The sequence below is a fragment of the Kiritimatiellales bacterium genome (assembly GCA_041656295.1).
Taxonomy (GTDB): domain Bacteria; phylum Verrucomicrobiota; class Kiritimatiellia; order Kiritimatiellales; family Tichowtungiaceae; genus Tichowtungia.
The window spans coordinates 115,343-171,861 of sequence record JBBADV010000005.1 but is presented as its reverse complement, the minus strand read 5'-3'; the positions used below and the strand labels follow the sequence as shown (position 1 = coordinate 171,861).

Sequence of the window (56,519 nt, the reverse complement as noted above, 5' to 3'; positions counted from 1 at the left end):
ATCGACGGTCATTCCGATTTAGAAGCGGTAATAAAAGTATTTACCGGAAAAATTATTACAGGAGGGTTGCGTGCCTCGGTTGTCAGCAATGGAACACCGGAAGAAATTGAATCAATGGTTAAAAAAACGGCGGCGCTGGTAAAAGACGAGCCGGGATATTTTTTTAAAAGCAGCGGAATGTCGGGCAGGACATCGCTTCAAAATATTGATCATTATCAAAAATGCATTCAACTCTACGGACAACGGTAATATTGATTTTATTATAACTGTTTAATAAGGGACGTGTAAAATGCCGGCAAAACCTGAAATTGAAAAATCTGCAGCGAAAAAAAAGGTGGATCCGTTTTTTTTCAGAATCAAAGGTGTTCAGGATGGTAAACCTGCCAACGGATTGATCTGGCATCTTGAGCGAACGATTGGCAATCAGCTGCCCCCGACCGAAGATCGGTTTGTAATAAAAGATGGTCGCAAGGTGCTAAACTCAACTGCATTTCGCACCATGATACGCCGTCAGAAAGATATTCCGCCGGCATTTTATAATACAGTTTATAATCAGGCGGATTATACTGAAACAGAGGATGGCCAATACGATGTATTAACGTGGAACACTCCGCGGGGGCAGGTCACGGGCAGATTGCATAACAGTCATTTTACAGAATACCCGGTTAAAACGATTGATGATGTCGATGTCTGGACGTTTCTTTATGAAAACATGGCGTTTCAGGCAAATCCGGTGTGGTTCGAAAGAAACACCGCGGAACAAGTCAATTTTGATGTGAACTGGTCGCCGGTGCAGCAGTTGTTGCAGTTCGATATGGGAATGGAAAATTTTTACTGTTTTCTGGCGGATGAGCCGGAAAGAATGGAACGGCTGATAACCGCCATGCATGAACGCTTTAAAGACAGGTTGCGGCTGGGGCTGTCTCTTTTTAAAAACGCGTCATGGATGTACTGTGCAGAGAATACGTCGTCGACCGCAATTTCTCCGGCGTACTATCGCAAGCTTACCCTGCCGCATATACGGGAATATGCCCGGATTGCTCATGAAAAAAATGTCCGGCTGATTGTTCACATGTGCGGTCTGCTTAAAGATCTGGCGGATTGTTTTCCTGAAACCGGAATGGACGGCATTGATTCTGTGACGCCGCCGCCGCTTGGCGATACGCCTTATAAATTAATCAGGGATACATGCGGGCAGGACTTTACGATTATCGGTCGGTTGAACGCCTGTCTGTGGGTCGGAAAAAGTAAATCAGAAATACAGTCGATTGTCCGGCGGCAGATTTATCTAAAACTTTTGACGACGCCTTTCTGGCTGATGGTTTCAACCGATGCGCTGTCTGATATTCCGTATGATGATGTAATGAATTTATATGACGCATTGGAAACAATGGAGTGGTAGTCCGGTCATACTGTATGGTTCGCAATTTTAAGGGTTTCGTACACGCCGGAATATTGTTTTTAAAAGGGAGAAAACAGGATGAATATGTATTGGCTGGACTGGGTGATCGTCGGCGCCGTAATTGCAGTGACGGTTTTGATCGGAAAATATACGCAGCGTTTTGTAAAAGGAGTTGCCGACTATCTTTCCGCCGGGCGCTGTGCGGGACGTTATTTGATGATGACCGCACAGGAAATGTCCGGGTTCAGCGCTGCGGCATTAATTGCGAATTATGAGCAATATCATAAGTCCGGATTTACCGGAATCTGGTGGTATCACTTAATGCTGCCGACCACATTGTTCATATCGCTTTCCGGTTTTATCCGATATCGCTTCAGAGAAACGCGGGCATTGACTATGGCGCAGTTTTTTGAAATGCGCTACAGCCGCAGTTTCCGGGTGTTTGCCGGAATACTTTGCTGGTTCTCCGGCATAATAAACTATGGAATTTTTCCCGGCGTCACGGCCCGGCTGCTTATCAGTTTCTGCGGACTGCCAGAAAGTTTTACGTTTGCCGGGATGGTGTGTCCCATGTTTCCCGTTGTCATGCTGATAATGCTGTCGCTGGCGCTTTATCTGACACTCGCCGGCGGACAGATTGCGCTGATGGTAACAGACTTTTTTCAAGGACAGTTTGCGCTGGTGGTTATGGTGGTCATGGCGGTGTTTTTATTAACGCACTTTAATTGGGATGTCATTATGGAGGCGGTGCAGTCAGCGCCGGAAAACCAATCGTTGATTAATCCGTATAAACAATCTGAGCTGAGAGATTTTTCAGTCTATTTCTTTTTAATGATGGGCTTCAACCGGATTTACGGATTCATGGCGTGGCAGGGGTCGCAAGGATATTTTTCTTCGGCGGAAAATCCGCACGAAGCCAAGATGGCGGGAATTCTCGGCGCATGGCGAAGTACATTAAATCCGTTGTTAATGGCAATTCCGCCGGTGATTGCATTTACCGTACTGCATCATGGATTGTATGCGAAGGAGGCCTCGGCCGTTCAGCAGGTCATGAGCTCAATCGCTGATCCTCAAACACAGAAACAAATCCTCACACCGGTAACGATTGTACAGTTTCTGCCGGTTGGAATGGTCGGCCTGTTTACCGCGCTGGCAATTGCACTGGCGGTTTCAACCGACGATACATATTTGCATTCATGGGGCAGTATTTTTATTCAGGATGTTGTGCTGCCTTTTAAAAAGAAAAAGCTGACGCCGGAACAGCACATCCGGTGGCTGCGCTGGGCAGCAGTTGGAACGGCTGTTATCGTATTCTTTTTCAGCCTCTTCTTCCCGTTGCGGCAGTATATTTTCATGTATATGCAGCTTACCGGAGCGATTTTCATCGGTGGAGCCGGATCAGTTATTATCGGCGGCCTTTACTGGAGCCGCGGGACGGCGGCCGGAGCATGGACATCGATGATCACCGGGTTTTTATGTGCAATTATCGGACTGATCATTTTAACCTGGTGGCAGAACATTCCGTTTCTGGCGGCCTGGCGTCCGGGCTGTCCGGTTAACGGCATGCAGGTGGCATTTTTCACCGCACTGATCTGTATGACGTTATACATCACGGTTTCGCTGCTAACCTGCAAAAAACCGTTTGATATGAACTGGCTTCTTCACCGTGGGAAATATGCCGCTGCCGGAGAACATGTTCCGATCGTTGAAAAACAATCATTCCGGTGGAGATTGCTGGGCGTGGATAAAGAATATTCATTAAAAGATAAAATTGTTGCGTCCGGGGTTGCCGGCTACACAATTTTCTGGTCGATTTTGCTGATCGTCGCGACACTGATAAATAAATGGTACAAGTTCTCAGATAAATTCTGGGCGGATGCCTGGCACGTTATCATATTAAGTTTAACCGGTCTGACGATAATTACACTGATCTGGTTTATTTGGGGTGGACTCCGGGACATGGCAAAACTGTTCAAAAAACTAAAAGTTTCAAACAGAGATGCTGCGGATGACGGTTCAGTTAATCAAGCCAACTGATGAGCGCAAATATCAATTAATTGAGCGATAGAGTGGTTTACGTTTTTTATGAAATATTATGTTATCGTACAGTCATTCAGGAACAATTAAAGAGAGGAGTGGAAAATGCTTAAGAGAAAAAACTGCTGTATCATACTGGCATCCGTTGCGTTGTTTGGAATTTATGCATCTGCAGAAGTCACCGTCACTTACAGTGCAGATAAACCGTCGAAAAATGTTCTGACTGATTTTGCTCCGGTGCCTGAAGATATAAACGGATTGCAATGGCGTGCCAATGATAACAACGGCCGGCGTGACGTTGGACAGTCATTTTTGGTGTCTGCTGATACTGTAATGGTTGCGTTCAGTTTCCAGTCATATGGAAATCTGCAGGGCGGTGCCGCCCGTGCTCCGTTCACGGTTAGAATTTATGAAAGCCGCGACGAGTCTACCATCGGAAAAATTATTTCGACTCAGTCGGGGACATACCTTACTCCGGACAGTTCCATCGCTAAAGCCTGGGTGACATTTAACCTTGAAAAAGTGCCGTTGAAAGCAAACCGGTATTATACAGTTACCTTGGCATTTGACCGTTCCAACGTATACAAGCAGGAACAGGTTTTCTGTGCCGCCGCAAAGAGCGATTATCCAAAAGGCAGAAACTGGCGTGCTGAAGACGGTGCTCCGTTTGCGTATCGATCTGTCATCAGCGGCGATCTTGCATTCAGCGTGCAGGTGCTCCCGTAAAACTTAAGTCTTGATTATCAGGTAAGCTATGCCGGTAAAAATTAAAAACGGTGAAACAATCCTGTTTATAGGCGACAGTATTACGGATTGTCTTCACCGTGAAAAACTCCATGCGCCGTTAGGTTGCGGTTATGTCCGCATTTTTGCCGACATGCTCACCGTTCGTGAGCCGCAGAAAAAAATAACCGTAGCCAATCACGGAATCAGCGGAAACAATGTCGGCGATTTGCGCGACCGGTGGCACGACGATGTACTCGAAATTGCACCGGACTGGCTGTCCATCGCCATCGGCATAAATGATCTGCACCATACATTTGAGGGGCGCATCAGCATGCCGGTGGAACAGTTCGGGAATATTTACGATCAGATACTTTCCCAAACAAAAAAACGTCTGCCGGACTGTAACATTCTGTTAATCGACCCGTTTTATATGAGCCGTGACAAAACATCGGACTCGTTTCGTGCGCGTATATTACGGGCTCTTCCGGCGTATATCGACACGGTTCATCAGTTAAGCCGGAAGTATCAAACCCGGTTAGTCAAAACTCACGAACTGTTCCAAAAGCAGTTAAAATATCATAAACTTGAAGTGTTCAGTTCCGAGCCGATACATCCGAACTCTGCAGGGCATTTGCTGATCGCAGAAGCCGTTTACAATGCATTGTCTCTGTAAGTTATAGACGCAAAATCAGTTTCCCAACATGAAGTCGGTTTCGTAGATGGTTTCGAAGCAGAGTTTGTGTTTGGCTTCTTCGGTGGCGGAGGGCGAGGAACATTTTCTGCAGTGCGGATTCATTTACGGCGCAGCGAGATCAGTATAAAGTTTGTATGCTGTTTCTTCGCCCTTGATAGCATAGACGAGTGAATCTTTCCGACGGTGTAATTCCGGCGTGTTTTTTACCTGCGGCGGCACGGTGGTCAATTCCGGCACGATTTCCGGCACCAACAGCACCGGCATTTATGTGAACATACAGGCAACCGTTTAAAATCTGGCTGGCGGTGCAATTTCCGGCGGACAATATACTGTTAATTTAACGACGGACGCGGCGAATGAAGTGTATCTCGAAATCGGCAGCACACTCACTGGCGGAATTAAGATTGACGGCACAAATTCGCTGCTGATATTCGCCAGCGCCGGTGCCGGAGTGCTGAACGACGGACTGGAACTTTCCGATACAATGGTGAAACAGGATTCCGGCGAGTGGACCACTCGCTGTTTAGTTCCCCAGTGTAGTGGAGTGATGTATAACCAGCTCTGGATGGATGAATTATGGGACAGATAGTACACGGATGCGCCCGTACGACTGAGGCGATGCGTCGAACGATACAACATCGTCAAGAGAGCCTGAATGGTCTGGCGCGGAGGCACGGTATTAACCCGAAAACTGCAGCGAAACGGCGACAGCGCACAACGACAAGAGCCCCATGGGGCCTGGGCAACCCCGGTCACAAGAGCTCATCCAGGCCGTTCCTTATACTATCCACACTGTATTGACGGATAACGGAACCCGGTTTACCTCGCCGGGGAACCGACGGTCTGCGACATTGGATATCAAGCAGGCGATAAATTCCGGAAGTCTTTTTCGCGCACATGCCTTTGAGCCGGCTTGCGCCCGAAACAATGTAGATCACTGGCTGACCCAACCCAAACATCCCTGGACCAACAGACAGGTTGAGCGAATGAACCGGACGTTGAAAAAGCGTTATCACTACGGAACTCATGATCAGCTGAAAGAACATGTACAGACCTTTTTGATGGCCTATAATTTCGCCAAACGGCCCAAAGCATTACGCGGTCTTACGCCATACGAATATCTCTGCAACATCTGGACTTCTGATCCAGATCGCTTTAAGTTTGATCTGTTCCACTACACTGTGGGACTAAACATCTAATACCTAATGCCTCGTCCCTATCCAAAAAATCCGGTTATATCCGTGTTATCTACGGTCGAAATCCAATCGCGCCGCAATCAATGAAAAACCTTAATTCTGGTCTTTGTTTAGTGTTTCAGAATGCTCTTCGTCGGCCAGTTCAGCTTTTTTTTCAATTTTTTTATCCGGCTCATTTTGTCCGCGTTTAAATTCATTCAGACTTTTGCCGAGTGACCGGGCGAGTTCCGGCAGTTTTTTGCTGCCGAAAAGCAGGAGGATGACAAAAACAATCAGCAGTATTTCCGGAACGCCGGACATGCCGGGGATCAGTGCGATCATGTTCATTCTTCAGTTCCTTTCTCTTTGATCTCAGCGGATTCGTTTTCATTGACCCGCTTACGCCGTGTCATCAGACGCAGAATTAAAATACAGCATTCGTATAAAATGTACAACGGAATTGCCATTTGCAACTGCGTAATAACATCCGGCGGGGTAAGGACCATAGCCACTACCAGAATTCCAACGATTACGTGTCGCCGGTATTTCGTAAGCTGTTCGACAGTAACAAGCCCCATGCGTCCGGCGAGCAGCAGAATGAGCGGCAGTTCAAATGCGAGCCCGAAGCCGATCAGGAGCTGCAGCACAAATCCGAGATATTTATCAATTTTCCAGTTCGCAACGGTACCGAGATAATCGTTGAAATAAAACATGATGCCGACGGCCACCGGCAACGACATAGAATAGCACATGGCAACGCCGGCGGCGAACAGAATACCACCGAAAATCCCGCCGTACGTCAGCAGTTTTCGTTCGTTCGGCTTAAGTCCCGGCAATACAAACTGCGCAATGAAAAAGATCAGCAGCGGCAGGCTGATTAAAATTCCGGTGGCAAAAATCACTTTTACCACCTGCAGGAATCCTTCCACCGGCGTGGTAGTGATCAGTTCATAATCATAATTGCGCGCCGCCGCAGTTTTAATAATCGGCGCCTGCAGCCAGCGGATCACCGGTTTGACAAACGGTATGCAAACTGCGGTGCAGACGGCAACCGTTATTACGCACCGGACGAGCATCTTACGGAATGCCTCGAGATGTTCCAGAAACGGCTGTTCGCGATCTTCGAGTGTCATCCGTTCTTTCAGTTTTTTGAACGGGTTTTTCATGCCGAAGAATTGCCTTTCGTTGGGTCGTTATCGTCCGGTACGTTGTCGGTTTCCTCCGGGCCGCAATCCGCTTCCACATCATACGGCTCTTCTGTTTCCGGCGGATCATAATTCTGATGAAGCAGATCGCCGTACATGATTTTATACCGGAAATCGGCGGCGGCGCGCTGCATTTTGTCCAGCATCGCATAAATGCTTCGCAGAATGCGCGGGGCGTCTTTTGCACCGAACAGCATAATCAGTACGAGCATGATAAGAATCAGCTCACCGCCGCCGGGGCCTATGAATGCTGTAACAGATAAAATCATCTCAGGAGCATAGCGTCTTGCCGGTTATTGGGAAACTTTTTTGATAAAATATTGCGCACAGAACAGCGAAGCAAGCAGTAAAATCAGAGCAAAAAACAGCTGCAATGAAATTGACACGTCAACCGGTTTTTGACGTTTTAATTTTATAGAATCCGTTTTACAATACATGTTTTATTTGGAGACACTATGGATCTACAGAAACGTGCACGCGAAGTCATGGATATTGAAATTGCCGGAATGCGGAAAGTCCGCGATCAGATTGACGGGCGGTTTGATACGGCGGTGGAGTGGATTCTGGCAGCGCTGAACGCCGGCGGCAAAACGGTGGTGACGGGCGTCGGCAAAAATTTTCACATTGGACAGAAAATCGCGGCAACGCTGACGAGCACCGGCACGCCGGCGGTACTGCTGCATCCCATCGAAGCCATGCACGGCGATTTCGGGATTGTCGGTGACAACGATGTGATTCTGGCGTTGAGCTACAGCGGTGCATCCGATGAACTGATTGCACTGCTGCCGGCGCTCAAACGGCGCAGCGTAAAAATTATTGCTCTCACCGGCGATCCAGCGAGCCCGCTCGGCATGCAGAGCGATCTGGTTCTGACGGTAAAAGTCGATTGCGAAGCGTGTCCGTTCGGCATGGCGCCGACCGCCAGCACAACGGTGACGCTTGCCCTGGGCGACGCTCTGGCCATTGTCCTGCTCGAATCGCGCGGCTTTAAAAAAGAGGATTATGCCAAGCTGCACCCCGGCGGCGCAATCGGCCGCACGCTGCTGCTGAAAGTTGCGGATGTCATGCGCACCGGCGACCGGCTCGCGATGGTCACATCCGGTGCAACCGTGAAGGACGCCATGCTGGCGATGACCGGCGCGCGCGCCGGCTGCGTTGCTGTGGTGGATGCGGATGAAAAGCTGATTGGAATTTTCACCGACAGCGATTTGCGCCGGCACATGCTCAACACGCCGGATATTACCGGCACGGAAATTGATGCCGTAATGACACGCAATCCGGTCTCTCTGCACGCCGGTCAGCTGGCGATTAATATTCTGAAAATCTTCGAAGACAAAAATATTGACGACCTGATTGTGGTTGATGAAGCCAACCGCGTCGTCGGCGCTGTCGATATTCAGGATCTGCCGAAGCTGAAAATTTTGTAGGATTTGCCGGATTGACTTATATACAAGATTTGTATATAAAGCAGCATCATGAATGTAACCGTTAATATTTCATTTGAAGATAAACTGCTTGCCGAAATTGATACCGAAGCCCGGCGCGAATCACGGTCACGGTCGGAATTACTGCGCGAAGCCGCACGCGCGTATGTGCAACGCAAGCAGCGCTGGCAGGATATTTTTGCAATGGGGCGGAGCATTGCTGCGGCAAAAGGATTAACTCCGGCTGATGTGTCCAAAGAAATTTCAACCCATCGCCAGGCTAAACGCAGGACGAGTGTCTGATGTCCGCCCCGGTACGCATCGTGCTGGATTCAAATGTGATTATTTCTGCAATTCTGTTCGGAGGAATTCCCGCCCGCATTTTCAATCCTGTCATGGATGGAAGCGTTGTATGTTTTACCTCGCTGCCGGTCATGGATGAGGTCCGTGATGTTCTTTTGCGTAAAAAATTCGGATTAAGCGCAGAGCAGGCATTTCTTATTGTAAGGGAATTACATGATCTTTTTCACGTTGTGACCCCGCGCCGGACAATTTCCGGTGTTTGTTCAGACCCGGATGATGACCGTATTCTGGAGTGTGCCTTAGAAGCAGATGCACATTTTATTGTTTCCGGTGACGCGCATTTATTACAAATAAAACAATGGGAAAAAATTCAGATTGTTACGCCGGCACAATTTCTAAAGAAAATTGAAAAAATCTAAAAAACTTAATTTTTAAACGGCGGATTCCGGGTCTCGCATTCGGGGCAGCGGGCGAGGGGAATCCGGCGGATCTCCGTGTAGATATATCCGCAGTGTGTGCAGTGATAAATAATTTTACTTTTATTTCTTTTACGCTGCCGGAAAACAACGATGTCGTAGAACACGGCGGCGAACAGCAGAAAAAACAGCGCGCCGGCGAGCGGGAACGTGATCAGAATAAGCGGATCGATGCGGATCATTCGTGCTCCTGTGATAACGGCAGATAACATTCCGGCGACCGGGGATGTTCGAGGGTGAGGCGCAGATCGACGCGCCGCGGCGGAAATGAATCGCTGTAGCCTTTGCGGAACGGCAGCGCAAACACATCGGGGCGGAGCAGTTCGCGGATTATTTCATCGCCGGAATTTTTAAAGGCGAGGTGCGGGTACATTTCCGGCACCGGCGTTTCCGGCAGTTCCGGTGTGAATGCCGTCAGCCAGAATACAAACCAGCCTGCGGCCAGAATTCCGGCGGCGATCCATGCGACCGGCACACGGCGCGGAGCAGATGTGCCAGTCTGTCCTGCTGTTTGCTGAGGGTTCATCGGGCAGTGTTTTGAGTGGCAATCAATATGCGTTTGAATCCGGCGCGGGCGGCCGCATCGTACACAGCGGCGGCAGTGGATTGCGGTACGGCGCGATCGGCCTCAAGAATTAACGCCGCACCGGCACTGTTTTGCACGGCGGCGGTGAGCACAGCTTCAAGATTGTCCGGCGCGACGAGCTCGTCGTTGAAGAAGAAGAGTCCTGCGCTTGAAATGCTGAGTACGGTGTCGTTGTAACGGATGCCGCCGACAGACGCTGCATCCGGCAGCTCGAGCTCAATGCCGGGTTTCAGCACGAACGGCGAAGTTGCGAGCAGAAACGCGACGGTGAGCAACGCGGCATCAAGAAAAACGGTGCCGGTCAGAAATCCGCGGCCGGTTCGCCGGCGCGGCCGGAACGTGCGGTGCAGATAAAGCACGGCTTCGCATTCGCTACGCTTCATGGACTGCTCCGCGGTCGTGTTTCAGAAAGTAAATGATGTCGTTCGCCGTCTGTTCCATATCGAGCGCGATGGATTCAACGCGGCCGACAAGAAAATGATATCCGGCGTATGCCGGAATGCCGGTGATGAGCCCGCCGGCGGTGGTGAGCAGCGCGCTCCGGAGTCCGGCGGATAAATCGCCGATTTCAGCCAGCGGCGAGCCGGCCTGCAGCGCGACGAGCAGGGTGAGCAGTCCGAGCACCGTGCCGAGCAGTCCGAGCAGCGGCAGAATCTGCGCCAGCGAAATGAGCATATTCATATGGCGTTCGAGGCGCGGGATTTCGTGAATCCCCGCCTGCTGTACCGCGTTCAGGAGCTCCTCTTTCGGTTCGTCGCGGTGGAGCAGGGCGGTGCGCACGAGGTGCGCGGCCGGTCCGGGTGTCTGGTCGCAAATACTGATGGCTTCAATGATGTTGCCGTGCCGGACATTGGTGTAAATTCCGTTGAGAAAATCCGCCGTTTTGATCTGCGCGCGATGCAGATGAAACAGGCGTTCCAGAAAAATAATCAGTGCTATCAGTCCGCCGGCCAGAATGAGCCACATCACTGCGCCGCCGCTGTTGATCCATTCACTCATACAAACTCCTTTTAAACCTTGAATGTGTAGAACGCTGAAACGCTGAACTCCAGAGTATTCCGCTGTTCCTTCCGTTTATTATTCCAATTTTCCGGCCTTCCGCTCTTCAAGCTGACGCTGTGCCTCCTCTTGCGCCGGCACGCCGGCGGCCGTTACCTGCTGATAAATTTTTACCGCTTCATCCGGCGGCGGCTGCCCGGCAGCGCAAAAGGCTGCCCGCGCAAACCAGAAGGCCGCATCCGCCGGCATGGGCTCGGTTTGCACTGCGCCGGAATTTACTGCTGTGAGATAATATTCCAGAGCGCGTTCGTTTTGGCCGGATTTTTCTTCACTTCGCGCAATTTTATAAAGTGTTTGAAGTTGCAGCGCAAGCGGCAGCGCCGGGCGTTTTGCAAGCGACTGATAGGCGGTGATCGCTTCCGCATACCGGGCTGGATCGGCCGCGGCGAGGGTGTAAAGACAATCGGCGCGCCGGCCGCGCGCACGAACAGCCATTTCGCTGTCCGGCGATATCCGCACCGCTTCTTCATACGCCAGAATTGCACGCGCAAATTCACCGAGCGCCGTTAACGCTTCACCCTGTGCAAAGCGCGTATTTTGTATCAGCGGACTTGCCGGCGCGGTGCGCACCAGCCTTCCATACATATTAAATGCATCCAGGAAATGCCGGCGGTGCATCAGTGCGCTGCCGCTCCAGAACAGCGCTTCGTCGGCAAGATCATGCTCCGGAAACCGTTCGGCAATTTCCAGAAACTGCTGTTCCGCTTTTTCATAATCACCGCGGTTGTAATAATGCTCGCCAAGCCAGAAAACCACCTCCGGATTCCAGGCGGAGTCGGGATATGTTTCAATAAAACGCTGACAGATTTTCACCGCCTCATCCATATCGCCCTGCAGATACCGGCAGAAACCGCGCATATAATATGCCTGCACCGCTTCGTCCGATTCCGGCCAGCGATTGTACACCTCGTCAAACGTCTGCTGCGCGTCTTCCCATTTTCCGGTGCGGTAGAAAATCAGCCCCTGCTGATGCGTTGCAGCGGACTGCGCCGCCGGTTCCGGATACTGCGCAGCGATCCGCCGGTATTCTTCCGCCGCTGCCGTCCACTGCTGATTCCGCTTTAATATTTCCGCCAGTTGAAACGCCGCCCGAATGGCAAACTCGCTGCCGGGAAAAGATATTTCAGTCTGTGCAAAATCCTTGCGCGCGGCGTCGATCTGTTCTGCAAACAGATTGGCTACGCCGCTTTGGTACAGCGCGCGCGCCGCCAGTTCTGTATGTTCGTGCGTTTCCGCCGCGCGTTTATAGTTTTCTATCGCCTGCCGGAATTGTTTTGCTGCGAGCCGCGCATCCCCTGCTTTCACCAGTGCTGTTGCACGCGGTTCAGATTTTTCGGCGGCGTTTTCGAATGCCATCGCCGCTTCTTCAAAGCGCTGCTGTTCCCAAAGACTCCAGCCTTTGCCGGCCAGCGCATGCGCCTGCAGCTTCGGCTCGCCGGCCACATCCAGAACCGCCTGAAATGCCTGTTCCGCTTCTGCAAACTGCCTGCCGGCGAGCAGGGCATCCGCCTTTTGAGTCAGATCCAGCGCAGCTTTGTGCAGCGCCGGCTGTTCTGCATCCTGTGCAAACAGCACAGATACTGCGATAAACGCCGCCCCAAACAGAAGTAACCGCCGGAAATCCATTGCGCCGCACCATGTTCTTTTCCGTTTATATTTTCCAGCTTTTTTCCGGTTTTGTGGTGAACTTAATTCCCATTTGTGGCGAGTGACACGTTGCAATGACTCTGAACCCTGAACAGTGAGTTGACACATAAAAAAAGACACCGACTCAAGCGCAGTATCTGAACATTCAGTGCCGACGCTATAAACCGGCCCCGCCTGATGGATGAAGTCTGTGCGGTGTGCAACTATGAATGTAAATATGCCAGCAAGCGGCTTAACAGAACCGCTCCGGCGATATAGAAAAAGCTCAGTGTATTCTTTGCCGGAGTTCTTGACGGCGTTGACGGCGCTGTGGATGGTCACGGATCAGCTGTGTTAAGACGCCTGAAGCAGGCGACCGCGCTCTGGCTGCTGCATTATGAACGGCGGCACGGAACCCTGAGGGAGAGGAGTGCAAAAAACAGCTTTGATCTGCGAGTGAATGATGCGGCGGGGCTGTTTGGAGCCAGACTGCACTGGCGGTGATGGCGCAGATAAAGGATATGGGAAAAGCAGCCGTTCCCGCTGCCTGGGCGGACTCGGACAACGGTAGCGAGTTTATCAATCAGCATCTGGCGGAGTATCTGATTAAGCTCCGGTCTATAAGCAGTTGCGTCGCATCGAAAAACTCTGAACTATTTCTTGCATCACGCACAGGATTGAATTATCTATGCGCCTCAGATGCAGGATTGTGTCGGGAAAGCGCTGTGAAAATCAGCCGCTGTCGCGCAGCCGTTAAAGCCGGAATACCGCCGTTTCTGCCGTAAACCAAACGCCTCCGCATGAGAGGCAGAAAGGGTATCATGAAGAAGTATATTGGTGCCGCGCTAGCAGTTATCTGCAGTTGCGGCTTTTCATTTGCAGCCGTTATGTCCGGTGATGTTGTTTCGATTTTTAATTTGAATAACGCAGCAGAATCGATCAGCAGTTTTACCTGGAGTTCATCCGGTGATCTCTATGTGCTGACGGGTGATGCCAGCTGGGGCATGGATATGAATGTTTATAAAAACGACAGTCACTCTTCGGTGTATAACGGGGCTGCCTGGGTGGGTGCGTCTATTTTAAGTGTGGGAAATTACATTTATTTTAACGCCAGCACCTTCACTGACTATCCGCTTTATAAATATGATACTGCGGGTGGCGGAGCTTCTTCTGAAGTTTTAAATTATGAATATTCATACGCATTTGCCGGCTACGGTAACGGTATTTATTTTTCTGCCGGTAATTCATCTTATTCAGGGACAACATTATATTATTGTCCCGTAGGCATTGGCGGCAACCTAGGCGCAGCGGTAGCTATCAGCGAAGAATTTGCGGGCGCATCCGGTCCTGTAGCATTTGATGCCGCCGGCAATTTATACTACGGTTCAGGAGTCGGTTCAGAGGTTTACAAGTTTTCTGCTGCAGATGTTTCCGCAGCGGTTGCAGGCACCGTCATGGATGATCTGGCCAGCTATTTATATTTTGATGCGGTCAGCTATGGGTATGCCGGTGCAACCGGCATGGATGTTGATGCGGATGGAAATCTTGTTGTCTCATTGACCAGCTGGGGCGGCGATTCAGTATTAGTGTCTTACGATGGTACTGATTCATCGATTATTGCATCAAGTGATTCGCGGATATCCCGGGTTGTAAATCGTAACGGTCAGCTTTTTTTCAATGATGCGGAAGGTATTTATCAGGTTGTTCCTGAGCCGGTCAGCGTATTGTTGATTCTGTGTGGCGCGCTGGGCGTTGCCGGCTATCGTCGCATGTTTGCAAACGTTTAATTTGCTTTTTCAAATTCGGCGATCCGGTTTCCGGATCGCCGGTGTGTTTTCGTGTGAAGACCCCGATCGTCAAATCGCGCCGGCTGTTTCTCCGTATTTTATCAGGGGTTCTGCTGACGATGAACTTTCTTTTTGCGGAAGAAGAAGCCGAAGAAAAAAATGAGCTGAAAAACAAAGAGATTCCGGTGATCCGCGTGAGTGCCAATCAGTCCAGAATGACGGATCGCGGGGATATATTAACTGTTCCGGCGGATATAATACGAATTTCCCGTGAACAGATTAAACAGTCGCATGCTGCCAGTGTGCCGGAGCTGTTAACCACACAGGCAAACATTCAATTCCGCTCATCCACCGGTAAAGCAAATACCGGTGAACTGGCGATGCGCGGCTTCGGTGAAAACAGCGGCTTGCGCGTGCTGGTGCTGGTTGACGGGCAGGTGATGAATCGCGCGGACATGGGAACGCTGGATTGGCAGCAGCTTGGCCTTTATAATATTGAGTCCATCGAAGTCCACCGCGGCGGACAGAGTGTGTTATACGGTAATCATGCGCTTTCCGGTGTGGTGGATATCAAAACCCGTAAAGGCGGAGATCCCGGTGCACAACTGAAAGCAACTGCCGGCAGTTTCGGCTTTGAGGAATATTCTGCAAGCGGTTCTGCCAGTATCGGGAATGTTTATTGCGGCGCCGGTGTAATGATTCAGCGTGACGACGGGTTCCGTGAAAATTCCGAATCATGGGCAAAAAATATTAACGGATATATTGGTGGATATTTAAATGAAAACCAGACGCTAACATTCCGGGCGTCCGGCGGTGAAAGCTATTATAAACTTCCTAACTTATTAATTTACAGCGAAATCAAAAACAACCCAACTCATTCGTATAGCGATGGTAATGAAGATGGAAAAACTGATAACGGACGTTTTTCTGCGATATGGGAAGGTAAAACGGATTGGGGCGGTTTTTTTGTTAACGGCGGGTTTAACTGGCGCTCCTACGATATCCAGATGAGCGCAATGTCTTCCGAATCGGATCATCGTGGTGCTTCGCTAACGCCAAGAATTGAATTCGGCACCGAAAGCAATTCAATAATTGCCGGTGTTGATTTGCGATATGATGAATTGGATCATGAAGGTGCCACGGGCGACACTGTTGTTCGAAATAAATTTACCAGTCATGCAGAGCTTTATCGTATTACTGCCGGTCCGTACATAATGGCAAAAAAAACATGGATGGATCTGTTCACATTTGGCGCCGGAGCCCGTTATGAAGTGGCGTATACCAAAGGGAAAAACCTGAAGCATAAAATGCCAGACGGCGATCCGTATATTCCGAATCCATGGGCGCATATTCCCGGTGCGCCGCCGTTTATTCCAAATCCTAATTATTCTCCAGATCCGGAACTGGTTGAAGGGGAATCATTTGATGACAGTGTGGTTAAGCACGGTTTGGCGGCAGAACTTTCACTGACCTGGCGCGTAACCGATTCTTTCAGTGTGTGGGGACGTTATAATACTGTTTACCGTTATCCGGTGCTGGATGAGATGATGTCTTTTCAGGGATATCCAATGATGCCGCCGTTTAACAGCGATCTTGATCCTGAAACCGGTAATAATTTCGAGCTGGGTGTTAAATGTCGTAAAGATAACTGGGAAGCATCTGCAACGTTCTTTTATCTGATGATGGATGACGAAATCGCTTATACGCAAACCTACAATGCCGATGCAGGAAGATGGGACTTTCAGAATGCGAATATCGGTGAAACGGAGCGGCTGGGCGCGGATTTAATGTTCCGTTACGAAAAAGAGAATTATGGCGTAATGTGCATGACAGAACTGGTTCGGGCGCGGTTTATCGATGGAGAGTATAACGGAAAGGAGGTTCCACGCGGCAAAAAAATCCCATTAGTGCCGGAAATTCACGGTTTTGTATCGTTGTGGGCTGAACCGCATCCGAAGGTACGCCTCAGCGGAATATATCAGTGGTTCACAAAGCAGTATGCCGGCGGCGATTTTGATAATGAGAATATAAAATCATCCATTTGGCAGTATGATCTGGTTGGACTTCGTGCCGACATTAAGGTGACAAAAAATCTCAAGCTGTTTTTTAAAGTGGATAACCTGTTTGATAAAATTTATGCATCATCGGCATATCTCGGCGGTTATTATCCCGGAACAGGCAGAGCGTTTTATGGTGGAGCAAGTTTGGAGTTCTGAGATGAAAATAATAACATTATTCATTACAATGATAGCAGCTATTTCCATTTCTGCCGCGCCGCGTGCTCCGTGGGAAATGATGCCGTTTCCCCCGCGCGCCGGCCAGCCCGGCAGTACGGCGATTCATAAAGATGATTCCCGGTTTATCGGCTGGGCGGATGGATATACAAATTTTATTGCCGGAACAGGCTGTGCTGATATGTGGAAAACGCCGGAAAAAGCATTAGGAAAAGCTTTTGGAGATGCGTATGATATTGTTTGCATCGGCGACGCAGGGCAAATCACATTAACCTTTTCTCAGCCGATTATTAACGGCGAAGGGTTCGATTTTGCGGTATTTGAAAACGGATTTACTTCTTTCAGCGACGGAAACGATTGGCTGGAATTAGCCTGGGTTGAAGTTTCTTCTGACGGTATTCATTTTTGCCGGTTTCCTAATTATTCCGCGACACCGAATCCGATTCCGAATTATGGATCACTGGATACACGGAATATTTACGGGCTGGCATCTAAATATTGCCAAGGCTATGGGCATCCGTTTGATTTAAGTGAATTGCAGGAAGCCTATGATGCCATTACGATTAAAGACGGTGTGATCATCAGTAAACCGGCATTTTTTACGCATGAATATGCGCAATCGCTAGCGGATAATTTTCCTTATCTTGATTTAAACAATGTAGGTTATGTCAAATTGATTGATATCGTCGGCGATGGGTCTGCTAAGGATACAGCTGGTACTGTTATTTATGATCCATATCCCACACTGGGAAGTCCTGGATTTGACCTGGATGCTATCGGTGTATTGCATCAAATGCCGTTAAATGGGACATTGCAGACAATCCATTTCCCAGAGATTCCGAATTATAAACTTTCAACTGAATCAATTACATTAAATGCAGCTTCGGATAGCGGATTACCGGTAAAATATTCCATCCGCAGCGGACCGGCAGTTGTAACGAATAATGCGCTGACGTTTACCGGTGCTGGAATCATTATGGTGCAAGCGGATCAACCGGGCGATGAAATGTTTGCACCGGCGTCGCCGGTCATTCGTTCATTCACCGTCGCCGAAAAAGTGCAGCATATTTATTTTGCGCCGGTGCCTAATCAGATTTCCGGCGGTGGAAACTTGCAGTTACAAACGACGGCCAATAGCGGGCTGCCGGTTGATGTTGAAGTCTATTCCGGACCGGTGAGTGTAATGGTGGATACAAATACGCTTGTTTTAACGATTGGCAATGAAACCGGCAGTGTGCGTCTGCGCGCAACACAATCCGGTGATGAAACGTACGCGCCGGCAGCGGAAGTATTTGTTGATTTTAAAATTGTCGCCGCCGGTGCCTCAAATGCGCCGCTGACGTTTGTACAGTGGTGCGCAACTAATGGAATTCCAACGGATATGCGCCTGGATTCCGACGGCGACGGCGTCAGCAATTTTCAGGAATTTATGAACGGCACGAATCCGAACAGCAGTTCCGATTTTTCAGAATTTACAATGATGCCGGCAGCAAATGTTTACGGCGAGCCGGTATTTCAGTTCCGGTACCGTATACACCGGCGTGCGCTCGGACGGGTTGAATTGCAACATTGCGGCGGTTTATTAAATCCCGACAGCTGGCACAATGCCGCACCGGAAATTATTTCCACTGTGAATTCCGGCGATTGCACGGAACTGACGGTTCAGGTTCCGGCGGATTCCGCTGCCGGTTTCTTCCGGTTATTGTTTTGGGAATGAAAAGCCAGCATGCCGCAGATCTGAAAATCTAAAATCAGGGGCGAAGAAAAGGTTCACTGACTTGCGACTTTTAAGTGCACGTTCGATATTTTCCCGCTTTGAATTTGACAACAGAGGGGCTTCTTTCTAGGGTTTCACGCTTCTCTAAAAAGGGAGAAGTGTTTTTATTTGGAGATCACTGCCCGATAGTGTAATGGTAGCACACAAGATTTTGATTCTTGGCGTCTAGGTTCAAGTCCTAGTCGGGCAAAAAGTCAGCGCTTATATAAGGAAAATGAAACGTGAGAATTCTGGCAGGAACTGCTCATCCGGAACTGGCCGTACAGATTGCCGAAAAAGCAGGAAAAAGTCTGTGTGATGTTCAGATCAGCCGTTTTCCGGACGGCGAGATTTTCGTGAAGATCGTCGAAAACGTGCGCGGCGATGATGTGTTTATTGTTCAACCGACGTCTTATCCGCCGAATGAAAACCTGATGGAACTGCTGATTATGATTGATGCGGCGAAGCGGGCTTCTGCTACGCGCATTACGGCGGTTCTGCCGTTTTACGGCTATGCGCGCCAGGATCGCAAAGATCAGCCGCGCGTTCCGATTACTGCAAAACTTGTTGCCAATCTGCTCACCGCCGCCGGTGCAAACCGTGTTTTAACAATGGATTTGCACGCGCAGCAGATCCAGGGTTTTTTTGATATTCCGGTGGACCATTTATATGCAGCACCGGTCATGGTGAAATATTTGCGCGAACAGAATCTGGATAATCTGGTGGTGGTTGCGCCGGATACCGGCGGCATGAAAATGGCCTCAGCTTACGCCGATCTGCTGAATGCCGGTGTGGCAGTGGTTGGCAAAGAACGCAGAAATGCGGAGTGTGTAACAGCCACGCACCTCGTTGGTGATGTCGCCGGTTGTAATACGCTGCTGGTGGATGATATGACGTCGACCGCAGGAACGCTGACGGCCGCAGCTAATCTGCTGAAAGAATCCGGTGCAAAATCAATCCGGGCGGCGGTGACGCATTCACTGTTGAACTGCAAGGGAGTTGAACGCCTGAATGATTCACCGATTGATGAAATAGTGACGACCAACAGTATCCCGCCGCGGTGCGACACCGGTGCGAAAATTAAGATTCTTTCCGTAGCGGAACTGCTGGCAGACGCCATTAACCGCATTCATAAAAATCATTCGATCACATCACTTTTCAGGATAAATTGAGGAGACAAAAATATGAGCACAAAAATTGCAGTGAAAAGCAGAGACCGGAAAGGTTCCGCCGCTTCCCGCCGCTTGCGCCGTGAAGGCTGGATCCCGGGCGTAATCTACAGCAAAGGTCGTGAAGTCCGCGCCGTTTCTCTGCCCAAGCACGAGTTTGAACAGATGCTTCATCGTCATGCCAGTGAGCAGGTGATGATTCCGATTCAGATCGACGGGCAGAAAGAAGAGTCGGTTTTACTGAAAGAGATTCAGCGTAATGCACTGTCCGGCGGTGTTAAACATGTTGATATGCAGGAAGTAGCAATGGATAAAAAACTGCGCGTCAGCGTATTGATTGAGCTTGTCGGCGAAGCAGAAGGTGCCAAGCTGGGCGGTATTCTCGAACAGCTGCTGCATGAAATTGAGATTGAATGTTTTCCGGCGGATATTCCCGAGCAGGTAAAAGTGGATGTTTCCGCGATTAAGCTGGAGGAAATTCTCACAGTAGAGGATATTCCGAAAAGTGATAAATATAAGATTCTGGAAGCTGGAAAAACGGCAGTTGCAACCGTTTATGTCCCGAGGGCTGAGGAGGAAACCGTCAGTGAAGACAAGGCTGCTGACGACGCTGCTGAGCCGGAAGTGATCCGCGAGAAAAAAGACGAAGAGTAACTGCGGAGTTCCTGAATGAAGATTATCGCCGGGCTCGGCAATCCGGGGCTGGGCTATGAAAACACCCGCCACAACATTGGATTTCTGGTTCTTGATGAGCTCGCACAGCGCATGAGCATCCGGTTTCGCCGGAGCTGGCGGATACCGGCACTGATTGCCAAAGGCAGAATTGATGCTGCGCCGGTGCGGCTGATAAAACCGCAAACTTATATGAACCGGAGTGGTGCTGCTGTCGCATCATTTCTTCGCCGAGAAAAATGCGGAACAGATGATTTGATTGTAGTTTTTGATGATGTGGCACTCGGCTTCGGCCAGTTGCGTATTCGTGCGCAGGGTTCGGCAGGAAAGCACAACGGGGTGCAGTCAGTAATCGACGCCCTCGATGGCAATGCTTTCAATAGAATTCGGGTTGGCATCGGAAAGAAACCTGATAATATGCCGCTTTCGGATTATGTCCTTGGCGTATTCTCAGAAGAGGAGTGGGCAGGACTGAGTGAAACAATCCGGCGCGCGGCAGATGCTGTTGAAATGGTTTGCTGCGCAGGGATTGAACCGGCGATGAATTATTTTAACAGAGGACAGGAGTAAGGAGAAAACATTGATGACACTGTATGAGGGACTTTTTATTTTCCCGGAAACATTGGAAGAAGAGCAGCTTGACCAGTCGATCGACCTCGTAAAGGTTGAGCTTGAAAAGCTTGGCGGTACGCTGGGAAGCACAACCCGTTTAGGTAAACGTTCGTTTGCGCGCCCGATGCATAAAACGAAAGCCGGTATCTATGTGGTGATCATGTTTCGTCTAGACGGCGAACAGATCAGTGCATTTAAATACCGCTTGAAACTGGTCAGCGATGTGTTCCGTGCGCAATTTATGAAAAAGGATGAAGCCGTCGCGCAGGAGGCGTAAATTATGTCGACGCTGAATCGAGTTTTTCTAATGGGCAATCTGACCCGCGATCCCGAGGTGCGTTATACGCCGTCCGGTACTGCCGTCGGCGAGCTCGGCATGGCAGTGAATGAAAGCTATAAAAACAAAGCCGGTGAAACGGTGGAAAGCACTGTGTTTGTAGATGTTGAGGTGTGGGCGCGTCAGGCAGAAACCTGCGCCGAATATCTGCGCAAAGGTTCACCGGTTTTTATTGAGGGCCGTTTAAAACTCGACCAGTGGGAAAATCAGCAGGGCGAAAAACGCAGTAAGTTGAGGGTGCGTGCGGATCGTGTGCAGTTTCTCGGCTCGCCGCGTAAATCCGCCGAGATGGCTGACGCTCCGCAGAATATGATGCCGCCGCAGGATGGCGCGGCAGACGATGATGATATCCCCTTTTAATAAGGAAAGGTTACAGTATGGCATACGAAAAAGATGATAAAAAGCCTCTCGAAGGCGTTACTGAAATCGACTACAAAGACGCAGAGATGCTGCGTAAGTTTATGACTGATCGCGGCAAAATTCTGCCGCGGCGTTACAACGGTATCAGTTCCAGGCAGCAGCGTCAGATTAAACGGGCGATCCGTCAGGCACGCGTGATGGGTTTTTTACGCTAATTTTAGGAGAAAACAGAAATGGCTGTTGAAGTTTTATTAATGGATGCGGTTCCGGGGCTCGGAATCGAAGGTGATGTGGTTCGCGTAGCGGACGGCTATGCGCGCAACTATCTTTTCCCGAAAGGCAAAGCGGCTGCGGTAACGGAAGGCAAAAAACGGCAGATCGAAAAGAAGCGTGCGGAACGTCTTGAAATGCTGCGCAAAGAAAAATTTGCTGCCGAAGAACTGGCGAAAAAATTTGAAAATATTTCCTGTACCATCACTGTCAAAACAACGGAGAGCGGTAAACTCTTCGGTTCCGTCGGTGCTGTGCAGATTGTAGAAAAAATCACAGAGCAGGGCCTTAAGCTTGATAAAAATCAGATTAAACTAGCTGCCCCGTTACACGAACTCGGCGTATATGACGTAGATATTGAACTGCATCCTGAAGTCAAAACGGCAGTAAAGGTCTGGATCGTTGAGGAATAATGGGCCTGATCGATCAGAGCGGGCGCCGTCTTCCGCCCTATAGCGAGGAGGCTGAACGCGGTGTTCTCGGTTCTATTCTGATTGATCCTGTTCGTGTCATCGAACTTTGTTCGATGAAGTCTGTTTCCGCCGATTCATTCTATATTCCTGCGCACCGGCTGATATTTGAGCATATCAGTGATATGTATCAGGCCGCGCAGGCCATCGACCTCCTTACAGCCGGCGAAAGCCTTAAAACTTCTGGAAAACTTGATGTTGTCGGCGGCTATGCATTTCTTGAAGGATTGCTTGACAGTACGCCGACCGCCGCTCACGCCGAATTTTACCTTGAATTTGTTAAGCAGAAACATCTGCTCCGGAAAATCATTTCGAAGGCTACCGAGACTATTGACCGCAGCTTTTCGTTAACCGACGACGAAAGTGTCGAAGAACTGCTTGCGCGTGTTGAGCAGGACTTTTTCGAACTGAACGACACCCAAGGAGTTTCTAAAGAAAACTGGCCAGAAACCGTTCGCAACATTGCCGGCAAAATTATTGACGGCATCAGCATGTCCGATGGTGTTCCCACCGGATACATTGATTTGGACAAACAGCTGCGAGGGCTGCACAACACCGATATGATCGTACTTGCCGCGCGTCCGTCTATGGGAAAAACTTCACTGGCTATGAACATTGCCGAACGTGCAGCAATGGCGGATAAACCGGATGGCGGCGGCAAATACGCCGTCGGCGTATTCAGTCTTGAAATGTCGCAGGAGCAGCTGGTCCGGCGTATGCTCTTCAGTCACGCCCGTGTGCCGGCGTGGAAAGATTATCATTCTGCTGAAGATTGTGCGCGGCTTGGTTCTTCCGCAGATAAACTGGGGAAAGCACCCATTGTGGTCGATGATTCCGCCGGACTTGATATCATGGATTTGCGCGCGCGTGCACGCCGCATGAAACGAGTTTACGGCATAGACTTAATCGTGATTGATTATCTTCAGCTGCTGCATGACAAACGCCGCGCGCGCGATGGACGTCAGCAGGAAACCGCTTCTATTTCAAATGGCATCAAGGCCATGGCAAAAGAATTGAATGTGCCGGTGCTCATCCTCAGCCAGCTCAGCCGTGCGCCGGAACAGAGCGGACGCGATAACAAGCCGCGTTTATCCGATTTACGCGATTCCGGCGCCATTGAGCAGGATGCTGATGTTGTACTTTTATTGCGCCGCCCCAGATATTACGACAAAAGCTGTGAAGACGAAAACCTCGCTGTTGTTGATATCGCCAAGCACCGTAACGGACCTACCGGTGAAGTTGAAATGAACTTCTTTGGTGACATCACCCGCTTTGAAGACCGCATAAAGTCGGTGTAAAAATCATTGCGGCCGCCTAATGCAACCATTTTTACGTTGCTTCACAGAGTTTTGTAAACTGCGGCTTGACTTTCATCATAGAAAACCCTTAATATAAAAACCGTGAAACATGAGGTTTTCACGATGTTCTTTAAACAATTCAGCCCGTCCGGATCGGCAATAATTTTCTGATCCGATAGCGAAATACTTAGGGCGCTCAGGACGGTACTGGCGTATTCCGCCTTTATTCTGAGGGCGCCCACCTTGTTTAACAGGGTTCAGAAATGAGCCGCCGGATCCGGGCCTTTTTAAACTGCACTCCATTGCTCCGCATTAGAGCGTATTAAGAAAAACTATAGCCACAAAAAACACAAAAACACACAAAAGTGTAATGTATCGCAGGCACCTTTGCCTGCCTTGGGAAATCCGCGGATAACGTAGATGAACGCAGATATTTAAACCACGGGATACACAACACACACGGAAGTTGTGCAGCAAGCATCAGGCATTAGGGATTAGCAGAGAGGCAGAGTATAGTAGACGCGGCGCCCTCGCCGCGTTCCGTGTTCAGGGTTTTCAGTTTACAGTTGAGAGTTGAAAAGTTCTCAGTGCGCTCTGCGGTTTATCAATCATTCGGCCCATAATTATTTTGCGATTTTTGCGCATTTTTGCGGCTATACATTAATTTAAAATGCTCTAGCGGAGCCCGGTGCATTTCAGCCGGTTGCCGATTGATGACTTTCGATCGGCTTTCTTTTTGACCGGATTATGGGATATTTTATGGAAGTTAACCCGGAAAATAAAAAGGTTCAAGACAGGTTAACAGGGTTGATATAGCCCTTAAGATGTTGTCTTGAAATGAGTAATAAATATATTTTCCATTCACGGATTTCGGAGCACGATTTCCGGCGGATTATCCGCTGCTTCTCGGTGGATATTGAAGCATCCAAGATGGCCGTTCTTACCGGGTTGAGTCGCAACATAATCAACCGGATTATTTCTGCGGTACGCCAGCGGGTCGCTGAATGCGGTGAGCTGGAAAGCCCTTTAAATGCGGTGAATTCGAATTGGATGAAAGCTGTTTCGGTGCCCGGCGTGTACGAGGAATTCGCGGTCGTGGCGCAAAAGGAAAAACCATTGTGTTTGGATTGATCAAACGAAAAGACCGGGTCTGCACTCAGGTTGTTAAAAACTGTTCTGTAAAGGAGTTACTTCCTATTATACAACAGAAAGTTGATACAGAATCGATCGTATATACCGATGGATTTAAAAGTTACGATGGCCTGGTAAATTTCGGTTACCGGAAGCATTACAGGATTCATCATGGGGAGAATGAATTTGCTGCCGGACGCAATCATATCAACGGTATTGAAAACTTCTGGAGTCTTGCTAAGGTCCGGCTTTCAAAATTCAGAGGGATTCACAAATCAACGTTTTATCTCCATCTGAAAGAGTGTGAATTCCGATTGAATCATCATCACGAAGACCTCTATCAGATACTGTTAAAAATGTTCAGAAAGCGTCCCATTAACTTGTCTTGAACCTTATTTTTTCGTAAACGGATCCATTACCCAGCGCTTGTTAAACCAGAAATACTGCTCAGGGTGTTTAAAAACCTCTTCGGTAATATGGGTCATTACAGTCTGCATAATGCGCTGCCGGTCTGCATGGCGGTCAAGCGCGGGATCGGGAGTGATCGGATCGAATACTTTGGCTTCATGTCTTGTCCAGCCATGACGGATGAGAATCGCTGTATAAACCGGGCAGTTGGCCAGTTGTGCAAACAGCGCCGCACCGGCGCCGAGGTTGGCTTTGCCGCCGAGGAAATCAATTGTCAATGCCTCGGTTTGTGAGCGGACATCCGGCAGAATCGCCAGCACGCCGCCGGCTTTCAGTTTGCGTACCACATTCTGGAGCACACGCGAATCATTCAGAATCACCTCCATGCCGGTGGCATTGCGCATGTTATTCAGCAGCTTATCCGTCAGCGGATTCTTCTGCCGGCGCGCAATGGAAAAAATCGGCATACCGGCCAGTCTGCATCCGACTCCGGCAAGATCCCAATTTCCCATGTGCGCCGTAACCAGAATGAGCGGGCCGCTGTTTTTATGCTCCCGGTGAAAGTCTTCGATGCTTTGATAGAACGGCATGCGTTTTAATTTTTTGGGTGTTAATTTATAAAACCGCGCCGATTCAACGGCGTTAAAACAGAGATTGCGGAACGAGAGCCGCGCAATCCGCCGGCGTTCACGCGGCGAAAAACGATCGCCGAAAACCTCTTCCAGCCGTGCCACTGCTTTAGCGGTACGGAACCGGAAAACATAAAAAAAGAGTACGCTTGCCAGCCAGCCCAATGCCAGCGCCGCGCGCAATGGCAAGATATTGATCACCGCCAGCGCTGCCCGCACTGCGATATATTCAGCAATATGTTTTGGCCGGTATTTCATGTGTCAGGTAATAAACCATTTTCCGTCGGCGGAAAAAATAAAAAGAACCGGAGAAGTTTTTAGCGGAATAAAATTATTCTTCCGGCTGACTTTTTTGTGAATGATAGAGGCGGCGGTATTTAGCAGGGGTGATGCCGAGCTGTTTGCGGAATTGTTTGATGAAATAACTTTGGTCGCCAAAGCCGGCCTCATAGGCGATATTGGTGCAGCTTAAATCACTTTGTTCGAGCAATCGCTGCGCTTCGCGAATGCGCAGTTGATGAACGTGCTGTAAAACAGTTTTGCCGGTGGATTCTTTAACGAGATGCGCAATGCGGAATGTGCTCAGCGATACTTCGTTAGCAACAGCCTCGAGCGTGATGTTTTCATGAAAGTTATCGCCGAGATAATTGAGAATCCGCGCGACGGTTTCATTTACACTGCGGTGTCCTTGCAGATAAATATTACGCATAAAATCGTCAAGGGCATCGGCAACGACGTCGGAAAGCTGTTCGAAATCTTCGGCATCGATAACATTTTTCATCCAGGCATGATTTTTTTCAATCAGCGGACTCATGTGCGGACTGTCTTCAAGTGCACTGCGAACCAGATACCCCATCATTTCAATTACATGTGCTTTAAGCAGAAGATTGTCGGCCGTGTGTGAAAACAGTGCGCCGAGTGTTTTGTTCAGTTCGCGTCGTGCGCCTTTTTGATCGCCGGCCTTCATTAGCGAAAGGAGACGGCGCTCATCATCAATCAGTGTGCGGTTTGCCGGTCCCTGTTTCCGCCGGTGAATTTCTTCGGCAATCTGCCGCTGCCGCAACGCTTTTTTCCGGTTTTCACTGAGCAGCATCATATCCCACTTCACTTCACAGCAGGTGAGCGCAAACAAAAATTCGGCCGCTTTTTGCGGTTGATCGCGGTTTGTCCAGACCGGCAGCGACTTCATAAACTGTTCGGCTGCTTCACGTGAACAGCCGGCGCTCGCGAGGTGATTGACGCTTTCAAGCCGTTCATACGGATCATCATCCGGCATGACCGCGCCGCCGAGCAGACCGCCGAGAATTTCATTATCTTTCACCACCGGAATGATCCAGCTGATTACATTCGGCAGCAGGAAAAATGTATAGGGTTCACCCCAGCGCACAGCTTCGGAGAGCGCATGTGCGCGTGCGCTGTCGAGTGCCGGCAGATCCAGCGGCTTGGTTTCCGTCGGGCAGCACCCGGCGGCAGTCACCTCAAGCACATCCAGCGGGTATGAACTGCGATAGCTTTGGCGAATGCGCTGCAGGACACGGGCAGGCAAAATTGGACGATCCGGTTTCATGAAAATATAGAGATTTATAGAAATTAATTCATAAATCAGCAATACCGGTCTATAAATATTTTACACAAATGATACTGCGCTTATTTGTTAATAACGATCCGCACTGCGGAATCAGCCGGCGGGTTTTAATCAAACCACTTCCGGGACGTACCGATAATGATACAAATACCGGGGATACAAATTCCGAATACCATACCGAGTGCAATACGGATGTTTTCAATGTTGCTCTTATAATTAAACGGTTCGAGTGCAAAAAATGCAGCAACGCCAACGGCGATGGAGATGAAAGCGATCCACCACAGCCACGCCGTACTTTTAAAATTATTGTTATTCGAAAAATTCATACTAAAAATATACTCTATTCTTTCTTGCACCGGTTTTCCAAGAGTGAAAACCGCAATCATAACCTTTTTTCACAGTGTTTTAAAATCTGTTCAAGGGACCGTTGTACCGCTTTCATCTCCTCCGGGGTTTTAGCGGCGTCGATTCCATAACGGCTGATCTCTACCCTGTCAAAAATTATCCGCAGTTCTGCAACAGATTCTGCACTGAAATTTTCCTGTTCGAGCGAGCGCAGTACAATATCGGCAGTAACATCGCCCGGCGGCAGATTCAAACGGTTGCCGAAATAATCGGCGAGGGCGTTCCACAGCGAATCATAAAATGCTTTGCTGTCGTTGCGCCGCCGCGCGTAGTCAGCCGCGCGCAGTGCGCGCCGCGCCGCTTTCGGCGCTTTCTGCCGGCGCGCGCGCGCGATATCTTTTTTGCGGTGGAAATAAATTTTGCGCGCGACGAAAAGAATCAGCCACAGCCCGGCCGCCGCCGGAAGTGTCCACAGCCACGGACGGACCGTGTTCCACAGTTTCGTGACAAACGCTTCAATTTTTTGCAAATCACTTTCCGTTGCAAACGGCGTATCCGGTGCCGGCTGGATGATGATTTCTTTTGTGGCGAAAAGCTGCGCGGTGGAATTTTCGCTTGCGTTTACCGTGAGCGGGATCGGTGCGCTGTGAAGCACGGTATATTCGCCCGTTTGCGTGTCGAAAAATGAAAAGGTAAGCGCCGGAATTTCAGTAACATTTGCATCGCGCGGCGAAATGACCTGTTCAAACAGAACGCCGGTTTCATCCTGTTTTTTAGAGGGTTCGCCGTACATGCGAAACGGTGCTTCGGCGGGCAGCGCCGGCGCAGTAATGCGGTCAAAATTTCCGCGTCCCGTGATTTTCATCGTCAGTGTAACCGGATCACCGGGATGCACTTCACGCGGCTGGGCGTCGGTCTGAAATACAAACTGTCCGACGCCGCCGGTAAAGCCGTCGGGACGGTCGGCCGGCAGCGGTTTGATTTCAATCACCGCCGGTTCCGCCGGAATGTCAACCGGCCGCGTTTCAGTGCCGTGGAAAAACGGATCAGAAAAAAATCCGGCGAACGGATCACGGTTCTGCCGGCGGTTCTGATTTTGCACCGCCACCTGAACCGTAATCACCGGCGCATATTGAATTGTACCGGAACTGATCGCGCGCGTACCGGCGCGAAACCGCCGAACGTTAAAAACGGTATTGTGAAACACTTCTCTGGTTTCGCCGGCCTGCTGCCACGCCAGTCCAGCGATGTGATCGCCAGCCAGATTAATATTTCCGGTGAGCTGAATTTCGGGACGCGTATAAATTTCAAGCGTCAGTTCATACGGCTCCTGGATGTATGCCGTCGCACGGTCGACGGAGATGCGCGCAAAAAGATAATCGCTCCAGCTTTCGCTTTGCTGTGCGCTGCCGGCATTACTGACCACGCGTATTTCACCTTGCAGCATTTTACTTTCCCGTCCGGTTTTATACTCGAACGGGCCGATCTGAAACGCGCCGGTTTGTTGCGGATAAACTGTGTAGTTGAACGAAACAAAATTGTCTGATTTCCCGTTGATCCAGTTCATGTGCGTCTGCTGTCCGCTGAAATTAATCTTTAATCCCGGAACATCCGGGATCGCCGGCGGCTGAGCGTTATTTGCCTGGCGGACTTCAATCGTCAGTTGCGCCTGCTCATTCAACCCGATCACCGGCGGTTGAATTTTCATCACCGCGTCAAAGCAGAACGCATTGAGCGCCAGGGCAGAAATTAAAACCAGCAAGCGGCAGTCGTAACTCTTCAATAGCATCTCCTCACCAATCCTTTTCAACACGCACCGGCGGTCCGAGATAAGGGTGCAGATTGGCGCGCCGGTCCTGTTCATTCTGTTTCATCGCGTCGAGGAGCTGCATCGCTTCCTCTTCACTCATTTCACCGGGCTGACGTTCTGCCGGTTGCTCTTTTGCCGGATTCTGTTCCGCCGGCTCTTCATGTTCCTGAGAGTTTTCTTCTTTCTGCTGTTCTTCTTGACCTGATTGATCTTGTTGCTGATCAGTCCGATCGGACGAATCTGACTGATCGTTTTGATTCTCGTTATTCTGCTGGTCCTGATTTTGCTGTTGCTGTTCCTGCTGCTGTTCGATCAGCTCTTTTAATTTTAACAGCTTTTCATCACCGGGATAATCTGCCAGTGCCTGATAAACCAGATTACTCGCTTCTGCGGTGTGGCTGTAGATATATTCGCGCGCAGTTTTATTGAACCACTCGTCCGCGGTTTCTGCGCCGGAATTCAAGGCGGCCGCCAGTATTAAAATGGAAATTTTACGTTTCATGGCTTCAGCGGATTATCAGGATAAACAATATGGATTACATTCATATTATTTTGAATGAGCTGCGAAAATTCCTGCGCGAGTTTTTCATCCAGATCAAACGCCAGCCGGCGCTGCGGTTTATCGTCCAGCATAATATCGGCGGCTTCTTTATAGTTGTATTCATCAATAAATTGTTTCGCGGCGGCCATTTCCTGTTTCGTTAAATCAACCGACAGCGCAAGAAATGCCAGCCGCTCTTCGGCGTGTTGCAGCAGTCGCGTGGCATCCGGATTTTCCGGCGAAAAATCGGCCAGCACCGGCGTCAGCAGGTTTTTGGCGCTGCTGTAATTTGTCTGCGCCGATTTGGCCTGAAATTCTTTAAGCAGCTCATCCGCCGACTGAATCAGCGTACGCGCTGAGTGAATCCGGCCGGCAATGATAAACATCACACTGCGTTCCAGATTTTTTTTCGCCGGTTCGTCATCGGGGTTTAACAGCAGCGCCTCTTCGAACTGCGCCGCCGCCTGCGCTGCGAGATCAAATGGCGCCGCCGGTTTTTCCGGATCGCTTTGCACCGCGTGTGCCGACCGGAACAGCGCCGTGCCGCGATTATACAGCGCGCGCTGCCGGAGTTTTTCGCCGGTTGCCTGTGCGGTGGCATTAGCGAACGCTTTTTCGGCGGCGGAGAAATCGTCCATGCGATATAATATCACACCGCGATTATATTCTCTCACATCCGCCGGTTTCGCTTCTTCGCCGGTCAACATTTCAAGCGCATTGGTGTACTCTCCGCGCCGGAATTCTTTTGTCCAGCTGGCGGCATCGGTGCGCGGTGCAAAACACAGTAGAATCAGCACCAGCGCTTTCGGCGAGCGCAGCAGCGACAACCCTTCAGCAGTTAACAGGAGCAGAGCGGCGGCGGCAAACCACATGAACCGCTCTTCATACACTTTCGCCATGCGCGTTTCCTGTTCGTCGCGCTGAAGTCCGGCGATACCGAACTTATAAATTCGATCCAGTCCGAAATCGCCGGGGGCGGAACGCACATAAAAACCGCCGGAGCCGGACGCGAGTTTTTCAAGCAGCGCCTCGTTCAGCGAACTTTTTACAACGAGTCCCTGCGTGTTTTTCACATACCCTTCTTCTGCCGGAATCAGTCCGCCGTCCGGCGTGCCGACGCCGACAGAAAACAGTTTGATATTTTTCCGGCGCAACTCCTCCGCAACGCGCAGCGGATCGCCTTCGTGATCTTCGCCGTCGGTGATCAGAATGATCACGCGGTCGGCGCTGGACTGTTCGTCAAAATTGTTAATCGCGGTACGCAGCGCCTGTTCAATGGCGGTGCCGCCGCGCGGGATAATTCCGGCGTAAAGATCGTTCAGCATCATCGTGAATGCGGCGTAATCCACCGTGACCGGACATTGCAGAAAGCTGCCGCCGGCAAAGGCGACCAGTCCGACGCGGTCGCCGTTCAGTTTGCGTGCAAAATCGCGCACCGCCCACTTCGCCTGCTGCAGCCGGTTGGGCTTAATATCTTCAGCGAGCATACTGCGTGATGTATCGAGTACGATGATAATATCAAGTCCGCGGTGCTTTACCTCCTCCCAGCGCGTGCCCCACTGCGGACGCGTGAGCGCGAGCAGAACGAAGAACAGCGCTGCGGTTCGTAATGCTGTCCGCCGCGCGCCACGCCCGGTTGAAAAACCGGCGATTACCTTGCGCCAGCTGCCGGCGGCAATTAATTGCGCCAGCCGTGCCGCGCGCCGGTGGTGCAGCATTATGAAGAGAGCTGCCAGGGGCAGGATCAGCAGAAGCCATTTTAAAAATTCAGGTGCGCCGAATTTCATTCTGGCAGCCTCCCGAAGCGTGAAAGTGAAACTGCTTTTTCAACCGTTAACAACGTCAGCGCCGCCAGCAGCCAGCCGCCGGCAATCTCCTCGAAACGCGTAAACTGCTGCATTTCCATCTCTGTTTTTTCAAGTTTGTCGATGCGGTCATAAACGCCGGTGAGCGTCTTCAAATCTTTCACACGGAAGAATTCCCCGCCGCTGATTTCGGCAACGCGTGTTAAAACCTCCTCGTCGATCTCCTGAACAGCGGAGGAAAAAAAGCCCTGCCGCACCGGCATTCCGCCGCCCACACCAATCGTATAAATTTTGATGCCGAGCGCGGCGGCGGCGTATGCCGCATTCTCCGGCGACAGCTCGCCGCGATTATTCATTCCGTCCGTCAGCAGAATAACAATCCGGCTTTTTGCATCGCTGTCGCGCAGACGGTTTACCGCCGACGCAATTCCGTCGCCGATTGCCGTGCCGTCTTCCAGCATGCCGGTGCGCACGCCGGCCAGCCGCGTCATCAGCCAGCTGTGGTCGAGCGTAAGCGGCGCAACGGAATAGGGCAGCGCGGCAAATGTCACCATGCCGATACGGTCATCTTTGCGTTTCGCAATAAAATCGGTGATCACCTGTTTCGCCGAATCAATGCGCGTCTGCCGCTGTCCGGCGCGCGAAAAATCGGGTGTTTCCATCGATGTTGAAAGGTCGAGCAGCAGAACAATATCAACGCCCTCGGTAGTCACGCGGCTTTCAAGCAGGCCGCGCTGCGGACGCGCAATCGCGACAACTAAACAGATTAAACCGGCCGCGTACAAAACTGTCCACAGCGGCAGAATGCGAACCGCCGCCGTCACCGGCAGCGTTTTTAATAAATCGCCGTTCGGAAAATTTACCGCCGCTCCGCGCCGGCGAATCCGTAACCACACCAGTTGTGGAACCAGCAAAAGTAAAAACAATAAATATGGATAAGCGAATCTCATTTTTGATTTCCGATTTCCGATTTCCGATTTATTTTTTCATCCGCGTTATCCGCGGTTAAAAAATCTTCTTCTTTTGTTTGTTCAACAAAACTTTCAACGGTACTGAACGCGGTTTGCATTACGTTTTGTTCAGCGCCGGCGGCGGCGAATTTAACAAGGTCGGCCCGGACCATAAAATCGCGCAGTATTTGCTGTTCACGCAGGTTTAAGCGGTGATCATACGACATCATACGCGTGAGCTCTTCGGTGGTTGATTCCGGTGCGTGAATGCTGAAACGGTTTTCCAAATATGTTCTCAGGATGAATGAAAGTTCAGTGAAAAACGGATCCGGAATCCACTCTTTTGCCTTCAATAAAATCAGCGCCTGACGCGCAATCGTATGCGGCGGCGGGGCGGGAGCGCGGGAAGCGGGTTGCGGTTTGCGCAGCAGAAACAGTGTAATGATTCCGGCGGCGACGGCGGTGATACCAACGAACAGCAGCACCAGCAGTTTCCATGAAAGCCGCAGGGGCGGTTTAACAATGCCGCGAATATCGGAGAGTTTTGTATCACCGGGGTCTATTAGTTTTTCAACATGCAGCACCGGCGTCGGAAGCTCCAGCCGCGTTTCAGTGCCGTCCGGGAAAACACAAACCGCCGCGCCGGAAAATACCGGGAAGCTGCCGAAACGGAATGATGTAAACTGAATCTGCTCTTCCGTTTTTAAAACCCCGGCGGTGATGCTTCCCGTTGACGTTGCGCGGTTGCGTACAACAATTTCCCGGTTTTTCCCCGGCGCCGGGAAACGGACAACGCTGCCCTCCGGATGAACCGCGGAAAACGTCAGCACCACATTGTCGCCGGCGTGAATGGCGTTGGCCGAAATGGTTGCATCCGCCGTAAAACCCTCCAGCAGCAATTCCGGTGCCTGCTCACGGCATCCGGTGAGTAGGAGCAAAATAAAATATGGGAATAACTGTTTCATTCATTAACCGCGAAGGAGCGCAAGGAACGCAAAAAAGGGAATGAGAAAATTTTTAAAAATGGACGATGGGCACGGATCACTTTTTACAAATTTTTGAATGGAAAATTTAAAGGAGCCAAAGTTAATCAAAAGGCCATGCGCAATCCGGGCGCCTTTGAGATAATTTAACAGCTGTGCCTTGTGTTCATCGGTTGTTATCCGGCAGGCTTTTAACTCAACAATTAATACACTCTCGACAAACAAATCAGCAAAATATTCTCCGATTTCTGAACCGTCTTCATCATAAATTATCAGCCGGTGCTGCTGTTTAACATCAAGACCAAGTTTTCTAAGCCGATGAGCCAGTGAATTTTCATACACTTTTTCTAAATATCCGTTTCCGTGATATTGATGAATTGCATAAGCGGTTTCTCTGATCTGATCACATAACGCCATAATGTCAGTCGTGTTCATTGATCACACTCCTTTGCGTTTTTTGTGTTCTTTCGCGGTGAATAAAACAATTCATCTGCGCGCACTCCTTTGCCTGAAAAATTTCATGAAGGCCCGGTCGTACGGTTCACCGGTAAAAAGTTCAACCACATCCATGCCGGCGCGCCGCAGTTCGCGATACAGTGTTTCACTCCGCTCTTCCTGCGCGAGCAGCAGTGCGCGCCGGACGGCGGCGCCGGACGTATCCACCGTAATATGTTCTCCGGTCTCCGGATTTTTCCATACAACAATTCCGGTGCGCGGCCACGCGCGTTCGTGCCGGTCGGCGATCGAGACGGCAATCAGGTCGTGATGCCGCGCAGTGATTTTCAGTTCGCGTTCACAGGATTGCGGGAAGATAAAATCGCTGATCAAAAATGCTACGGTTTTGCGCGTATTGGTCAGGTTTAAAAAGTCGAGCGCCGGCCGCGCATCGGTGCCGGCATTCTGCGGTTCGTAATCAAGCACTTCGCGAATGATTCGCAAAACGTGCGGCGTGCCTTTGCGCGCCGGAATAAATTTTTCGACGCGGTCGGAAAATAAAATCAATCCAATGCGGTCGTTGTTGCGCGTCGCCGAAAACGCAAGCATGGCAGCAGTTTCAGCGGCAAGATCACGTTTCAGTTGTGCAGTACTCCCGAAATCGTTCGATGCGCTGATATCAACCATCAGCATGACTGTCATTTCACGCTCTTCGACAAATTTTTTAACATGCGGCACGCCGGTGCGGGCGGTGACGTTCCAGTCGATTGATCGGATGTCATCGCCGGGGCAATATTCGCGAACTTCATCAAACTCCATGCCGCGACCTTTGAATACGCTGTGATAGCGTCCGGCGAACACATCGTTCACCGCGCGGCGGGTTCGGATCTCAATGCGCCGTATCTTTTTCAGCAATTCGCGATGTGAAGCCGGCGAATTTCCGATTTCCGATTTCCGATTTCCGATTCTTTCCATCAGACTCTGTCCTGTGCGGTTTTTCGCGCGGCGGTCATGATCGCCGTAATTTCATTGGCTTCGCTCAGCAAATCACTAGTTTTTTCTTTCGACAGCATTCCGCTTTCAATCATTAGTTCCATCCAGAAACAGGACTCATCCGCTTCCTCAATTACGACACCGAGTTTTGAAATGAATTCAGCGGTTGAACGGGAACGACATACCGCTCTGTAATTTGCACCAACGGATGTTCCCGAACGTACCAGTTGATTGCGAAGTACAATCGCTTCCGGTGAACGCGGAAGCGCCGCAGTCAGCTTCAAGATTCGCAAAGCAAACTGTTTCGTTCGTTTTTTAAGGTCATTCTGATTCATGGTCACAACACTTCCAATCGGCAATCGGAAATCGGAGTTCGGCAATGTTACGGCACCGGAATTTCGCTCAGAATTGTATCAATGAGGTTTTCGGAGGTCAGTTCTTCGGCCTCGGCTTCATAAGAAACGATGATACGATGGCGCAGAATATCCGGCGCGATGGATTTGACATCCTGCGGCGTGACGTAGCCGCGGCCCTGCAGAAAGGCGAAGGCTTTGGCGCCGATGGTGAGCGCGATGGTGGCGCGCGGACTGGCGCCGTAACGCAGATATTCTTTGATGTCGAGTCCGCAGGCTTCCGGCTCGCGCGTGGCAAAGACGATGCTGAGGATGTACTCTTTGATTTTGTCATCCATGTAAATTTCGTCGACGGTGCGGCGCGCACGCAGAATCGAGTCAGGATCAATCACCGGATTTACGGTAATGTCAGTTGCGGTGCGCGCCATGCGGTCGAGGATCCGGCGCTCTTCGTCACGCGACGGATAACCGACTTTCAACTTGAGCATAAAACGGTCGACCTGTGCTTCAGGCAGCGGATAGGTTCCTTCCTGTTCGATCGGGTTTTCGGTGGCCATAACGAGAAACGGTTCAGGCAGGCGGAATGTTTCATCACCGATGGTGATCTGATGTTCCTGCATCGCTTCGAGCAGAGCACTCTGGACTTTCGCCGGTGCGCGGTTGATTTCGTCGGCAAGAATAATATTCGCAAACACCGGGCCTTTTTTGGTGAAAAATTCCGCGTCTTTCGGATTGTAAATCAGTGTGCCGATTAAGTCGGCGGGCAGCAGATCCGGCGTGAATTGGATCCGGTGAAAGGTTGTTTTCAGCGTGGCGGCAAGTGTTTTTACTGTTAATGTTTTTGCCAGCCCCGGTACGCCCTCGAGCAGAACATGGCCGTTGGAAAGCATGCCGATGATCAGGCGATCAATCAGATCGTTCTGTCCGACAACAACTTTGCCGATTTCCGCTTTGAGTGCCGGAATAAATGTGCTTTCTTCACGTACTTTCTGGTTAATCACCTCAATGCCTGCCATAATGCGATTCTCCTTCAAATTTAAAAATAGGAATAAACAGACAGACTATTTAAAATCAGAAAATGTTCAAATTTTTTTCTCCGGCGGAATTTCTTTCCGGTGCAGAGCGCACTGCCGCAGCGCTTCATACAGCACGATTGCCGCCGCATTAGAAAGATTCAGCGAACGGACGCAATCCAGTTGAATCGGGATATTAAAAACCGACTCCTGATGATCCGCCAGCAGATCGAGCGGCAGGCCGCGGCCTTCGCTGCCGAATATCAGGTAATCACCGGGCCGGAATTCCGCTTCCGTATAATTTTTTGTGCCGGACGTACTGAAATAAAACCGGCACGCACCGGGCAGGGCGGCAGAAAAACGTTCCAGATTTGAGTGCCGGTGCACCTCCACCGCGTCCCAGTAATCCAGTCCGGCGCGCTGCACCGCTTTGTCGGTTAGGCTGAAACCGAGCGGTTCAATCAGATGCAGTATTGTGCCGGTCGCGGCACACAGGCGTGCAATGTTACCGGTATTCTGCGGAATTTCCGGCTCTACCAGGACAATATTCAGTGCCGGTGCCGGCCATGAAAACGAAATCTGATTTCTCGGTCTGCTCATGATGCCGGCAGTATGATTCGCCGGCGTGCCGGAAGGCAAGATTCATATAATAAGAAGCGTTGACTTACACGCACGCTGCATATATAACCCCGTACTTTCCTGATGGGGGCATAGCTCAGCTGGTAGAGCGCTTGAATGGCATTCAAGAGGTCAGGGGTTCGACTCCCCTTGCCTCCAGATCATTAGAGATAACTTCTTGATTCATAGATAACTATGTAATTTTCAATAAGTTATACTTTTCAGACTGCTACACTTTTACTACACTTTGGAGGCAGTAAAGGTGTTAATTGTAGTTGATATGAAATGTTGTAGTGTCAAAAACGGTATTTACTACTTTCGCCGAAAGATCCCCTTGAAAATTCGACAGTTTTATGGGGGCAAGGTGAGATTGTAGGATCACTCTATACTCGTGATGAACTAGCAGCCAAAAGTGAACCTCCCCGTGGCAAGCCCCGGGGCATCTTTAACGCAGCTTTAGACCAAGCTACGTAGCTCCTTGTTTTTCCTCACGGTGGTGCTGAATGTATTTCTGAATCACCTCACTCGTCATCCGGTCTCCAACCGTCCGTGCAAAATATCCATCTTCCCAAAGCTCCCCGCTCCAAAGTCGTTTTTTTAAACTCGGGAACTCACGGAACAGTTCTCTCGCGACAACACTTTTGAATATTCGAACAACCTCTCCTATTCCACGTTTGGAAGCAACACTAACCATCAAATGGGCATGATCCTGCGACACTTCTATCTCGATGATTTCAATTTCATCGTCTTCTGCCGCCGCGTGAAATAACTGTTCCGCACGTTCCCTCAGCCACTCTTCCCGAAAAATATCTTTACGATATTTCGGACACCGCACCGGATGATAGGTTGTATTATAGACTCGTTCATTTTAATGTCATTACAACAGTTTATCGTCTGACCAAAATCCCGCAAGGAGCTTGTCGGGAAAGGGGGATGTTGCGCTCTCCCCCTTACATCCCCCTCTGTCGGACGCATTCATCCCCGTGGCAAGCCTCGGGGTGTTCTGCGACAGATTTCGATAAAAAATTTAGGTTCAAGACAAGTTAATGGGTCGTTTTCTGAACATTTTTAACAGTATCTGATAGAGGTTTTCGTGACGATGATTAAATCGGAATTCACACTCTTTCAGATGGAGATAAAACGTTGATTTGTGAATTCCTCTGAATTTTGAAAGCCGAACCTTAGCGATACTCCAGAAGTTTTCAATACCGTTAATATGATTTCGTCCCACAGTAAATTCATTGTTTCTATGATGAATCCTGTAATGCTTCCGATACCCGAAATTCACCAGTCCGTCGTAACTTTTAAATCCATCGGTATATACGATCAATTCCGTATCCACTTTCCGTTGTATAATCGGGAGTAACTTCTTTACAGAGCAGTTCTTAACAACCTGAGTGTAGACTCGGTCTCTTCGTTTTATCAGTCCAAACACGATGGTTTTTCCTTTTACGCCACGACCGCGAATTCCTCGGACACGCCGGGCACCGAAACAGCTTTCATCCAATTCAACTTCACCGCATTTAAACGGACTGTCCAGTTCACAGCATTCAGCGATCCGCCGGCGTACCGCAGAACTAATCCGGTTGATTGTGTTACGACTCAGCCCGGTAAGAATAGCAATCTTTGATGCTTCAATATTCACCGAAAAGTAGCGGATAATACGCCGGAAATCGTGCTCCGAAATCCGTGAATGAAAAATATATTTATTACTCATTTCAAGACAACATCTTAAGGCTATGTCAACCCAGTTAACTTGTCTTGAACCAAAATTAAACTATGAATAAAGGTGGTTTGTTATCGTTTCGGTAGGGCGCGCAGTCCCTTGCGCACCGCTATTACAGAACATTCAAATTCCGGCGCGCAAGGGACTGCGCACCCTACCCGAATATGCATCAAATTAATTCGTACTATATGAGAAACGGCTCAAATAATTTCCGGAAAACCTGTGCGGTATTTTCGAGTTCTGCGATATGTTCCGGCGGCGCGGTAAGGCGGATTTCGACTTTGCCGAAGCCGGGATAAAAACCGAGCTGCACCTGTGCCGGACATTCAAAACCGACGGACTCCAGCAGAGTGACAATATCGGATTCACCGACACCCTGCGTGGTTAATATGCGCAGTTCATTCGGAACGGCACTGGAAAACTCTCCTCTCAGCCAGGGAATGAAATGATCATTCAGCACCGCCGCAAATTCGTTCGGCGGCCCCGGCAGAATGAACAGTATTTTCCCGCCGGGCAGTTCGAGCCGTTCGCCGGGAGCAGCGCCGACGGAATTAATTAACGTTATTGCGCCTTCAAGAATGAATGCCTGCCGTTCCGCCGCCGGCGTAACAGTGCGATTACGCTGTTTGAAGCGCTCGTGCAATACCGTCCACGCTTCGGGGGAGATCACGATGTTGCGATTAAAAATTCCGGCGAGTGCATCACGCGTGATATCGTCGCTCGTCGGGCCAAGCCCTCCGCTGACAATGACAATGTCGGTACGGCGGAATGCGTCGCACACCGCGCTTTGAATGCTGCTTATTTCGTCCGGCACCGTTGTGTCACGCATCAGACACAGACCGATAGCGGTGAGTGCGGTGCCGAGTGTTTGTGCATGGCTGTTGAGTGTACGTCCGCTCAGCAGTTCGCTGCCGATAGTGATTAATTCAATCTCCGATTTCATTTTCTTAACCCTGGAATACACAGAATTTTGACCGGACAGCAGGATGGAACAGATCCAGTAAGTCCTGTCAAAAATTATTGTTCATATCCGTTCGGATGCGCGCGGTGCCAGTCCCACGCACTTTGGATAATAGAGCGCAGGTCGGCGTATTCGGGTTTCCAGCCGAGGACTTTTTTAGCTTTAGCAGAATCGGAAATCAAACGTGTGGCATCGCCGGCGCGGCGCGGTTTGAGTTCTGCCGGAATTGCGTGGCCGGTGACTTCACGCGCGACATCGATGACCTCTTTGACGCTATAGCCGTCGCCGTTGCCGAGATTGAATGCGCCGGAAATTCTGGGTTTGAGCGCGAGAATGTGCGCCTGCGCAAGATCGCGGATGTGAATGTAGTCGCGAATACACGTTCCGTCCGGCGTGTCGTAGTCGTCGCCGAAAATAAAGATTTTTTCGCGCTTGCCGAGCGGCACCTGTAGAATAAGCGGGATGAGATGTGTTTCGGGATGATGATCTTCACCGTATTTTCCGGTGGCGCCGCTGGCGTTGAAGTAGCGTAGGAAAACGCATTCGACGCCATGGATCTGCCGCGCCCAGGAAAATATTTTTTCGCAGATGAGTTTGGAATCTCCGTAAACACTTTCAGGATGCTGCGGCAGTGTTTCGTCCATCGGAACTTTTTCCGGTGTGCCGTAGGTGGCGCAGGTGGAGGAAAAAATCAGTTTTTTGCAACCGGCGGCAACCATCGCTTTCATCAGATGCAGCGAGCCGGTCACATTGTTTTCGAAAAACGATAGCGGTGCGATCATTGATTCACCGACTTCGATGTACGCCGCGAAATGAATCACTGCGTCGGGCTTCACCTGCATGAGTGCGGTTGCGATATCGCCGGAATTCCGGAGATCGCCCTGAATAAAATTTGCGCGCGGGTCGATGGCGCCGCGGTGTCCGCGCTCAAGATTATCAAAAACAGTAACATCATGCCCGGCATCGCAGAGCATTTCTGCGGTGACACTGCCGATATATCCGGCTCCGCCGGCGACCAGAACGTTCATAGTACAGCTCCTTTTCAAGTTATGGAGAAGGGTAAGATAGCGGATTGAGTACGGATTCAAAGAGCAGATTTTTTCACCGGCTTTTCATAACTGAAATATCCGGTGCGATAAGTGGAAGAAATCACCCATTTATACATGGCGGCTGCTGCTCGGCAGCCCCTGCCGCTGGAATTTGATCCGGAAACAGAGGAAGAATTCCCCGGAAATTATCTTTCCAGTCCATTCACCGGCACAAAACCTGTTGGTAAATAAACATGGCGGGCTTCTACACAGCCCGCGTCGCAACAGATCATTGAATCGTTTTACGCGTTGCTTTGATGAGGGCTTTCCAGAGTTCTTCCTTGGTTTTGCACGTCATGATAAGATCGCGCGCTTCTTTTTTAGCGAAGCTCTGTGTAAGGCCCGAGAGCAGTTTTAAATAAAACGCACTGGCAGCGGTGGGAATAACCATGAAGAAAAATATTTTGGTAAGATGATCTTTCGGTGCGCCGAACTTCACACCTTTTTTACTGATGCCGAGCGTGAGGTTCAAGCCGCCGCCTTCAACGCCGCGCACGTGCGGAAACGCCATTCCGTAGGTTACGGCGGTAGAAACAATGGCTTCGCGATGCAAAGCGGCGTTGTAAAGATTATCGCAGTTGTCGACGAAGCCGAATTCGCAGAGATTTTCGCTCATTTCACGCAAAACATCTTCTTTCGTGCTGCCTTGGAGCGACGGAATCATCAGTGCCAGCGTCGAGAAGCGTTCGATGCCGCGCTTAATCGGATCGCCCCAGTGCCGACGCGGTGTACGGCGGGTAATCGGAACATCGGGATAATAAAGGATGCGTGTACAGTTTGGACAACGGGCGAGTTCTTCGCCGGCGTGAATGTGATTCACGGTGGATTTATCGAGCGCGTATCCGCAGCCGGAGCAGTTGCTGCCGGTAATCGGAACGAAGGCTTCGATATTTTTTTGAATCAGCCGGGTAAAGTGACTGCGCAAGTCCGGCGGCAGTTCGTCGGTAAGCGTTTTAATGTTTTTATCGAGCTGACTCGCGCCGGTAGTTGGCATGGATGCCTGCTGCTGCGCGCGCGCGGCGATTAAATCCTGAAGCTGAATAAGGTGCTTGATGAGGTAGCGGTCGTTTTTTATTTTTTTCGGTGCAGCCATGATTTTTCTCCTTATTAAATTCCGCCGCGTAAAATCGCGCGGCCGGCGGTTAAATTATTTCCGAGGCATTGATAAATGCGGCGTAGAGTTCATCGTATGAACGGGTAACGGGAAACTGCGGAAATTCGTCGATCACGTTTTGCGGCGGACAAAACAGAATTCCGGCGTTCGCTGCGGCGAGCATGGTGGTGTCGTTATACGAATCGCCGGCAGCGATAACTTTAAAGTTCAGTTGATGAAATGCTTTTACGGCGGCACACTTATGATTCGGCATACGCAGATGATAGTTGATGATTCTTCCGGCGGCATTACTCTCAAGCCGGTGGCAAAAGAGTGTCGGATGACCAAGCTGGCGCATGAACGGCGCGGCGAATTCGTAGAATGTGTCAGACAGTATAACAACCTGGAATTTCTCACGGAGCTTGTTCAAGAAGTCATTCGCACCGGACATCGGTACCATGCCGGCGATCACATTTTGGATGTCGCCAAGTGTCAGATTGTGTTCGTCAAGAATTTTCAGCCGCTGCTGCATGAGTACATCGTAGTCCGGTATATCGCGCGTGGTGGCACGCAGCTCTTCAATTCCGGAGCGTTCCGCAACATTAATCCATATTTCCGGCACCAGTACTCCTTCTAAATCCAAACAGACAATCTGCATAACATCCCTTCACCTTAAAGCTATGTGAAACGCCTTAGTCTAAATTGTTATTTAATTATGGCAAAATAATTAAACGACCATTTTATCCTGAAAAGTGAACTGCGATTCCCAGCCAAACTCAAATTGAAAAAATAACGATTCCGTCCGGCAGAAATTCGGCAGTCAGTCTATAATATTTTGCCAGCCATTCAAATGTACGGCGGGAAAAAAAGCGGATGTGGGTGATGTCGCGAATATAAAACCATTCTTCAAACGATGTTGCGGTTTCATCATACAATTGCGTCATGATTCCGATTGTTCCATCAGGTTTCACCAGTCGGAGAAACTGCTCAAATTCGGCGCGCGGATTCCGGAAATGTTCAATTGTTTCCGAACAGGTCAGAAAATCATACTGCCGTTCAAAAACGGACGGATTGTTCATATAATACAAATCATAATTCTCACATTGGAACCCGCATTCTTCAAACAGTACGGACAAGCCCGGCTTCGGTCCGCAGCCGAAATCCAAACCAGCTGCGTCCGCCGGAATCCGCTCAATCATCGCTGTACACAATTTGTTTAAGAAATTTCGGTAACCGGCATCAGCTACCGAATTCCGGTGAAAATCATACCGTGTCTTTTCATCTTCCTGCGAAATCAGCTGTTCATCCGGCACAAAAATCAAAGCACACTGCGCGCAGTGTAAAAATAAACGCTGCTGTAATTCAGCAGACTCAGAACAATCATCATTTTTACACAGTGGACAATTCACGCCGGTATTTTCTGTTTTTTGCAGCGAATCGCAATTCAGAAGAAAAAATATATTTTGGCTCCGTGCAGATTGTTACGGAAAACTCCGGTATCGACAGATATTGAACCGCAGATCACACGGATGAACGCGGATTTCCATCAAAAGGCCGCAAAGGGAACGGAGAATTTTTTCTTTCCAGCCGTTTAGATCCACACACTCCGTGATCACATTCCATAAATTCTGTGCTGAGCTATAAAACCGGTGTTTTTGCCTTTACCATAAATCTGTCCAACCGGTTTATGTCACCACGGGTGACACAAATTCATCATCCTTGAAATTCAAAACAAAACTTTCGTTTCACAGGTGCGGAGGGTACATTCGCGTGCTTTATGGCATTGCTTAGTTTACAGAATCTTCATATCGCGTTCGGCGGACCGGCATTGCTGGATGGCGTGACACTGCAGATTGAGCCGGGCGAGCGGATTTGTCTGGTCGGGCGCAACGGCGAAGGAAAATCGACGCTGTTGAAAATTATCAGCGGTGAACTGGAGCCGGATTCCGGCGAGCGGATTTTTTCGCGCGCGCCGCGGATTGCCCGGCTGACGCAAAAGGTCCCGCAGAATATTTCCGGTACGGTGTACGATCTTGTTGCCGGCGGCTGGGATCGTGAACACGCGTCGGATCATCCGGTTGAAAAAGTTATTTCGCTGATGAATCTGGATACGGCGCAGGAATTTTCGTCGCTCTCCGGCGGGATGAAACGCCGCGCGCTGCTGGCAAAGGCGCTGGTGAATGAGCCGGAACTGCTGATTCTGGATGAGCCGACGAATCATCTGGATATTGACTCAATTCAGTGGCTGGAAAATTTTCTGCTGCGCTGGCGCGGCACACTGCTGTTCGTAACACATGACCGCGTGTTTTTGAAAAAACTGGCGACGCGTATCATCGAGCTGGATCGCGGAAAACTGACGAGCTGGAACTGTGATTATGAAACCTATTTAAAACGCCGCGAAGCATTGCTGGACGCCGAAGAGGTGCAACGGGCGCAGTTCGACCGCAAGCTGGCTCAGGAAGAAATCTGGATTCGCAAAGGTATTAAAGCGCGCCGGACGCGCAACGAAGGGCGCGTACGCGCGCTGGAAAAAATGCGCGTTGAACGCGCGCGGCGGCGCGAACGCACCGGCGCGGTAAAGATGCAACTGAACGAAGCGGAGCTGTCCGGACGGAAAGTGATTACGGCGAAGCATGTTTCCGCCGGTTATGACGGCAGCGATGTAATCAACGGGTTTTCCGTCGAAATTTTTCGCGGCGACCGGATTGGAATGATCGGTCCGAACGGCTGCGGTAAATCGACGCTATTGAATGTGCTGCTCGGTCAGCTTGCGCCGCGCGCCGGCGAGGTGATTCATGGAATAAAACTTGACGTGGCTTATTTCGACCAGCACCGGATGGCGCTGGATGAATCGAAAAGCGTGCGATGGAATCTGTGCGGCGATAATGAATCTGTGCAGACCGGTTCCGGCGCGCAGCATGTGATCGGTTATCTGCGGAATTTTCTTTTTTCTCCGGCGGACGCGAACCAGCCGGTGAGTACGCTGTCCGGCGGCGAGCGCAACCGGCTGATGCTGGCGAAACTGTTTGCGCAGCCGGCGAACGTACTGATGCTTGACGAACCGACGAATGATCTGGATGTTGAAACGCTGGATCTGCTTGAGGAACTGCTGGCGGATTATCAGGGAACGGTTCTGCTCGTCAGCCACGACCGCGAATTTATCAACAACGTGGTCACCGGAACGCTGGTTTTCGAAAACGGCGCGATCAATGAATACGTCGGCGGTTATGACGATTGGGTTGCGCAACGAAGTGCGGCCGTCAATCTGAAATCTGAAACCGCAAATCAACAATCCGTTGAGCCTGCCAGGGCGCGCACGCGCAAGCTGACGAATAAAGAGCGCGACGATCTGAAAAAACTGCCGGCGAAAATTGAAGTGCTCGAGGCGGAGCTGGAAGAGCTCCATCAAAAATTAAACGATCCGGAGTTTTACCGTTGTCCACCGGAAGAAATTAAAACCGTAACCGATCGCGCCGAAGCGGTTCCGGCGGAGCTGGAAGCTGCGTATGCGCGCTGGGAAGAATTGGAGTCGTTTGAAACCTGAAAGCTAAATCGGCAATCATCCATCTAAAATCGGAAGTGCAGCTATGTGGATTTATTTAGGATTGGTTTCAGCGCTTCTTCTCGGCAGCTACGATGTCTGCCAGAAGCACGCATTAAATAAAAATGCGGTTCTTCCGGTGCTGTTGTTTTCGGTCTGTACCGGCGCGGTGTTGATGCTGCTGATTTTTGCGCTGTCGCGGCTGGCGCCGGAGACGATGCAGCAGCATTGCTGTTATGTTCCGCCGGCGACGCGTTCGGAGCATCTGCATATTTTTTTCAAATCGTGTATTGTTTGCGTTTCGTGGGTATTGACTTATTTTTCCATGAAGCATCTTCCGATTTCAATAGCTGCTCCGATCCGCGCGTCGTCGCCGGTCTGGACGCTGCTTTGCGCCGTGCTGTTTTTCGGCGAGCGGCCGGACCCGGCGCAATGGACCGGGATGCTGGTTGTGTTTATTTCGTACTATATTTTTTCAGTGGCCGGACGGAAAGAGGGCGTGGTGTTTCATCGCAACGGCTGGGTGCTTTTGATTTTTACGGCGACGCTGATCGGCGCCGGCAGTGTGTTGTACGATAAATATCTTCTGCAGCAGTTGCGCTATACGCCGATGCTCGTGCAGTTCTGGTTTTCGGTGTATAATGCCATCCTCATCGCCGGCGTTGTCGCAATTGCCTGGTGGCCGCGCCGCGAAAAGCTGACGAAATTTCGATGGCGCTGGACGATTCCACTGATCGGGCTGTTTCTTCTTGTATCGGACTTTGCCTATTTTAACGCGATTCGTGAGCCGGACGCGCTGGCGTCGGTTCTTTCGGTGGTAAGACGGACCGGCGTGATTGTTTCGTTTACATCCGGCGCGCTGCTTTTCGGTGAGACGAACATCCGCCGGAAAATTATCGCGCTTGCCGGAATTCTCGCCGGCGTGATTTTGATCATCCTCTTTTGATGATTCTTTTCGAAACTTATTCTTAAAAAGAGGGCGCTGTCAGCCTCGAAGCGGAATTCGCAGTGCTGCATCAAAAATTAAACGATCCCGATTTTTACAGAAATGCGCCGGAAGAAATTAAAGCTGTTACCGGGTGCGCTGAAAAAATTCCGGTGCGACTTGAAGCCGCCTGCGCGCGGCGGGAAGAATTGACAGCACTGGACGCCGGCTGATTATAAAGGCGGCATCTGGTCAAATGCGATCAGGCGAGCAGCCTGTAATGCATTATTTTTTCTGCGGCTGTTTCTGCGTCGCCTCCTGCTGTTCAATGGTGGCGGTGTCTTTGCTGGATTTGATGAGTTTACTGAGACGGTCGACAGCAACTTGCACTTTAACCTTGTCACCTTTGAGCATATAGGCTTCGTAAAGACTCATCCAAACGTGCGGGTTGCGAGGTGTAATTTTTGCGGCGCACTCCATGGTTTCAATTCCGCGCGAGATCTGCCGCTGCAGCATCAGGCTGCGACCGAGCCCAATCAGTCCACCGGAATTTTTCGGATTGCCGGCGGTGATGGTTTTATAAATGACCTCCGCTTCCGCCGGACGGTTGAGCGCAAGATAGATTTCACCGGCACCGATCAGACGTGATGGATTAGCGGCTTTGACAAAGCCCTTATTTTTCCTGATATATTCCTGCCGTGAACGCTCGAGGATGGACAGTCCGTATTTCTGAATATCGGGATCATCAATGAGTGTTCTGTATTCATCCAGATCGCGGACAAGAATAACGGTAGAGCCGTCAAAATAGACAAGCTTCCATGTCCGGTCGGCGATGCGGCGCGTGACAAATGCGCCGGTACCGGGCCAGCAGGCGTTCAGTACGACGGCATGCGGATTCCATTCAGAGAGAATATAACGCCAGTCTTCCGGGATTCCGCGCAACGCACGGTTGAGCGTGAGCATAAATTCTTCGCCGTAAAATGAAAAACGGGTGTCGCAGAAAATTTTGCGCGCCGGATTTTCCATGGCAAGATATCCGCCGTCATGGGCGATGTTGATAATACGCGCCGGGAAATCGTTACGCTCCAGAATTCCGGAAACTGCATCCGGGAATACATCTTTCTGTACGCTCAGTCCGAATGCGGATGCACTGCTTGTTCCGGCATACGCACGGTTGGTAATGAGCGCGCTGAGTGATATGAGAATCAGAATACCGGCAAGGCCGGCGAGTATTGCGGTGGATAGAGTAATTTTAGCTTTTGAAACAGACGGGAACGACCGGACGATAAATTCACCAATAGCGCTCAAACTGAGAATCAGAAACGGAAATGCAAGAAATGCAAACAGGTGAATAGATGCCGGCGACAGCACAGTGAGAAATGCGCCGAACAGGGCGATGATGGTGAGCAGAAACGGCAGACGTCTTTTCTGTGTGATCAGTCCGCCGGCGCCAAGCACGAGTGCAAAGCGCACAAGATTGTTGACACTGGAAACTGAAAAATATCCGCTAAACAGTGAAATCCATTCCTGATTTTCGTTGCGCAGCAGTGAGAGCCCATTGGAAATGATGTGCGTGTGCAGGTTGATCAAATTCGGATTAACGAGTGTGGCAAACAGCGCGGCAACGGTTAAACCCAGCAGGTGCAGGGTAAGCGGTGTCATGAGCGATGCCGAGCGCGCTGTTTTGCGGGAATCCTGCCAGTTTTCAATTCCAAAGAGCAAAACCAGCACCGGTCCAAACAGGAACGACGGATGCAGATTGGTCCAGAGCACCTGCAGAACAAGAATGCTGACGGCGAGTACAATGAAATTCCGGACGCGATAAAGCAGCGTGATAAACAACGCCGTGAAAAGCATAAAGAAAACATACGGTCCCGGCGTAAAGAGCGGCAGCAGCAGCCTGGCACAGAGCAGCAGCGCCAGCGCCTGCGCCACCGGACCGCCCCACTCTCTGCCGAAGCGGTACATCAGAATGAATGCCGCCAGTACAATCAGAACGTGAACGATCACGATCATCCCGGCGCCGCCCATGTTCCAAAGCGCATAAACGAATGAATTGTAGAGCGGTGTCATATTGATCCACGATTGATCCGCCATCGTATAGGAAAGAAGATCCGCGGCGGCATTACCGGCCTGTCCGAGTGCAATATGAGTGAAAATCCCAGGCGCGCTGATTGTCCGGATACCGGTGAATGCCAGCAGGATGAATCCGAGTACAACCAGAATCTGACCGAATGTCTTTTTATTCGCCATACACCAAACTCCCTCGTTAAACATGAACAAAAGTTTACCGGAATGGGTGCCTTTGACAAGAAGTATATCAAGCAGGAATAAGAAAAGAATGAATTAATACGGCAGTGCCGGAGAAACCCGGACAGTTTTATTATTACCGGAATATTTGTATATTTTAACTCACCGGGAGTCCGCTATTTACCCAAAAAGATCCATCTGGGCGCCGGGATCTTTTTTCCGGCGTGTCGTACGGCGGGCAATTTTCGGCGCGCCGCCGTCTTGTTCAAATTCACCGTCTTCCAGGTTTTTTAGAATCTCTGCGGCGCGCTCCAGCACCGCCGGCGGAAGTCCGGCGAGGCGCGCGACATGAATTCCGTAACTTTTATCCGCTGCGCCGGGCACGATTTTACGCAGGAATGTAATCCGGTCGCCGTGTTCTTTCACGAGCACGTTGGCGTTCTGCACGCCGGGCATCGTCAGGCTCAAATCGGTAAGTTCATGATAATGCGTGGCAAAAAGCGTTTTCGCGCGCACCGCCGGATGGGTGCAGAGAAATTCGGCGACCGACCACGCAATGCTGATGCCGTCGAAGGTACTCGTGCCGCGCCCGATTTCATCTAGCACGATCAGACTTTTGGGCGTGGCGTTATTCAGAATATTCGCCGTCTCCTGCATCTCGACCATGAATGTACTGCGTCCGCGCGCCAGATCATCGCTCGCGCCGACGCGCGTAAACACGCGGTCAACCAGACCGATATGTGCTTCGCCCGCCGGCACAAACGAACCGATATGCGCCATAATCGTGATGAGTGCAACCTGCCGGATATAGGTTGATTTTCCCGCCATGTTCGGGCCGGTGATGACGATCAATTGATGGTCGGTACAATTCAAATTCGTATCGTTCGGCACAAAACGCTCTGCGTCGGGCATTTGCTCAACGACAGCGTGACGTCCGTCGCGAATAATCAGTGTATCGCTTTCATCCATCACCGGGCGAACGTAACGGCGCGCCAGCGCGGTCGCGGCGAATGATGCCAGGATATCAACTTCGGCGACGGTACGCGCATTGCGCTGGATTTCGGCGATGTGCTGCACAACCTCTGTTCTGATGTTTGAAAAGAGTTCGAACTCCAGCGCTTCGGCGCGCTCCTGCGCGCCGAGAATTTTATTTTCGTATTCTTTCAGCTCCGGCGTGATAAACCGTTCCGCGTTCACCATCGTCTGCTTGCGGAGATAATTTTCCGGCACCATCGACAAGTTGCTTTTCGTGATTTCAATAAAATAGCCGAACACCTGGTTGAAGCGGACTTTCAGCGATTTAATTCCGGTGCGCTCCTGTTCCGCCGCCTGAAATTCGGCGAGCCACTGCTTGCCTTTACCGGCAGCGTCGCGCAGTTCGTCGAGCTCCGGCGAAAAGCCGCGCCGGATCATCCCGCCCTCCTTCACTGAAACCGGCGGCTCGTCGTCGATCGCATCAAAAATGGATTTTTCCAGCGCCGGGAATTCGGTAATCGATTCAACCAGCAAATTCAACCGGCCGGAACCGGCGAGCTGCTGCTTCAGTGCCGGCAGCTGCGCCAGCGATTCACCGACCGCGCGCAAATCGCGCGCGTTGCCGCCGCCGGAGCCGAGCCGCGACATCATCCGTTCCAGATCGCGCATGTCGCCGAGCAGTTCGCGTACGCCGGAAAGCAGAATCCGGTCTTTTGTGAATGCTTCTACTGCATCGTGCCGCGCGCGAATTGCATTCAGGTCGCGCAGCGGACGTACAATCCAGTCGCGCAGCATCCGTGCGCCCATCGCCGTTTTGGTTGTATCGAGTACTGACAGCAGCGTTGACTTCGGACCCTGCCGTGCCGGATTGAGCGGCGTAACCAGTTCAAGGTTCATCGCCGTCGTTTCATCGAGCAGCACATAATCATCCGGATTTTTCACCTGCACGCGCCGGACGTGCGCCAGGTTCCGGCGCAGTTCGGTTGCAACGTAATACAGCACCGCGCCGGCGGCGCGCAAACCGGCGGCGCAGTGTTCGCAACCGAACCCTTTTAACGAATGAATGTTAAAATGACGCAATAGAAAATCTTCAGCGCAGTCGGTTGAAAACGTCCAGTCTTCGCACACTGTTTTTAATGTGCGCCCGGCGATCCAATCAAATTCAGGATCATCCGCTGATGCTTCGGCGACGATGCACTCCTGCGGCGCATAACGCGACAGATTTCCGGCGAGCGCGCCGGCGCTTGAAAACTCTTCAATCCAGAATTCACCGGTCGATAAATCCAGCATCGCCATGCCGAACCGCGCGCCGTCCTTCACTACGCCGGCGAGATAATTGTTTTTTGCGCGGTCGAGCGCCTTTTCATCCAGCACCGTGCCCGGCGTCACCACGCGCGTCACCTCGCGCCGGACAATCCCTTTCACAGCCGCCGGATCTTCAACCTGCTCGCAAACCGCCACTTTTTTGCCGGCGTCAATCAGCTGCGACAGATAATTCTCAGCGGAATGATAAGGCACGCCGCACATCGGCATATCATGCCGCTTGGTCAGAGTAATATCCAGAATGCGCGCCGCTTCAATCGCATCCTCAAAAAACATCTCATAAAAATCGCCAAGCCGGAAAAACAGCAGCGTATTTTCCGGCAGCTCCCGCCGGATCCGCATATACTGCTCCATCATCGGTGTGGTTTTGGCGCCTTTTGACATATCTGTATATTCTACATGAAAAATGGAATAATAAAATCTGGCATCAAAGATGTTTGGGCACAAGCAGAAAGCATTTTGGTGAACAGGCTTTGGTTCGAAACGGTAGATTGTAAAAGCCGGTGTCCGGTTGGAACCGGACACCGGCTTTGGGCGGAAATCCGGTTTTACGTAAAGCTGTATCCGCATCCGGGTTGAGTATCAATCAGGCGCAACCGGCATTACACTCCTGCAGATTTAAAAAGGAATAAACATGAACTGGAAAAAAATTACCGGATTGGCAATCACCGGCGTTTTGAGTATGCCGTATCTGATGCAGGCGGAAATGAAATCAGCGCCGGAGCGGTTTGCACCGTTCATTGAAAATCGGCAGCTGCCGGGAATTGTGGTAATTGCGGCGGATGCTGATAACATTCTGGCGGTGGACGCCGCCGGTTTTGCGGATATTGAACATAAAATTTCGATGAAAACGGATTCGCTGTTCTGGGTGGCATCGGAAACAAAAACGCTGATCGCCGGCGCGCTGATGCTGCTGCGGGACGAAGATAAAGTTCAAATTGACGATCCGGTGGAAAAATTTCTGCCGGAATTTAAAAATATGCCGGTTGCGGTAAAAAAAGAAGACGGTTCGTACGAAAAAAAACCGGCGGCGCGGGCAATTACAATTAAAGATCTGCTCACACACGTTTCGGGAATTTCCGGCAGTCAGGCGATGGCGTATAAACCGCTGCGGGAAATCGTCGCCGGCTATGCAGAAATACCGCTCGAATCCGAACCCGGCGCGGTGTTTAAATACAGCAATCCCGGCATCAATACGGTCGGCGCAATTATCGAAGTAATTTCCGGAGAACCGCTCGGTGAATTTATGCAGTGCCGGATTTTTGATCCGCTCGGCATGAAAAATACCACGTTCTGGCCGACGCCGGCACAGCTTCAACATCTTGCAAAAACCTATCAGCTTCCGAACGAAAAAACCGGCAATCAATTCAAGGTGATTTCCTATTATCATTTTGAAGGCGATATTTCCGACCGCTCCCGCCCGCCGTTTCCCGGCGGCGGACTTTTTTCGACCGGCGAAGATATCATTTATTATTATCAAATGCTGCTGAACGGCGGCGAATTTAACGGCCGCCGGATTTTATCCGCTGCTGCCGTAAAAGAGATGACCGCGCGGCAGGATCCGACCGGCATTTCCGACCGCGGCCTCGCACTGGTTATCGGCAACAGCGGCGAATTCCGGCACAGCGGCGCATACGGAACTGAAACCATCGGCTGGCCGGCGAAAAATTTAATTACCGGAATTAAAGTGCAGATTCAGGGCGGCTGGCCGGAAAAAGCCGCCGTACGCGCTGAATATTTTAAATGGGTCGATGATGTGGTGAAAAATCAACACCGGTAAAAAATCTGTTATTTTTTCCAGCGGCGTGGTTTGCTTTCTGGATGATCACGGCGGAAAAATGGGAAAAACTGCGTGCGCGGATGACGGCGCTCGGAATCCGCGCAGAGGATTTGAGCGAGCAGTTTATTTGCGGCTCCGGCAAAGGCGGGCAGAAAATTAATAAAACCTCGTCGTGCGTGCAGCTCCGGCACGCGCCGTCCGGCATTGAAATAAAATGTCAGCAGTCGCGCCTGCAGGCGTCTAACCGATTTTCCGCGCGCCGTGAACTGTGTGATAAACTCGAAGAAAAAATGACCGGGATCAAAAGTGCGAAACAGCAGGAGCGCGAAAAAATCCGGCGGCAGAAACGCCGGCGTTCGCGCCGTGCTAAAGAAAAAATGCTGGAAAATAAACACCGGCAGTCCGAAAAAAAAGAACTCCGCCGGCGAATTATTTAACCGCGGATAACACAGATATAAACAGATTAATAAACTACGATTAAAATAAAGAGAATTTCCCAACTCTGAACTGTGAACTATGGCCATTTTAAAAACATCCGTTTATATCCGCGTAATCCGCGGTTGTAATTAAAAAACAGAATGGAAAAGAAACTCCAGACACTCGCAACCATTTTCCGGCAGCTTGAAAAAACTGCCGTGGCTTTTTCCGGCGGAACGGACAGCACACTGCTGCTCGCTGCTGCCGTAAAATTCCTCGGCGTCGAACACGTGCTCGCTGTCACCGCCGTTTCCGCTACATTCACTGGCGACGAATGTTGCGATGCAACAAATTTTGCAGCGCAGTTCGGCGTTGAACATGTGTTGATTGAAACGCACGAATTCGCCGACAAAAATTTTACGGCGAACGGCGCCGACCGCTGTTATCACTGTAAAAAAATCCGTTTCACCGAACTGATTGAATTTGCCGGCGCGCGCGGTTTTGCGTGGGTTGTGGAAGGCAGCAATGTGGATGACGATTTGGATTACCGCCCCGGCGCACGAGCGGTGGCGGAACTGAGTGCAGTGTGCAGTCCGTTAAAAGAAGCAGGTTTCACTAAAGCGGAAATCCGCGAACTGTCGCGGCGGTGGAATCTACCGACCGCCGAAAAACCGGCGGCGGCGTGTCTGGCATCACGCATCGAATACGGACTGGAATTAACACCGGCGCGCTTGAAGCAGATTGAAGACGCCGAAAAATTTATCCGCCGGTTTGATACCGGGCAGCTGCGCGTCAGGCATCACGGTAACCGCGCGCGGATTGAAGTTAAACATCCGGTGGCGCTCGCGCCGGTGGAAAATGAAATCAGAAAAAAATTAACTGCACTTGGATTTGATGCGGTGGAAATCGATCCTTCCGGCTATCGAATGGGAAACATGAATGAGAAATTAAACCACTAATCTTCACTGATCGACATTACTAATTAGTGATTCGAAGAAGGGCTTTGCGAATGCAAAGCAGCGAAGCGGCAAAATCAGTGTGATTCGGAGCGAAACGAAGAAAGGCTCCGCGGATACGAAGCAATGAAATGGCAATGAGCGGTTAAAAAATTATGAAAAAGTCAGAGAGCGTTTTAAATTTTGCGAAGATTGATTTAGATCGACCGGCGCGGCGCGGTTTTCCGGAAGCCATTTTCTGCGCCGGTAAAACACCGGAGCAGGTTGCACGGATTGTGGAAAAAATGGATTCCGGCGATGAAAACATTCTCGCCACGCGCGCCGCGCTGGAACATTTTACGGCGGTGCAGCAACTGGTTCCGGCGGCGGAATATCACGAAGCTGCGCGACTGATTATTGTCCGCAAAAAAGAAATTCCAGCGGATCCGGACCGTTTTATTTTAGTTTTAACCGCCGGCACGAGCGATATCCCGGCGGCGGAAGAAGCGGCGCTGACCGCCGAACTTATGGGGCACCGCATTGAGCGGATTTTTGATGTCGGAGTCGCCGGAATTCACCGGCTGTTTGCACAGGAAGAGAAAATCCGCTCAGCAAATGTAATTATCGTTGCTGCCGGAATGGAAGGTGCGCTGGCGAGTGTGGTCGGCGGACTCGTTGCAAAACCGGTGATTGCACTGCCAACCAGTGTCGGTTACGGTGCAAGCTTTGAAGGACTCGCCGCACTGCTCGGCATGCTCAACAGTTGCGCCGACGGTGTAGCGGTCGTGAATATTGATAACGGGTTCGGCGCCGGGCGGCTCGCCGGAATGATGAACAGCATGAGATAGGAATACGGAAATACGTTTATCAGCGTGCTGTTAAATGCCGGCCTGCCGGGAAATGTGTTGTGCGAAATGATCAGCAGTCTGCCGGCACACGGTTATCATCTGAAATTTGAGCGCGTGGTTGAAAACGGATTTGCGACGGCCTCTTTTGATATTGGAACTCGAACACCATCATCGCGAACATCGCGATCTGGATATTATTATTCGGATTATTAACGTTGCAAAACTGAGCGCCGTTGTGAAAGAAAAAAGCATTGCAGCATTCATCAAGCCCGCCGAAGCAGAAACAAAAGTTCACGGGACAACGGTTAACAAAATTTATTTTTATGACGTCGGCGCAGTGGCTGTAATTGTTGATCGCGTCGGAACAGTATTTGGCCTGAAATGCCCGACATCAAAACATGGCTCAACTCCTGCCCGCGTAAAATATTAAATTAGGGGCTGTAGTAGATAAGCACTAAATATCAGCCCACTCCTTAAGTGTTTTCAATTGTTGCTTAGGGCTTCCGCAATTGAATCTGAACTCGCATTCCTTGAGGAATAGCGGGCACGACTCTTTCGGAATTCCATTGTATTTTCTCAGCACACGCTTGGCCTGATTCCAAAAGTTCTCAATGCCATTGATGCGGTTCTTGCCCTTTGCAAATAGCGCCGAGTGATTGATCCTTTCATGGTAAAAATCACTCACGTCCAAGGCATTGCAGCTTCGATAACAATCGGTATACACCAGGCTGTCTGGCGCTGTTTTCCTGGAGATCAATGGCATCAGCGTTTCCGTCCTGGTGTCCTTCACGATCTTGGTGTAGACCTTGCCACCGCGTTTTAAGATGCCAAAGACAGCGACCTTGCCAGCAGCTCCTCGACCGCGCTTACCCTTGCGGACACCACCGAAACAACTCTCATCCAATTCAACCGCTCCATCGAACACTTCATGTTCTTTTTGCTCAAGGTGATGCGCAATCACCTCACGCAGTTTGCGGTAAAACAGGGCCGCACTGTTGGGCTGTATTCCCAGTAAATCCGCTGCCGATCGGGCTGTCACTTCCAGAACAAAATAGTCGAGCAGTCTTAACTGCTGTTTTCTTAATAACTTACAACGAGTTATCTTCATTCGACAAGCTTAGCATTCAAGCTTATCTACTACAGCCCCTTAAATTTTGAAACCGCTGCAGAACGGTTCCATAGAAAGCAGCAGCATGAATCAAAAAACTCCAACCGGACACTTAGAGCATTTTAAATTAAAAAAAGCCGCAAAAATCGCAAAATAATTATGGGCCGAATGATTGATAAACCACGCATGAACACGCATGCAGCACTTCATTGCCTTTTTGCAAAAAAATCCGTGTATTCGGTGTGTTTGCCGTTTTCACCGCCCGCCTTTGG

At 50.4% G+C, this 56,519-nt stretch carries 61 protein-coding genes, 2 tRNA genes, 3 pseudogenes and 1 riboswitch (1 of these 67 cut by a window edge); of the genes and pseudogenes, 34 read left to right on the top strand and 32 right to left on the bottom strand.

Annotated features, from left to right (window positions below):
• From WC959_05095 to WC959_05075, 5 genes are all read left to right on the top strand, one after another.
• Positions 1-249: the 3' end of a uroporphyrinogen decarboxylase family protein gene (locus WC959_05095; protein ID MFA5688503.1), read on the top strand. 894 nt of this gene lie to the left of the window's left edge; the window shows 249 of its 1,143 coding nt (coding positions 895-1,143); its start codon lies beyond the left edge, outside the window; its stop codon occupies positions 247-249.
• A gap of 40 nt (positions 250-289) precedes the next feature.
• Entirely contained in the window at positions 290-1,402 is a 1,113-nt protein-coding gene (locus WC959_05090; GenBank protein ID MFA5688502.1) for a uroporphyrinogen decarboxylase family protein, read from the top strand.
• 78 nt (positions 1,403-1,480) lie between these two features.
• Positions 1,481-3,439, top strand: coding sequence for a hypothetical protein (locus WC959_05085; GenBank protein MFA5688501.1), 1,959 nt, complete (start codon positions 1,481-1,483; stop codon positions 3,437-3,439).
• A 105-nt stretch (positions 3,440-3,544) separates the two neighbouring features.
• Positions 3,545-4,165 (top strand): hypothetical protein, encoded by a 621-nt coding sequence (locus WC959_05080; protein MFA5688500.1) that lies wholly within the window; start codon positions 3,545-3,547, stop codon positions 4,163-4,165.
• Positions 4,166-4,193: 28 nt separating this feature from the next.
• Positions 4,194-4,838, top strand: coding sequence for an SGNH/GDSL hydrolase family protein (locus WC959_05075; protein MFA5688499.1), 645 nt, complete (start codon positions 4,194-4,196; stop codon positions 4,836-4,838).
• A gap of 123 nt (positions 4,839-4,961) precedes the next feature.
• Here the strand turns inward: WC959_05075 and WC959_05070 are convergent, their stop codons facing one another.
• Positions 4,962-5,123: a hypothetical protein gene (locus WC959_05070; protein MFA5688498.1), complete on the bottom strand. Its 162-nt coding sequence runs from the start codon at positions 5,121-5,123 to the stop codon at positions 4,962-4,964.
• 97 nt (positions 5,124-5,220) lie between these two features.
• On the opposite strand from WC959_05070, the gene WC959_05065 reads away from it, so the two are divergent.
• Together WC959_05065 and WC959_05060 are read left to right on the top strand one after the other, a co-directional pair.
• The gene (locus WC959_05065) at positions 5,221-5,448 is read left to right on the top strand and encodes a hypothetical protein (GenBank protein ID MFA5688497.1); all 228 of its coding nucleotides are present in this window, start codon (positions 5,221-5,223) and stop codon (positions 5,446-5,448) included.
• Positions 5,436-6,058, top strand: a pseudogene (locus WC959_05060) (integrase core domain-containing protein). The gene WC959_05065 and the pseudogene WC959_05060 overlap by 13 nt, the downstream one beginning before the upstream one ends.
• 90 nt (positions 6,059-6,148) lie before the next feature.
• Here WC959_05060 and tatA read toward each other — a convergent pair.
• From tatA to WC959_05045, 3 genes are read right to left on the bottom strand one after another with little or no spacing between them, the layout of a single operon-like run.
• Complete coding sequence (gene tatA, locus WC959_05055; protein ID MFA5688496.1) at positions 6,149-6,376, bottom strand: twin-arginine translocase TatA/TatE family subunit; 228 nt, start codon at positions 6,374-6,376, stop codon at positions 6,149-6,151.
• A 2-nt stretch (positions 6,377-6,378) separates the two neighbouring features.
• Positions 6,379-7,200, bottom strand: coding sequence for a twin-arginine translocase subunit TatC (gene tatC / locus WC959_05050; GenBank protein ID MFA5688495.1), 822 nt, complete (start codon positions 7,198-7,200; stop codon positions 6,379-6,381).
• Entirely contained in the window at positions 7,197-7,508 is a 312-nt protein-coding gene (locus tag WC959_05045; protein MFA5688494.1) for a hypothetical protein, read from the bottom strand. Before WC959_05045 ends, tatC begins: the two co-directional genes overlap by 4 nt.
• 186 nt (positions 7,509-7,694) lie before the next feature.
• On the opposite strand from WC959_05045, the gene WC959_05040 reads away from it, so the two are divergent.
• From WC959_05040 to WC959_05030, 3 genes are read left to right on the top strand one after another with little or no spacing between them, the layout of a single operon-like run.
• Complete coding sequence (locus WC959_05040) at positions 7,695-8,666, top strand: KpsF/GutQ family sugar-phosphate isomerase (GenBank protein ID MFA5688493.1); 972 nt, start codon at positions 7,695-7,697, stop codon at positions 8,664-8,666.
• 48 nt (positions 8,667-8,714) lie between these two features.
• Positions 8,715-8,966: a ribbon-helix-helix domain-containing protein gene (locus tag WC959_05035; protein MFA5688492.1), complete on the top strand. Its 252-nt coding sequence runs from the start codon at positions 8,715-8,717 to the stop codon at positions 8,964-8,966.
• Positions 8,966-9,385, top strand: a complete 420-nt coding sequence (locus WC959_05030; GenBank protein MFA5688491.1) for a putative toxin-antitoxin system toxin component, PIN family — start codon at positions 8,966-8,968, stop codon at positions 9,383-9,385. The genes WC959_05035 and WC959_05030 overlap by 1 nt, the downstream gene beginning before the upstream one ends.
• Before the next feature lie 5 nt (positions 9,386-9,390).
• Here WC959_05030 and WC959_05025 read toward each other — a convergent pair whose 3' ends face one another.
• The 5 genes from WC959_05025 to WC959_05005 form a co-directional block, all read right to left on the bottom strand.
• The gene (locus WC959_05025) at positions 9,391-9,624 is read right to left on the bottom strand and encodes a hypothetical protein (protein ID MFA5688490.1); all 234 of its coding nucleotides are present in this window, start codon (positions 9,622-9,624) and stop codon (positions 9,391-9,393) included.
• Positions 9,621-9,968: a hypothetical protein gene (locus tag WC959_05020; protein MFA5688489.1), complete on the bottom strand. Its 348-nt coding sequence runs from the start codon at positions 9,966-9,968 to the stop codon at positions 9,621-9,623. Before WC959_05020 ends, WC959_05025 begins: the two co-directional genes overlap by 4 nt.
• Entirely contained in the window at positions 9,965-10,411 is a 447-nt protein-coding gene (locus tag WC959_05015) for a biopolymer transporter ExbD (GenBank protein ID MFA5688488.1), read from the bottom strand. The genes WC959_05020 and WC959_05015 overlap by 4 nt, the downstream gene beginning before the upstream one ends.
• Entirely contained in the window at positions 10,401-11,027 is a 627-nt protein-coding gene (locus WC959_05010; GenBank protein ID MFA5688487.1) for a MotA/TolQ/ExbB proton channel family protein, read from the bottom strand. Before WC959_05010 ends, WC959_05015 begins: the two co-directional genes overlap by 11 nt.
• A gap of 78 nt (positions 11,028-11,105) precedes the next feature.
• The gene (locus WC959_05005; protein ID MFA5688486.1) at positions 11,106-12,713 is read right to left on the bottom strand and encodes a tetratricopeptide repeat protein; all 1,608 of its coding nucleotides are present in this window, start codon (positions 12,711-12,713) and stop codon (positions 11,106-11,108) included.
• A 351-nt stretch (positions 12,714-13,064) separates the two neighbouring features.
• Between WC959_05005 and WC959_05000 the strand changes: the two genes are divergently transcribed.
• From WC959_05000 to WC959_04935, 14 genes and pseudogenes are all read left to right on the top strand, one after another.
• Positions 13,065-13,217 (top strand): hypothetical protein, encoded by a 153-nt coding sequence (locus WC959_05000; GenBank protein ID MFA5688485.1) that lies wholly within the window; start codon positions 13,065-13,067, stop codon positions 13,215-13,217.
• A gap of 193 nt (positions 13,218-13,410) precedes the next feature.
• Positions 13,411-13,542, top strand: a riboswitch (adenosylcobalamin-variant (AdoCbl-variant) riboswitch).
• Positions 13,543-13,717: 175 nt separating this feature from the next.
• A complete protein-coding gene (locus tag WC959_04995; GenBank protein ID MFA5688484.1) occupies positions 13,718-14,500 on the top strand; it encodes a hypothetical protein in 783 nt (260 codons plus the stop codon).
• Positions 14,501-14,553: 53 nt separating this feature from the next.
• The gene (locus WC959_04990) at positions 14,554-16,716 is read left to right on the top strand and encodes a TonB-dependent receptor (protein MFA5688483.1); all 2,163 of its coding nucleotides are present in this window, start codon (positions 14,554-14,556) and stop codon (positions 16,714-16,716) included.
• Between the two features lies 1 nt (position 16,717).
• A complete protein-coding gene (locus WC959_04985; protein ID MFA5688482.1) occupies positions 16,718-18,451 on the top strand; it encodes a hypothetical protein in 1,734 nt (577 codons plus the stop codon).
• Between the two features lie 179 nt (positions 18,452-18,630).
• A tRNA-Gln gene (locus tag WC959_04980) sits at positions 18,631-18,701 on the top strand.
• Positions 18,702-18,732: 31 nt separating this feature from the next.
• Complete coding sequence (locus WC959_04975) at positions 18,733-19,662, top strand: ribose-phosphate pyrophosphokinase (protein ID MFA5688481.1); 930 nt, start codon at positions 18,733-18,735, stop codon at positions 19,660-19,662.
• A 12-nt stretch (positions 19,663-19,674) separates the two neighbouring features.
• The gene (locus WC959_04970; GenBank protein MFA5688480.1) at positions 19,675-20,313 is read left to right on the top strand and encodes a 50S ribosomal protein L25; all 639 of its coding nucleotides are present in this window, start codon (positions 19,675-19,677) and stop codon (positions 20,311-20,313) included.
• Positions 20,314-20,328: 15 nt separating this feature from the next.
• Positions 20,329-20,901 carry an aminoacyl-tRNA hydrolase gene (pth, locus tag WC959_04965; GenBank protein ID MFA5688479.1) on the top strand — a complete coding sequence of 191 codons (573 nt, stop codon included), beginning with the start codon at positions 20,329-20,331 and terminating at the stop codon, positions 20,899-20,901.
• Positions 20,902-20,914: 13 nt separating this feature from the next.
• Positions 20,915-21,220 carry a 30S ribosomal protein S6 gene (gene rpsF, locus WC959_04960; protein MFA5688478.1) on the top strand — a complete coding sequence of 102 codons (306 nt, stop codon included), beginning with the start codon at positions 20,915-20,917 and terminating at the stop codon, positions 21,218-21,220.
• A gap of 3 nt (positions 21,221-21,223) precedes the next feature.
• The gene (locus WC959_04955) at positions 21,224-21,640 is read left to right on the top strand and encodes a single-stranded DNA-binding protein (protein MFA5688477.1); all 417 of its coding nucleotides are present in this window, start codon (positions 21,224-21,226) and stop codon (positions 21,638-21,640) included.
• Positions 21,641-21,657: 17 nt separating this feature from the next.
• On the top strand, positions 21,658-21,855 hold the full coding sequence (gene rpsR, locus WC959_04950; GenBank protein MFA5688476.1) for a 30S ribosomal protein S18: 198 nt from the start codon (positions 21,658-21,660) through the stop codon (positions 21,853-21,855).
• Between the two features lie 18 nt (positions 21,856-21,873).
• A complete protein-coding gene (gene rplI, locus WC959_04945; GenBank protein ID MFA5688475.1) occupies positions 21,874-22,323 on the top strand; it encodes a 50S ribosomal protein L9 in 450 nt (149 codons plus the stop codon).
• Positions 22,323-23,678 carry a replicative DNA helicase gene (gene dnaB, locus WC959_04940; GenBank protein ID MFA5688474.1) on the top strand — a complete coding sequence of 452 codons (1,356 nt, stop codon included), beginning with the start codon at positions 22,323-22,325 and terminating at the stop codon, positions 23,676-23,678. The genes rplI and dnaB overlap by 1 nt, the downstream gene beginning before the upstream one ends.
• Before the next feature lie 837 nt (positions 23,679-24,515).
• Positions 24,516-25,198 (top strand): annotated as a pseudogene (locus tag WC959_04935) (IS1595 family transposase).
• A gap of 3 nt (positions 25,199-25,201) precedes the next feature.
• Here WC959_04935 and WC959_04930 read toward each other — a convergent pair.
• The 13 genes from WC959_04930 to WC959_04870 all read right to left on the bottom strand — a co-directional run bounded on the left by WC959_04930 (position 25,202) and on the right by WC959_04870 (position 37,259).
• Positions 25,202-26,104, bottom strand: coding sequence for a hypothetical protein (locus WC959_04930; protein MFA5688473.1), 903 nt, complete (start codon positions 26,102-26,104; stop codon positions 25,202-25,204).
• Between the two features lie 73 nt (positions 26,105-26,177).
• Complete coding sequence (locus WC959_04925; GenBank protein ID MFA5688472.1) at positions 26,178-27,392, bottom strand: helix-turn-helix domain-containing protein; 1,215 nt, start codon at positions 27,390-27,392, stop codon at positions 26,178-26,180.
• Positions 27,393-27,538: 146 nt separating this feature from the next.
• On the bottom strand, positions 27,539-27,757 hold the full coding sequence (locus WC959_04920) for a hypothetical protein (GenBank protein ID MFA5688471.1): 219 nt from the start codon (positions 27,755-27,757) through the stop codon (positions 27,539-27,541).
• A gap of 56 nt (positions 27,758-27,813) precedes the next feature.
• A complete protein-coding gene (locus tag WC959_04915) occupies positions 27,814-29,565 on the bottom strand; it encodes a BatD family protein (protein MFA5688470.1) in 1,752 nt (583 codons plus the stop codon).
• A 4-nt stretch (positions 29,566-29,569) separates the two neighbouring features.
• The gene (locus tag WC959_04910) at positions 29,570-30,088 is read right to left on the bottom strand and encodes a hypothetical protein (protein ID MFA5688469.1); all 519 of its coding nucleotides are present in this window, start codon (positions 30,086-30,088) and stop codon (positions 29,570-29,572) included.
• Positions 30,085-31,914: a VWA domain-containing protein gene (locus tag WC959_04905; protein ID MFA5688468.1), complete on the bottom strand. Its 1,830-nt coding sequence runs from the start codon at positions 31,912-31,914 to the stop codon at positions 30,085-30,087. The genes WC959_04910 and WC959_04905 overlap by 4 nt, the downstream gene beginning before the upstream one ends.
• Positions 31,911-32,882, bottom strand: coding sequence for a VWA domain-containing protein (locus WC959_04900; protein MFA5688467.1), 972 nt, complete (start codon positions 32,880-32,882; stop codon positions 31,911-31,913). Before WC959_04900 ends, WC959_04905 begins: the two co-directional genes overlap by 4 nt.
• Positions 32,879-33,847 carry a hypothetical protein gene (locus WC959_04895; protein MFA5688466.1) on the bottom strand — a complete coding sequence of 323 codons (969 nt, stop codon included), beginning with the start codon at positions 33,845-33,847 and terminating at the stop codon, positions 32,879-32,881. The genes WC959_04900 and WC959_04895 overlap by 4 nt, the downstream gene beginning before the upstream one ends.
• Before the next feature lie 3 nt (positions 33,848-33,850).
• Positions 33,851-34,300 carry a GxxExxY protein gene (locus WC959_04890; protein ID MFA5688465.1) on the bottom strand — a complete coding sequence of 150 codons (450 nt, stop codon included), beginning with the start codon at positions 34,298-34,300 and terminating at the stop codon, positions 33,851-33,853.
• Positions 34,301-34,351: 51 nt separating this feature from the next.
• A complete protein-coding gene (locus tag WC959_04885) occupies positions 34,352-35,275 on the bottom strand; it encodes a DUF58 domain-containing protein (protein MFA5688464.1) in 924 nt (307 codons plus the stop codon).
• Positions 35,275-35,628 carry a four helix bundle protein gene (locus tag WC959_04880; GenBank protein MFA5688463.1) on the bottom strand — a complete coding sequence of 118 codons (354 nt, stop codon included), beginning with the start codon at positions 35,626-35,628 and terminating at the stop codon, positions 35,275-35,277. The genes WC959_04885 and WC959_04880 overlap by 1 nt, the downstream gene beginning before the upstream one ends.
• A 47-nt stretch (positions 35,629-35,675) precedes the next feature.
• Positions 35,676-36,662, bottom strand: a complete 987-nt coding sequence (locus WC959_04875) for a MoxR family ATPase (protein MFA5688462.1) — start codon at positions 36,660-36,662, stop codon at positions 35,676-35,678.
• Between the two features lie 66 nt (positions 36,663-36,728).
• Positions 36,729-37,259, bottom strand: a complete 531-nt coding sequence (locus WC959_04870) for a tRNA (cytidine(34)-2'-O)-methyltransferase (GenBank protein ID MFA5688461.1) — start codon at positions 37,257-37,259, stop codon at positions 36,729-36,731.
• A gap of 104 nt (positions 37,260-37,363) precedes the next feature.
• Here WC959_04870 and WC959_04865 point away from each other — a divergent pair.
• Positions 37,364-37,436: transfer RNA gene (locus WC959_04865), tRNA-Ala, on the top strand.
• A 307-nt stretch (positions 37,437-37,743) separates the two neighbouring features.
• On the opposite strand, the pseudogene tnpA reads toward WC959_04865, so the two are convergent.
• From tnpA to galE, 4 genes and pseudogenes are all read right to left on the bottom strand, one after another.
• Positions 37,744-38,127: pseudogene (tnpA, locus tag WC959_04860) on the bottom strand (IS200/IS605 family transposase).
• 183 nt (positions 38,128-38,310) lie between these two features.
• Entirely contained in the window at positions 38,311-38,994 is a 684-nt protein-coding gene (locus tag WC959_04855) for an IS1595 family transposase (protein ID MFA5688460.1), read from the bottom strand.
• A gap of 193 nt (positions 38,995-39,187) precedes the next feature.
• Positions 39,188-39,946: a molybdopterin-binding protein gene (locus WC959_04850; GenBank protein MFA5688459.1), complete on the bottom strand. Its 759-nt coding sequence runs from the start codon at positions 39,944-39,946 to the stop codon at positions 39,188-39,190.
• A 74-nt stretch (positions 39,947-40,020) separates the two neighbouring features.
• Complete coding sequence (gene galE, locus WC959_04845; GenBank protein MFA5688458.1) at positions 40,021-40,992, bottom strand: UDP-glucose 4-epimerase GalE; 972 nt, start codon at positions 40,990-40,992, stop codon at positions 40,021-40,023.
• A 111-nt stretch (positions 40,993-41,103) separates the two neighbouring features.
• Here galE and WC959_04840 point away from each other — a divergent pair, with 111 nt between their 5' ends.
• Positions 41,104-41,244, top strand: a complete 141-nt coding sequence (locus tag WC959_04840) for a hypothetical protein (GenBank protein ID MFA5688457.1) — start codon at positions 41,104-41,106, stop codon at positions 41,242-41,244.
• A gap of 37 nt (positions 41,245-41,281) precedes the next feature.
• Here the strand turns inward: WC959_04840 and WC959_04835 are convergent, their stop codons facing one another.
• From WC959_04835 to WC959_04825, 3 genes are all read right to left on the bottom strand, one after another.
• Complete coding sequence (locus tag WC959_04835) at positions 41,282-42,145, bottom strand: PTS sugar transporter subunit IIA (protein MFA5688456.1); 864 nt, start codon at positions 42,143-42,145, stop codon at positions 41,282-41,284.
• Between the two features lie 49 nt (positions 42,146-42,194).
• A complete protein-coding gene (gene thrH, locus WC959_04830; GenBank protein MFA5688455.1) occupies positions 42,195-42,803 on the bottom strand; it encodes a bifunctional phosphoserine phosphatase/homoserine phosphotransferase ThrH in 609 nt (202 codons plus the stop codon).
• A gap of 118 nt (positions 42,804-42,921) precedes the next feature.
• The gene (locus tag WC959_04825; protein MFA5688454.1) at positions 42,922-43,458 is read right to left on the bottom strand and encodes a class I SAM-dependent methyltransferase; all 537 of its coding nucleotides are present in this window, start codon (positions 43,456-43,458) and stop codon (positions 42,922-42,924) included.
• A 464-nt stretch (positions 43,459-43,922) separates the two neighbouring features.
• Here WC959_04825 and WC959_04820 point away from each other — a divergent pair, with 464 nt between their 5' ends.
• The 3 genes from WC959_04820 (at position 43,923) to WC959_04810 (ending at position 46,844) form a co-directional block, all read left to right on the top strand.
• A complete protein-coding gene (locus tag WC959_04820) occupies positions 43,923-45,689 on the top strand; it encodes an ATP-binding cassette domain-containing protein (protein MFA5688453.1) in 1,767 nt (588 codons plus the stop codon).
• A gap of 43 nt (positions 45,690-45,732) precedes the next feature.
• Positions 45,733-46,632 carry a DMT family transporter gene (locus WC959_04815; protein MFA5688452.1) on the top strand — a complete coding sequence of 300 codons (900 nt, stop codon included), beginning with the start codon at positions 45,733-45,735 and terminating at the stop codon, positions 46,630-46,632.
• Positions 46,633-46,694: 62 nt separating this feature from the next.
• Entirely contained in the window at positions 46,695-46,844 is a 150-nt protein-coding gene (locus WC959_04810) for a hypothetical protein (protein ID MFA5688451.1), read from the top strand.
• A 52-nt stretch (positions 46,845-46,896) separates the two neighbouring features.
• On the opposite strand, the gene WC959_04805 is transcribed toward WC959_04810, so the two are convergent.
• Positions 46,897-48,864 (bottom strand): hypothetical protein, encoded by a 1,968-nt coding sequence (locus WC959_04805; GenBank protein MFA5688450.1) that lies wholly within the window; start codon positions 48,862-48,864, stop codon positions 46,897-46,899.
• 177 nt (positions 48,865-49,041) lie between these two features.
• Positions 49,042-51,543, bottom strand: coding sequence for a DNA mismatch repair protein MutS (gene mutS / locus WC959_04800; protein MFA5688449.1), 2,502 nt, complete (start codon positions 51,541-51,543; stop codon positions 49,042-49,044).
• 250 nt (positions 51,544-51,793) lie between these two features.
• Here mutS and WC959_04795 point away from each other — a divergent pair, with 250 nt between their 5' ends.
• The 5 genes from WC959_04795 to larC all read left to right on the top strand — a co-directional run bounded on the left by WC959_04795 (position 51,794) and on the right by larC (position 55,569).
• Positions 51,794-52,939, top strand: a complete 1,146-nt coding sequence (locus WC959_04795; protein ID MFA5688448.1) for a serine hydrolase domain-containing protein — start codon at positions 51,794-51,796, stop codon at positions 52,937-52,939.
• A gap of 41 nt (positions 52,940-52,980) precedes the next feature.
• Positions 52,981-53,376, top strand: coding sequence for a peptide chain release factor-like protein (locus WC959_04790; GenBank protein MFA5688447.1), 396 nt, complete (start codon positions 52,981-52,983; stop codon positions 53,374-53,376).
• 141 nt (positions 53,377-53,517) lie between these two features.
• Positions 53,518-54,315, top strand: a complete 798-nt coding sequence (gene larE, locus WC959_04785; GenBank protein MFA5688446.1) for an ATP-dependent sacrificial sulfur transferase LarE — start codon at positions 53,518-53,520, stop codon at positions 54,313-54,315.
• Between the two features lie 152 nt (positions 54,316-54,467).
• A complete protein-coding gene (larB, locus tag WC959_04780; protein ID MFA5688445.1) occupies positions 54,468-55,139 on the top strand; it encodes a nickel pincer cofactor biosynthesis protein LarB in 672 nt (223 codons plus the stop codon).
• Positions 55,140-55,284: 145 nt separating this feature from the next.
• On the top strand, positions 55,285-55,569 hold the full coding sequence (larC, locus tag WC959_04775; GenBank protein ID MFA5688444.1) for a nickel insertion protein: 285 nt from the start codon (positions 55,285-55,287) through the stop codon (positions 55,567-55,569).
• A gap of 24 nt (positions 55,570-55,593) precedes the next feature.
• Here the strand turns inward: larC and WC959_04770 are convergent, their stop codons facing one another.
• Positions 55,594-56,247, bottom strand: a complete 654-nt coding sequence (locus WC959_04770; protein ID MFA5688443.1) for an IS1595 family transposase — start codon at positions 56,245-56,247, stop codon at positions 55,594-55,596.
• Positions 56,248-56,519: the final 272 nt, after the last annotated feature.

Coding starts and splice junctions, on each gene's coding strand:
- WC959_05090 (MFA5688502.1), top strand. CDS start 290: ATGCCGGCAAAACCTGAAATTGAAAAATCTGCAGCGAAAAAAAAGGTG.
- WC959_05085 (MFA5688501.1), top strand. CDS start 1,481: ATGAATATGTATTGGCTGGACTGGGTGATCGTCGGCGCCGTAATTGCA.
- WC959_05080 (MFA5688500.1), top strand. CDS start 3,545: ATGCTTAAGAGAAAAAACTGCTGTATCATACTGGCATCCGTTGCGTTG.
- WC959_05075 (MFA5688499.1), top strand. CDS start 4,194: ATGCCGGTAAAAATTAAAAACGGTGAAACAATCCTGTTTATAGGCGAC.
- WC959_05070 (MFA5688498.1), bottom strand. CDS start 5,123: ATGCCGGTGCTGTTGGTGCCGGAAATCGTGCCGGAATTGACCACCGTG.
- tatA (MFA5688496.1), bottom strand. CDS start 6,376: ATGATCGCACTGATCCCCGGCATGTCCGGCGTTCCGGAAATACTGCTG.
- tatC (MFA5688495.1), bottom strand. CDS start 7,200: ATGAAAAACCCGTTCAAAAAACTGAAAGAACGGATGACACTCGAAGAT.
- WC959_05045 (MFA5688494.1), bottom strand. CDS start 7,508: ATGATTTTATCTGTTACAGCATTCATAGGCCCCGGCGGCGGTGAGCTG.
- WC959_05040 (MFA5688493.1), top strand. CDS start 7,695: ATGGATCTACAGAAACGTGCACGCGAAGTCATGGATATTGAAATTGCC.
- WC959_05035 (MFA5688492.1), top strand. CDS start 8,715: ATGAATGTAACCGTTAATATTTCATTTGAAGATAAACTGCTTGCCGAA.
- WC959_05030 (MFA5688491.1), top strand. CDS start 8,966: ATGTCCGCCCCGGTACGCATCGTGCTGGATTCAAATGTGATTATTTCT.
- WC959_05025 (MFA5688490.1), bottom strand. CDS start 9,624: ATGATCCGCATCGATCCGCTTATTCTGATCACGTTCCCGCTCGCCGGC.
- WC959_05020 (MFA5688489.1), bottom strand. CDS start 9,968: ATGAACCCTCAGCAAACAGCAGGACAGACTGGCACATCTGCTCCGCGC.
- WC959_05015 (MFA5688488.1), bottom strand. CDS start 10,411: ATGAAGCGTAGCGAATGCGAAGCCGTGCTTTATCTGCACCGCACGTTC.
- WC959_05010 (MFA5688487.1), bottom strand. CDS start 11,027: ATGAGTGAATGGATCAACAGCGGCGGCGCAGTGATGTGGCTCATTCTG.
- WC959_05005 (MFA5688486.1), bottom strand. CDS start 12,713: ATGGATTTCCGGCGGTTACTTCTGTTTGGGGCGGCGTTTATCGCAGTA.
- WC959_04995 (MFA5688484.1), top strand. CDS start 13,718: ATGGATATGAATGTTTATAAAAACGACAGTCACTCTTCGGTGTATAAC.
- WC959_04985 (MFA5688482.1), top strand. CDS start 16,718: ATGAAAATAATAACATTATTCATTACAATGATAGCAGCTATTTCCATT.
- WC959_04970 (MFA5688480.1), top strand. CDS start 19,675: ATGAGCACAAAAATTGCAGTGAAAAGCAGAGACCGGAAAGGTTCCGCC.
- pth (MFA5688479.1), top strand. CDS start 20,329: ATGAAGATTATCGCCGGGCTCGGCAATCCGGGGCTGGGCTATGAAAAC.
- rpsF (MFA5688478.1), top strand. CDS start 20,915: ATGACACTGTATGAGGGACTTTTTATTTTCCCGGAAACATTGGAAGAA.
- WC959_04955 (MFA5688477.1), top strand. CDS start 21,224: ATGTCGACGCTGAATCGAGTTTTTCTAATGGGCAATCTGACCCGCGAT.
- rpsR (MFA5688476.1), top strand. CDS start 21,658: ATGGCATACGAAAAAGATGATAAAAAGCCTCTCGAAGGCGTTACTGAA.
- rplI (MFA5688475.1), top strand. CDS start 21,874: ATGGCTGTTGAAGTTTTATTAATGGATGCGGTTCCGGGGCTCGGAATC.
- dnaB (MFA5688474.1), top strand. CDS start 22,323: ATGGGCCTGATCGATCAGAGCGGGCGCCGTCTTCCGCCCTATAGCGAG.
- WC959_04930 (MFA5688473.1), bottom strand. CDS start 26,104: ATGAAATACCGGCCAAAACATATTGCTGAATATATCGCAGTGCGGGCA.
- WC959_04920 (MFA5688471.1), bottom strand. CDS start 27,757: ATGAATTTTTCGAATAACAATAATTTTAAAAGTACGGCGTGGCTGTGG.
- WC959_04915 (MFA5688470.1), bottom strand. CDS start 29,565: ATGCTATTGAAGAGTTACGACTGCCGCTTGCTGGTTTTAATTTCTGCC.
- WC959_04910 (MFA5688469.1), bottom strand. CDS start 30,088: ATGAAACGTAAAATTTCCATTTTAATACTGGCGGCCGCCTTGAATTCC.
- WC959_04905 (MFA5688468.1), bottom strand. CDS start 31,914: ATGAAATTCGGCGCACCTGAATTTTTAAAATGGCTTCTGCTGATCCTG.
- WC959_04900 (MFA5688467.1), bottom strand. CDS start 32,882: ATGAGATTCGCTTATCCATATTTATTGTTTTTACTTTTGCTGGTTCCA.
- WC959_04895 (MFA5688466.1), bottom strand. CDS start 33,847: ATGAAACAGTTATTCCCATATTTTATTTTGCTCCTACTCACCGGATGC.
- WC959_04890 (MFA5688465.1), bottom strand. CDS start 34,300: ATGAACACGACTGACATTATGGCGTTATGTGATCAGATCAGAGAAACC.
- WC959_04885 (MFA5688464.1), bottom strand. CDS start 35,275: ATGGAAAGAATCGGAAATCGGAAATCGGAAATCGGAAATTCGCCGGCT.
- WC959_04880 (MFA5688463.1), bottom strand. CDS start 35,628: ATGAATCAGAATGACCTTAAAAAACGAACGAAACAGTTTGCTTTGCGA.
- WC959_04875 (MFA5688462.1), bottom strand. CDS start 36,662: ATGGCAGGCATTGAGGTGATTAACCAGAAAGTACGTGAAGAAAGCACA.
- WC959_04870 (MFA5688461.1), bottom strand. CDS start 37,259: ATGAGCAGACCGAGAAATCAGATTTCGTTTTCATGGCCGGCACCGGCA.
- WC959_04855 (MFA5688460.1), bottom strand. CDS start 38,994: ATGAGTAATAAATATATTTTTCATTCACGGATTTCGGAGCACGATTTC.
- WC959_04850 (MFA5688459.1), bottom strand. CDS start 39,946: ATGAAATCGGAGATTGAATTAATCACTATCGGCAGCGAACTGCTGAGC.
- galE (MFA5688458.1), bottom strand. CDS start 40,992: ATGAACGTTCTGGTCGCCGGCGGAGCCGGATATATCGGCAGTGTCACC.
- WC959_04835 (MFA5688456.1), bottom strand. CDS start 42,145: ATGGCTGCACCGAAAAAAATAAAAAACGACCGCTACCTCATCAAGCAC.
- thrH (MFA5688455.1), bottom strand. CDS start 42,803: ATGCAGATTGTCTGTTTGGATTTAGAAGGAGTACTGGTGCCGGAAATA.
- WC959_04820 (MFA5688453.1), top strand. CDS start 43,923: ATGGCATTGCTTAGTTTACAGAATCTTCATATCGCGTTCGGCGGACCG.
- WC959_04815 (MFA5688452.1), top strand. CDS start 45,733: ATGTGGATTTATTTAGGATTGGTTTCAGCGCTTCTTCTCGGCAGCTAC.
- WC959_04805 (MFA5688450.1), bottom strand. CDS start 48,864: ATGGCGAATAAAAAGACATTCGGTCAGATTCTGGTTGTACTCGGATTC.
- mutS (MFA5688449.1), bottom strand. CDS start 51,543: ATGTCAAAAGGCGCCAAAACCACACCGATGATGGAGCAGTATATGCGG.
- WC959_04795 (MFA5688448.1), top strand. CDS start 51,794: ATGAACTGGAAAAAAATTACCGGATTGGCAATCACCGGCGTTTTGAGT.
- WC959_04790 (MFA5688447.1), top strand. CDS start 52,981: ATGATCACGGCGGAAAAATGGGAAAAACTGCGTGCGCGGATGACGGCG.
- larE (MFA5688446.1), top strand. CDS start 53,518: ATGGAAAAGAAACTCCAGACACTCGCAACCATTTTCCGGCAGCTTGAA.
- larB (MFA5688445.1), top strand. CDS start 54,468: ATGAAAAAGTCAGAGAGCGTTTTAAATTTTGCGAAGATTGATTTAGAT.
- WC959_04770 (MFA5688443.1), bottom strand. CDS start 56,247: ATGAAGATAACTCGTTGTAAGTTATTAAGAAAACAGCAGTTAAGACTG.